The organism is Plectonema cf. radiosum LEGE 06105 (assembly GCF_015207665.1).
Lineage (GTDB): Bacteria > Cyanobacteriota > Cyanobacteriia > Cyanobacteriales > Nostocaceae > Rivularia > Rivularia radiosa_A.
This window is the reverse complement of record NZ_JADEWL010000016.1, coordinates 1-57,671: the sequence shown is the minus strand read 5'-3', so window position 1 is coordinate 57,671 and position 57,671 is coordinate 1. Positions and strand designations below refer to the sequence as shown.

Here is a 57,671-nt window from a genome sequence, read left to right as displayed (position 1 = left end):
GAAATTGGAATTTTTTAAAGGTAGTTATTTGATAAAAATATTTAGTTATAAGAAGTAGAGATGTAGGATTGTTGCATCTCTATTTTAATGGAATAGGGAACAGGTAATAGGTAATGGGTAATAGATAATGGGGAATAATAACTAATCATCGGGACTTGAGATAATACGTCTAGAAATTTTGTAGAAACCCGACTTATCACAGAGCCAAAAAATCAAGGTATTCATATTAATTAATTAATTATATTTTCAATTGCTCGATCAATCAATTCTTCTCCCTGTAAAACCGTTTCCACTGTATTAAACTGCTGTCGTAACTCCGCAGCACCGTTAAAACCTTTTGCATACCAAGCCATGTGTTTTCTTGCTTGATAAATCCCTCTATTTCCCTTATATTCCCACAAAGCTTTTAAATGTTCTTTAGCGCATTCCAAAAGCTCGATAGTTGTCGGTGAAGCTAACTTTTTTCCGGTTTTTAAAAAATAATCAATTTCTCCAACCAAAAACGGATAACCCAAAGTACCCCGCGAACACATTACCCCATCAGCACCAGTTATTTCCAAACATTTAATTGCCGATTCTACAGAAAAAATATCTCCATTGGCAATTACAGGAATATCAAGCACTTTCTTGACACGAGCAATCCATTCCCAACGAGCATTCCCATTGTATCCTTGAGCGCGAGTTCGTCCGTGAATGGTAATCATTTGCGCTCCCGCATCTTGGATTCTTTTAGCAAAATCGAGGATAGTAATTTCCCCATCATCCCAACCGATACGAGTTTTTACTGTTACCGGAATATCCACCGCGTTGACAATTTCCCTAACTATTGATTGAGCAATTTCTGGCTGTCTTAAAAGTGAAGAACCGCCGCCTTTACGAGTCACTTTATTTACCGGACAACCCATATTTATATCAATAGTATCCGCACCTTCTTTTACTGCTTTTTGAGCAGCTTGTGCGAGAAAATCTGGACGACAATCAAATAATTGAATACTTATCGGACGTTCGTTGATATCTACTTCCATGACTTTCGGTAACTCTTTAACATGAGCCAATCCCGAAGCGTGAACCATTTCGGTATACATCATCGAATCCGGTGCATAGCGACGCACCAACCGTCGAAATACTAAGTCGGTGACACCTGATAAAGGTGATTGCAAAACTCGGCTGTTGACTTCCACCGAGCCAATTTTTAGAGGAGTTGAAAGTTTTATTTTGAGTTCGGGGGAAAGCATGGGGGACAGGTTAGAGGTTAAAGGTTAAAGGTTAGAGGTTAGAGGTGATAAATCCAAACATGGCTTCAATCTCCTTTCTACTCTTGAAGGTTTTGGGATTAATTTTCTATTTGTTTTCTAACTTGCTCCAAGCTCAAATTTAACTCGTTTGCAATCTGTTCTAAACTTAATCCCAATCGCAATAATACAGGTACAAGCTCTAAACTTTTTTGCTGCATTCCTTGCTCTTTACCTTCTTCGACTGCTTCTTGATAAACTTTTGTTTGTTTCAAATCGCTTAATCCAAACATGGCTTCAATCTCCTTTCTACTCATTAGCGGGAATTTATAAACTAATATTGTCTCTATCAATTCTAATAACTGTTTTTGCTGTCGCTCGGTATTGATTTCTTGCTGGGTTCTTGCTATCAAATCTCTGGCTGTCACAATGGCAGTATTTTCATCTTCGATGATTAACTTTATGGTAGCAATTCCCACTGGTAGAGAGGTTGTTTCTCCTAATTCATTAAGATAAATTCTTCTTACACGTTGGCTTTGAAAGAATTCGCTGTAATGAAATATTTCTGCTGTATCTACGCTGCGACTGGGATAAATTACTATTCCCTGCCAAGGATTTTTAGATTTGTTTTGACGCAGGTATAAAAATATTTCTGAAAATAGCCGTAAATAAATTTCTTCGTCGCTTTGAAATTGGACTTCTACAAAATATATTGGGTTGTTTTCTCCTCGATTGGGAAGAAAAACACCATCAATTCGGAATGCTGTTTGCTTGATTTCGACGGAGGAGAATTCGTAAACATCTGCGAGTTGCTCTGAATTACCAATTAATTCAAAAAAGATGCTGGGGAATTCTTGAAAAAGGCGATAAAATATGCTGTCTGTTTTCACGCGGTACAAATACTTAGAATTTGGCGTTATTAAGGATTCTATCGCGCTATTGTTCGCAATATTTGACTAAATGGTCGATATCACTCGAAATATAGAGAGATTTAGCACAGAATGGTGTATCTGTAAATCTAGTAGGTCACAAAGAACTTAGAAGCTATCGCAGTTCTCATTTGAATTTACCGGATAAAGATGATAACGCTGATGCACTTGCGCTTGCTTGTTACGCTTTTGATTACATATCGCCAACACGGTATTTAACAACTCGGTGACGTGACAACATCACGAATAAGGGAATTGATTTTAAGGCTCGTGCATTTAAACCGCGTACAAAGTCCAATTATTAATAGGTTGCGACAGGATCTAGCGTGGCAATTTTCTGGAAGTCCCTTACCAAGTCACCACGCGGTCGTAATGGTGATGTTCCGTTGCTTTGGGGGTGGTTAAGCGGGGAAAGACAGTAGAGTTTCACAAGTCAAGAAATTCCAACAAGCACTTAAAACGTAGGCTTTCAGAGCGTAAATTTCAAAAAGTTATGGGATTGGCTCCAACACAAGATTCTAGTGGTGATAAGAAAAAGTCAAAAGTCTCTGGAGGTAGCGCGTTGTGTCGTAAAGCTTTTTGGCAGTGGGTTTTTACCAGTGTCGAGCCAAAGCGATCGCGAACCAATGAAATTACCAAAAAACTTGGAGCAATTCTAGATAAAGAAAAGTCTGGTGGTAGACCTATACGCCTTGTGCGCTCACGTATATCGGTACGAGCCTGCAAACTGCTTTTCAACCAATTCGTCAAGGAACTCAACGAATATAATCGATGCTAGAGTGAAGATAGAATTTGTTGAGATTTGTATATTAAAGAGTTAATGTCAATGGCTCCTGCCGTTTTAGTCGAAAATTTAAAGAAGCACTACGGTACAACCCAAGCCGTTAAAAATATTTCCTTTCAGGTAGAGCGAGGGGAAATTTTCGGTTTACTCGGTCCTAATGGTGCTGGAAAAACTACTACTCTGCGTGCTTTGTGTACTTTAACTACTCCAGATGCGGGCAAAATTGAAGTGTCTGGTATCTCGGTAATCGATAATCCCAAAGATGCCAGGAAACGTCTTGGCTATGTGGCTCAAGAGGTTGCTCCAGATAAGGTGCTGACTGGAAGGGAATTATTGCAACTCCAAGCAGCGCTTTATCATATACCCGCAAAAGTAACAAAACAGCGGATTGAAAATGTTTTAGATTTACTCGGTTTACAGGAATACGCCAACAAAAAGACGGGAACCTATTCCGGTGGTTTACTCAAACGGTTGGATTTAGCTGCGGGATTACTCCACGCACCTGATTTATTAGTATTAGACGAACCAACAGCAGGGTTGGATATCGAAAGCCGTTTTGTGGTGTGGGAATTTCTGCGGAAGTTGCGAGAAGCAGGAACAACAGTATTAATTACCAGCCATTATTTAGAAGAAATCGACGCTTTGTCCGATCGAGTGGCAATAATCGATCGCGGTGAGGTAATTGCCACAGGAACACCATCCCAATTAAAAGATAAATTAGGAGGAGATAGAATAACTCTCCGCATTCGCGAGTTTACCTCGGATGAGGAAGCTCAAAAAGCCAAAAATTTACTTACTTCCCTACCTTTTGTCAAAGAAGCAATCATTAACAGCGCTCAAGGTAATTCCTTAAACTTGGTTGTTACCCAGCATCAAGATGCTTTGATTACTATACAGCAAGCTTTAAATAATGCCGGTTTACCCACCTTTGGGATTGCCCAATCTCGTCCGAGTTTAGATGATGTTTACCTCGCAGCAACAGGACGTACCTTGATGGATGCCGAATTTGCTGCGGTAGGAACTCGTGATATGAAAGCTGAAAAGAAACAAAGTATGAAGTAGGTTAGAGGTCAAAGGTTAAAGGTTAGAGGTCAACTGTCAACTGTCAACTGTCAACTGTTTTAATCTAAAATCCAAAATCGTTATGAGTGGCACAGTTTTATCTTCCAAGTCAGCAGATATTAATTTACAAGAAATAGCATCACCACAACTGTACAGTGATGCGAATCAAAGTGTTTTCTCTGAGTTAGTTCAAGAAACTTTGGCTTTAACTCGTCGTCTATTTATTCAGTTACAGCGTCGTCCTTCAACTTTAGTAGCTAGTATTATTCAACCTGTAATGTGGTTGGTGTTATTTGGCGCACTTTTTCAAAATGCACCAAAAGGAATTTTTGGCAATACGACAAATTACGCTGAATTTTTAGCTGCTGGGATAATAGTATTCACAGCTTTTGGTGGAGCGCTGAATGCTGGTTTACCGATTATGTTTGACCGAGAATTTGGCTTTTTAAATCGGTTATTAGTTGCTCCTTTAGCGTCACGTTTTTCTATTGTCTTTGCTTCGGCAATCTTTATTATCAGTCAAACTTTGCTGCAAGCAGCGGTAATTGTGGGGGCTGCGGCATTTTTGGGAGCGGGTATCCCCGATGCAGCGGGTTTAGCTACCATTGCTTTAATCGTGTTTCTACTGGCTTTGGGTGTAACGGCTCTCTCCTTGGGTTTAGCCTTCGCACTACCGGGACACATTGAGTTAATCGCAGTCATCTTCGTGACTAACTTACCTTTATTATTTGCCAGTACGGCTTTAGCTCCTTTGTCATTTATGCCTCAATGGTTACAGGTTATCGCCACAATCAATCCTCTGAGCTATGCAATTGAGCCAATCCGCTATCTTTACCAACATGAAAGTTGGGGATTAAATAGTATAGTGATGCACGCTTTTTGGGGTGATGTAACTTTTGGCGGTGCAATACTAGTATTGTTAGGCTTTGCGGTTGTAGCATTATTGAGCATTCAACCCCGCCTACGTCGTACTCTTGCGTAAAATAGAAGTATTAATTGGAGTCATAAAAGGGGAAAATTTGATGAAAATATCGATTTCACAACTTAATAAACTAGTTGCTGCTACTGTTACCGGATTTGGCATTGCTTGTATAATTTTACCTCAAGCGAGTTTGGCTCAAAGCAGTCAAGAGCTTTCCATACCATCTAGCTATCAAAACAATACATTTGATACAAAACAAGGTGATGGAGATTCCATCTACGGACCTCAAGATGGTAATTTTAATCCAATGAGTTTGATTCACCGAGCAAATTTTGGAACCTTAGACTGGCAAGGTTTTTCTTCTCAAAATCGGCAGCAAATTAATTCTGAAGCAGACTTATTCCGTGCAAAGCAAGAACGTTTGCTGCAACAACGTCAACAGCAATCGACAAACGGACAACAACCGAGTAATTTTGACTTTGCATTCCCAGTTTATACACCAGGGCAAACACCCGCTTCTGGGAATTAAAATTAACTGAATTTAGATATGAATTACAGATGTAGAGACGTGATATATCCCGTCTCTACATTTTTATGACCGAAACTCGGAGGGTGCAAGCCCCCGGATTCATTCGTGGGGATAAACCCGTGGGGAATTTATTCCCCGCACAGTTAAATATATGATATGATGTGTTGTGATACCTACATTATAAGTATCAAACGTGTTGATCTACGAATTTAAAGTTAAACCGAAACCACAACAAATATCAGCCATTTCTGAAGCCCTGCGGACATATCAATTTGTCCGAAATAAAGTGCTTCGTTTTTGGATGGATAATCGTGGTATAGGTAAAACCGAAATGTTTCGATACAACACGTTGTTAAGAAAAGAATTTAAGTTTGTAGAGGACTTGAATTCTCATGCTTGTCAAACTGCTGTAGAAAGAGTCTTAAAAGCAGTCAATCGGTTTTATGCTAATTGCAAAAACCATGTTTTAGGTAAAAAAGGGTATCCTAAATTTAAGAAAAATACTCGTTCCCTTGAATATAAAGTTTCAGGTTGGAAGCTATCAGACGATAGAAAGTACATTACTTTTACCGATAAAAAGAATATAGGTACTTTTAAACTGATCGGTTCAAGAGACTTAAATTTTTATCAATTAAGCCAAATCAAACGAGTCAAAATTGTACGTCGTGCGGATGGTTATTACGTACAATTTTCCGTAGAGCTAGACCGCTTAGATACGGTAAAACCTATAACTCCCAGCCAGAAAGCTGTAGGAATTGATGTCGGGATTAAATATTTCTTGAGTGATAGTCAAGGAAACATCGAAGATAATCCACAGTTTTATCGTCAGGGAGAAAGACAATTAAACCGTCTGAATCGTCACAAATCTAAAAAGTATAAAAAAGGTAAACCACAGTCTCAAAATTATCATAAAGCTAGAATCCGTTATGCCCGTAAACATTTAAAAGTAAGTAGGCAGCGAGAAGAGTTTGTTAAAAAAGTAGCACTCCGTTTAATCCAATCTAACGATTTGGTAGCTTATGAAAATTTGAATGTTAAAGGTATGGTAAGAAATCGAAATCTAGCTAAGTCGATAACTGATGCAGGATGGTCCTTATTTCGTCGCTGGTTGGATTATTTTGGCTATAAATATGGAAAGTTAACAATTGCTGTTGCTCCCCATAATACTAGTCAGAATTGTTCTAATTGCGGTGAAAAAGTGCAAAAGTCTCTATCAACTAGAACCCATATTTGTAATTATTGTGGATACATAGAAGATCGGGATATTAATGCAGCAATTAATATTTTGCAGAAGGGATTAAGTACGGTGGGGCACACCGGATCTTATAAGCTTGGGGAGATAGAACCACTGGTCGGATTGGAGAAATCCTGTTCGGTTAAGTTGTATCCGTGAACCAAGAATCCCCCGCATTCTATGCGTGGGGAGTGTCAATAATGTGGAAATTATAAACCTAAAGATTTTAGTACATCTTCAGCGTGGGTAGTTGTATTTACACTAGAGTCAACATTGATGATTTTACCCTCACCGTCAATCACGTAGGTAACGCGCTTTGCGTAACCACCACCGTCAACATCATAAGCATGGATTAAGTTTTTTTCGGTATCAACTAGTAAGGGAAAATTGAGATTGTATTTTTGGGTAAAAGCTTGGTGAGAAACTTGATCATCTGCACTTACACCTAAAACTACAATATCCTTACTTTGATATTGGGATTGAGCATCGCGGAAGCTACAAGCTTGTTTAGTACATCCAGAAGTATCGTCTTTGGGGTAAAAGTACAAAACTACTGTTTTACCTTTAAAATCTGACAAAGAAACGGTATTACCATTGGTATCTTTGGTGGTGAAATTAGGTGCTTGGGTTCCAACTGATAGAGCCATAATCTTAATTTAATTTATTAGATTGCAATGAGTATTTTATCTTAAATCTCTACTAATCTATAAATTATTGATCGGTATCAACCATTGTTAATCTCAAGGGGATAGGGAATAGGAAATTCTTATTAGAAAACCTACTGAGTCTTTTTGAACAGTCTACGGAGTTTTCTTATGAGTACTAAAATTTACTTAATTTAAACAGATATGTGATTTAAATAACTTACTTGACATTTTTCCAAAAGTAACATTATAAACAATCACTATCTGTATAGATTAAATCGATTAATGCTATCAACAGAAACAGGCACTAGTAAATACGCGAAAATCTTTTTAGTTGCTATTTGTGTACTATATTTTATCGTATTTTTATATTTAAATAAGCTGCAATTTTCTCCAATATGGGATGAACCCAATTTTTGGCAGACAAGTTTAATATTTAGTCGTAGCTTAATTCCTCCTCAAACTTGGTTACAAGATTACCAAGAATTAAATACACCATTGCCATTTATCATCTTTGGATTTTTAGAATTTTTATTCAAAGGTGGAATTTTCGTTGGACGGCTGTTCAATTTTTTTCTGTCTTTTTTAATGACTTGTATTATTGGACTACCTATCAATAAAACAAGAAAAAATTCATTTTTGGCTTTATGTGGCTTAATATCATTTCCTTACTATTTATGGTTAAGCGGACATCTTTATACGGATATTATTGCTAGCTTTTTTGTATTAATAGGATTTGTGTTCTATATCCGTTGTCAACATATTTTTAGTGGAATTAGCTTTGTATTAGCAATTGCATCGCGCCAATATATGCTAGTATTTCCTTTAGCAATTACAGCTTATGAACTTTTCAAATATTTAAAAATAAAGTTTATCAATTATCAACAAGGCGGAAAAACTCAATCTCATCAAAAATATAAGCACCAACTGATTCGTATACTTGCACCACTAACTGCTTCCTTTTCTATTTTTGGTTGGTTTTTGCTTTTCAAAGGAATAGCTCCTCAAGCTGCAATTACAGAACGTTCTACACCAGAAGTTCAATTGAATTGGTGGTCAATTGAGTTAAATAGTAGCCTGTATTTTTTAGCTTGTGTTGGTTTATATTTTGTAATTCCAGAATTAATTTTGTTTCGTCCTAAGTTAAGAATCAAAAAAATATTGACGCGCACTAATATATTTTTAGCTGTCGTTTTATTATTGTTATTTATCATTTTTCCACCTTTAGAAGCCCACGGAATTTTAATTAAAGTCGCAAAAATACTTCCAAACGACTTTTTGAGATTAACTTTATTTTATTTTTTAGCATTAATTACTTGTTGGAGATTTTTCAAACGCCCCAATCTTGCTTTTTGGATTCTATTGGTAAATAGCGGATTAATGATAAAAGCATATCCTTGGGATAAATATTTACTTCCCCTGTTAATTGTTTTCTGGTATTTCAAATCAATCGAAATTTTAGATAAAAACATTATTCATAAAGCAAAAAATATGAGAGTTTGATAATTATCTAATTGCTTGTAACTTGGCTTGATCACTCAGCTACCTATCCTATATTTCAAACCCTATACTCTATTGTTTTCTATGTAATGCCGTTTTTGTATGAATATGCACGCTCACCACCTCCGGTGGGCTTTGCTTGTATAGGGATGCCGAGTGTTAGCGTTCATGCGGAGCGTGCGGCGAGCGCGTGTCCGTAAGGACATGGGGAAATATAGCGCAACCTCATATAGAATTGGTGTAAGTAAAAACTTTACTTAAGTTAATTGCCATGAAAATAAATAATCATTTTAGACCTGAAATCAAAAAAACATACTTGTTTAATATATATTTTTTAATTTCTATAGGTGTTATTTACTTATTATTATTTCTTGCTCTAAATAAACTTCAATATTCCGCAACGACTGACGAACCACATTACTGGGAAACAAGTTTACGATTTAGCTATAGTTTGATTCCCAGTTTAGAATTGCTCAGAAATTACGGTGAACTTAATACTCCATTGCCGTTTATGATGTTTGGAGGATTGGAATATCTGTTTAAAGGTGGAATTTTTGCTGGAAGATTTTTAAATTTTATCATTTCTTTTTTGATGACTTGTCTTATTGGCTTACCAAAAGGCAAAGTGACGAAAAAATCAGTTTTAAGTGTATGCGGTTTATTATTATTTCCTTACTATTTAATTTTAAGTGGTCGTCTTTATACTGATATTATCGCTGTTTTTTTTGTATTCCTAGGATTTTGGTTTTATCTTCGCTCTCAACATATACTTAGTAGCTTTGCATTTATTTTAGCAATTGCATCGCGTCAATTTATGCTAGCTTTTCCTTTGGCGATCGCTATTTTTGAACTAATTAATTATTTAATCATTAAAATGCGAATATATGGCTTAAAAAAAGTTGCTAATTCATACTCAGAAAATAGTGAACAAGAACTGGGAACTATCGAAACAAATGATTTAGCTAAAACTCGAATAAATCCTCTTCGTTGGTTAATGCCATTAATTGCTTCACTATCAATAGTAGGATGGTTATTATTTTTTCGAGGTATAGCCCCTGAAGCAGGTATGGTAGCACGTACAGTACCAAAGGTACAACAAAACTTATGGTCAATAGACCTTAGTGGTAGTTATTTTTCTCTCAGTTGCGTTGGTTTATATTTTGTAATTCCAGAATTAATTTTGTTCCGTCCTAAATTGAGAATACAAAATTTATTGACGCGCAATAATATATTTTTTGCTGCTGTTTTGTTGTTATTATTTATCATTTTTCCACTTTTAGAAGCTCACGGAATTTTAATTAAAGTCGCCACAATATTACTTCCAAACGACTTTTTGAGATTGACTGTATTTTATTTTTTAGCATTAATTACTTGTTTGAGATTTTTTAATCGTCTCAATCTTGCTTTTTGGCTTTTATTAATCAACTGTGGATTAATGATGAAGGCATATCCTTGGGATAAATATGTGCTTCCATTATTAATCGTATTCTGGTATTTAAAATCAATAAATATTCTCGATAAAAAAAGCTTAATCAAATTCCCATCCGCTGCAATTTATGAATAAATTATTTTCTATATTGTACTTGAAATTCCAAGTAACTTATTTTACTACTACCAAAAAATATATGTTTTTTCAAATACTTCTCTATGGGTATATTTATCTTGTTCATCAAAACTTTATATTTGTAAAGTTAAGGCAAATTTTTGTTTAATGTGTTTTAAATAGCCCTTTATTGCTTTCTAATAATTAAAGTAAGTAACAAAGGGCATAAAAGGGTCGTCTAAAAAATCCGCATTTTCCTGTATACTCATTCAAAAAGAAGCTAAATAAATACACAATTGAATTGTTTATGGAGTGATAAGGAATTAACTTACAATGCATACTCCTACTCAGGTAAGTATTTCAGTAATTATCCCAGTACACAATGGAGGGGATAGCTTTCGTCTATGCTTGTCTAGCCTGAAAGAATCAACAATTTATCCAGATGAAATCATAGTTGTCTCCGATGCAGATACAGATGGCTCTTGGTTGGTAGCGGAAGAATTTGGCGCAAAGGTAATCAGGATGGCTGTAAATGCAGGTCCTGCGAAAGCCCGGAATTTAGGTGCGAGTGTAGCCACGGGGGATATACTCTACTTCGTTGATGCTGATGTAGTCATTTCTCAAGATGCAATTAGTCAAGTCAAAAAAGCTTTTGAAAATGAATCCGATTTAGCTGCCTTGATTGGCTCCTATGATGACGAACCGGGAGCAAGTAACTTTTTATCGCAGTATAAAAATTTATTTCACCATTACACTCATCAAATAGCGAGTCAAGAAGCCTTCACATTTTGGGGTGCTTGTGGCGCAATCCGTCGCGAGATATTTCTTTCTTTGAGTGGATTTAATGAGAGCTATCGACGACCTAGTATAGAAGATATCGAACTAGGGTACCGTATTAGACGGGGTGGTTATAAAATTAAGCTTGTGAAAGATTTACAGGTAAAGCATCTGAAACGATGGGGTGTTGTTTCTTTATTAAAAGCAGAAATCTTCTACCGTGCTTTGCCTTGGACAGAATTGATTTTGCGTCAACGTCAATTAGATAATGACTTGAACTTAGGGGTATCTAGTCGTTTAAGCGTAGTTTTGATTTATGCAATTTTAGCTACTTTAGTTGCAGCCTGGTGGTGGTCTGGTTTTTTGGCTGTGACTGCGCTACTGAGTCTAATCATGCTATGGCTAAATTTTGCAGTTTATCGTTTCTTTCATGATAAACGTGGCTTAGGGTTCGCATTGCGCGTCATTCCTTGGCATTGGTTTTATTACATCTACGGTGGTTTAGCCTTTGCTGTTGGTACAACTAACTATTTATGGCATCAGTGGTTCTTATCAAAGTTAGATATCTCCACTGCATGAAATTCATCCCATAGAAACTAATACACCCTTACTTGAAGTTATGAACAATCATCCAGTTGTCGTTATCGGAGCCGGTCCAGCAGGTTTAACTGCTGCTTATCATTTAGTTAAGAACGGGATTAAACCTATTGTCTTGGAGCAATCAGACACAGTAGGTGGAATCTCTCGGACTGAGAAGTATAAAGGATATCATTTTGACATCGGTGGTCATCGCTTTTTTACCAAAGTTCAAGAAGTACAAGACCTGTGGTATGAAGTTCTTGAAGATGATTTTATCAAGACTCCGCGTATGTCGCGCATCTATTATCAAGGCAAATTTTTTCAATATCCTTTAAGTGCTTTTGATACTCTGCAAAAATTGGGAATTTCCGAAAGTTTCTTGATTATTTGGTCTTACTTGGAAGCCAAACGCAGACCCCTGCCGGTAGAAGATAATTTAGAACAATGGGTAACAAATCGTTTTGGTCAACGTCTTTATAAAACTTTTTTTAAAACTTATACTGAGAAGGTTTGGGGTATTCCCTGTACTCAGATTCAAGCAGAATGGGCAGCGCAGCGCATCAAAGGTTTGTCTGTAAAAACCGCAGTTCTCAATGCATTGTTTGGTAAAAATGACACTAAAACTCTAATTAAAGAATTTGATTACCCTAGATTAGGACCGGGGATGATGTGGGAGCGCTTTGCCGAAAAGATACAAGAAGCTGGCGGTGAAGTGCATTTAAATACAAAAGTACTGGGAATGGAGCGTCAAGGAAAGCGCATCACTAAAGTGATTGCTCAACGGGATGATAATCTGATTCAAATTGAGGGAGAGAATTTTATTTCTAGTATGCCTCTGAATCTGTTAGTTCAGAAAATGAATCCAAGTCTACCAGATGAAGTGGTACAAGCTGCAAACGGTTTGAAATACCGGGATTTTCTGATTGTGTCCTTGATTATAGATGCACCAGATTTATTTCCCGACAATTGGATTTATATTCACGCTTCAGAAGTGAAAGTAGGACGGATTCAGAACTTCAAAAATTGGAGTGCTGCAATGGTTCCCGATGCTAGTAAAACTTGTTTGGGTATGGAATATTTTTGTAACATTGGCGACCCTCTGTGGTCAAAGACAGATGCAGAATTAATCGAGTTAGCGAAGCAGGAATTGGAAGTATTAGGATTAGCTAAAGGTGCGGTTGTAGAAGACGGAGTTGTGATTCGTCAACCGAAAGCTTATCCAGTTTACGATGGCGATTATCGCCAGCATTTAGAAGTAATTCAAAATTATTTGCAAGGTTTTGAAAATCTCCAAACAACTGGTCGAAATGGAATGCATCGTTATAATAATCAAGACCATTCCATGCTGACAGCTTTGTTAGCAGCGAAAAATCTCTTGGGAGAAAAACACGATTTGTGGGAGGTTAATACCGAGCGTTCTTATCATGAAGACTTTACTAAAGAAGAGTGGAAGCAAGTGACTTCATCGGAAGATGATAATAATTTAACTGTTGTAGCATCAAATAAATAAGTAATAGGGAAGTAAATTATAAGTGGCTTGATGTAAATGATAAACGACAGAAGTCGGGTTTTTATAACCATTTTGTTGTATTACAGATACTTATGCTAAAAACCCGACTTGTGATCTCACTAAATTTTAATATTGAAATGCAGCTAGCTTATGAACGAACCTCAAGTAACAATTGTTGTATCACCTCGCGAACGTTTTAGCTATACTCGTGAGTCCTTAGAGAGTATTTACGAAAATACTCAGATTCCTTTTAAATTAGTGTATGTAGACGGTAATTCTCCGAAGAAAGTACGGGAATATTTGCAAAATCAAGCCCAGGAAAAAGGTTTTAAATTAATTCGCACCGACTATTACCTGACTCCCAATAACGCGAGAAATATCGGTTTAGCTGAAGTCGATACCAAATATGTTCTGTTTGCAGATAACGATATTATTCCTGCTGCTGGATGGTTAAAAGCTTTGATAGATTGTGCGGAAGATACTGAAGCGACAGTGGTTGGACCATTAATGTTTCAATATTTGCCGTTACACCAAGAAATTCACTTTGCTGGTGGAGAATCGCATATTGTTGTTGACAAAAAAGGTCGGCGGCGTTTGCGTGAGAAAATGTACAAGCAAGGCAAACAAATTACAGATCCGCGAGTACAATTACAGCGTACAGCAACCGAATTGTGCGAGTTTCACTGTATGTTGGTTCGCACTGATATATTTAAACATTTGGGTGTGTTTGATCGACAAATGCTGAATACAAAAGAACATCTCGACTTTTGTATGAATGTGATCAAAGCTGGAGGTACTGTTTATTTTGAACCAGCAAGTCTTGTCACCTATGTTCCCACATCACCTTTAAAATTCAGTGATATGCATTATTATATGTTGCGCTGGAGTGATGCATGGGAATTGGAAAGCTTATCACGATTACGTCAAAAATGGAATCTAGCTGAAGACGGATATTTTCAGCATAAATATAAAGCATTGGGTTGGAGACGTAGAAGTACAATCCTGATGCCGATAGTTCGCTTTCTAACTTTGGGTATTGAAAATCAATTTCTGGAAAAAGTGCTGATGTATGGCTTATTTGCACCTGTAGAAAAGTTACTCAATCGCTATCTTACAAGTGTTTATGCCAAAAAATATCTTCAACCTCAAACAACTCCGGCTATAGCTTCCCAACAAACATTATCGCCCGAAGCATGAAATATAAATAATTTATGCTTCTAAATTTTGGGTTCAATGAAAATTCTTCTGCTAAATGATGTTGGTACAGCTACTGGTGGTGCGGAAACTCAGATGCTTTCCCTACGGGATAACTTACGTTCCTTGTCCCATGATGTGCGTTTGTTTTCTAGCAAAGCGAAACCAGTAGCTGATAGTCCTTTGCTTTGTGAATACAGTTGCTTTGGTACAAATTCGCTGTTTCAAGTGATTTCTCAGACTGCGAATGTTTCCGCTTATCTGAATTTACGCCGCGTTTTAAATGAATTTCAACCGGATGTAGTCCACGTGCGAATGTTTATGTGGCAACTTTCACCGTTGATTTTACCATTGCTTGAAAAAATACCATGTCTATATCAAACAGCAGTGTACAAGGCAATCTGCCCTTTGGGAACTAAATTACTACCCGATGGCAGTCCTTGTAAATACAAAGCGGGAAAAGCTTGCTTAAATCATGGTTGTCTTACACCCCAATCATGGACGGTATTTATGGTACAACGACAGCTTTGGTTGCGTTGGCGACACGTTTTCAATACAGTGGTGGCATTGAGTCATGCAATGAAAGTCAATTTAGAAGCAGATGGAATTGCACCAGTTAAAGTAGTTCACAACGGTGTACCGCAAAGAAAGCAGCGTCCACCCCTGCGAGAGCCAGCAACAGTTGTTTTTGCAGGACGGTTGGTTTCAGAAAAAGGAGTTGACGTTTTATTAAAAGCATTTGCACGGGTAAAGGTACAAGTACCATTAGCTCAATTAATTATTGCAGGTCAAGGAGTAGAAGCGGCAAATTTAACAGCTTTAGCTGAAGAACTGGGAATAAATGAAAGCGTTAAATGGCTCGGACACATACCCCGTGAAGAATTGGAGCAACAGTTTGATGCAGCTTGGGTGCAAGTAGTACCTTCATTGTGGGCGGAACCCTTTGGCAATGTGACTACAGAGGCAATGATGCGGGGTACGGCGGTAATTGCTAGTAGTACCGGCGCACAACCAGAAATTGTCAACCACGATCAAACAGGTTTTTTAGTTCCACCAGGAGATGTTGCAGCCCTAGGGAATGCTTTGATCAAGTTACTGAGTAATCGTGAATTAGCAGAAGAAATGGGACAAGCTGGACGCAAGCGAGCAATTGAAGAGTTTAGCGAACAACGACGCACCCAAGGTTTTTTAGATATTTATCAAGAAATTATAAGTAGTGGGAGTAGGGAGTAGGGAACTGGGAATAGAAAATCCTGGTATCTTAATTCTTTCCGTTGGGTGAGAAGTCGGGTTTTTACAACTGTTGTGTTGGGTTAAGGATATTGATCTGAAAAACTCAAATTCTGTTGATAAAGTATAAAATATCCGCAACGGAGGGATTTTAAATATGAAATTCAATCGTCAATTAAACATCGATACCCTCCGTTCCGACTTGAAGCGTCGGTCACTTTTATCTGGTTTAATTAACTTTGCTGCTCAACCAGTAAAACTAGCTGTGGGAATTGCTTCAACAGCGATACTGGCTCGAATTTTAACACCAACAGACTTCGGTCTAGTTGCCATGGTAATGCCTTTGCTGTCTTTTGCTGACAGTTTGAGTAATTTTGGTTTAGAAACTGCTACCGTACAACGGGAAGAACTCGATAATCAGCAACTTAGTGCTAGCTTTTGGCTGTCGTTGAAAGTCAACACCGTAATTGTTGGCTTGATGCTCATCATGGCTCCGATTCTTGCTCGCTTTTATGGAGAACAGGAGTTAATCGGAATTACCCTTCTCATGACCTTTGGTTTTCTCGCAGTTTGTTTGACATTCGTGCATAAGTCACTGTTAAAGCGACAGATGCATTTTGGTATACTGACAACAATTGAAGTTGTTTCCTTGGTTGTGTCTGCTGCGATCGCAATTGGTGCGGCTATTGTCGGTTGGGGTTATTGGGCTTTGGTCTTGCAGTTGGTTGTGATGCAATTGATCCAAAGCATCGCTTATTTAATCATTTGTCCTTGGCGACCGGAAAAATACATTACAAATAAAAAAACAAACGCTGATTTCCAGGCAATGTTTTCTTACGGAGCGCATCTAACTGGATTTCGCTTTCTCATGCGTATCGGTATGCAATTAGACCGGATACTAATTGGTTACTTGAGTGGAGCTGCAGCCTTGGGACTTTATCAAGTTGCTTATAAATGGGCTTATTTTTCTTTTGAACAGGTTTATTTTCCACTTTTTGACGTTGCAGTTTCTAGTTTTAGCCGCACGCTCCACGACACAAATTTATACCGTAGCTACTGCCGCAAAGGTTTAATGTTACTATTTGCTTTGTGTATGCCAGCTTTAGCATTTTCCTTTGTTGAAGCTCAAAATATAATTCTATTACTGTTAGGAAATCAATGGCTAGGGGCTGTTCCTTTATTTAGAATGCTGAGTGTGGCGGTATTCGTCGGTAGTATGTACCGAGTGACAAAATGGCTTTATGTATCCGCAGGCCAGACACAGCAGCAATTTCGCTGGGGATTGATTCATACACCCATTGCGATCGCGGGTGTGGTAATCGGTTCGCAATGGGGGGCTTTTGGTGTTGCAACTGGTTACACTATCGGGATTTGTTTATTGACTTATCCATCAGTAGCTTTTTGTTTAAAAACATCACCTCTGACTGGGAAAGATTTTTTATCAGCAATCGCTTGTCCAGCGTTTTCTTCAATTAGTGCAGCAGTTGTCCTTTATCTGTGCAAACAAGTATTGCCTAATTTTGACAACTTAATTATGACTTTATCAGTTAGTTTTATGATTTTTTGCCTTAACTATATATTATTGTGGTTCGTGCTTCCTGAAGGTAGAAAATCAATCATGGAAGTCTTGCAAAACTTAAAACAATTGCGTTAAAAATCTCATTAATTTGCAAATATCAAAAATATCAAAAACATCAACAAGATGAACAACATTAATCAATCAAACCCATTTATTTCAATCGTTATCCCAACTTATAACCGTCCCGAACGACTTACTCAGTGTCTGGAATCTTTGACTAAGTTGGAATATCCCCGCGATCGCTTTGAAGTTGTGGTGGTTGATGATGGTAGTAAAATGTCGCTAGAACCAGTAGTAGAGCGTTTCCACAATCAATTAAAAATCACGCTGTTCAAACAAAAAAATGCTGGTCCGGCTAGCGCTCGTAATACTGGTGCTAAACTTGCAAAAGGAGATTTCCTCGCTTTTACCGACGATGACTGTAAACCCCTTCCGGATTGGTTAAACAAATTAGCAGCACGTTTTATTACAGACCCAGATAGTATGATCGGTGGTAAAACGTTAAATGCTCTTCCCGATAATCTTTATTCAACCACTAGTCAAGTACTAATTGATTATTTATATAATTATTACAATTTAGGTGCCAAACGTTCAAACTTTTTCGCGTCTAATAATTTTGCCTTACCATCGAAGCGCTTTCAAGCTCTTGGCGGTTTTGATACAACTTTTCCCCTAGCAGCAGGAGAAGACCGGGAATTTTGCGATCGCTGGCTGCAATTTGGGAATAAAATGGTTTATGCGCCGGAAGTCCAAGTGTACCACGCTCATAATTTGACATTATCAAGTTACTGGCGACAGCATTTTCATTATGGACGCGGTGCTTTTTGTTTTCATCAAATCCGAGCTAAACGCGCTGATACACAAATTAAAGTTGAACCAATTTCATTTTATTGGAATTTATTAACCTATCCTTTATCGCAACCAACACCTCAGCCAAAATTGTTACTCTCTGCATTATTATTTATCTCTCAAGTTGCTGGTGTCGCAGGCTTTTTCTGGGAAAAAAATTATCAGACTAATAATTAACTGGATTTGAGATTTTGCAGTATTTTTAATCAAAATTTTCACTCAAATTAAATAAATCAGGGAAAATCACCAATGATAAGGACTCGTAAAAGCCTCAATAAAAATCGTGGCTTTTTTTCCAAATATATTACTTATTCTAATTGTCTAATATTAGTATTTTTTATTTTGAGTTTTATCGGCATTATCAATCATGAAATGTGGCGCGATGAAACTCAAGCATGGTTAATTGCCAGAGATGCTTCAAACTTAACTGATTTATATGAAAATTTAAAATATGAAGGGCATCCAGGATTATGGCATTTATGTTTATTTTTGATTACTAAAATTACTCGCAATCCTTTTGCAATGCAGTTTTTTCATATCCTGATTTCTACTGCTATTGTCTACATATTCGTTAAAAAATCGCCTTTTAATCTAGTACAAAAAACCTTTTTTACATTTAGCTATTTTTCTTTATTTGAATATAATCTAATTAGTAGAAATTATAATTTAGGAATATTATTAGTTTTTATTTTTTGTTATTTATTTACTCGTATAAATATAAATTATATCACTACATTTTTAACTTTAGCACTTCTAGCAAATACCAATGTATACGGCTTAATTATTTGTTTATGCTTAAGTGCTACTCTAATTCTCGATAGGATTAGAGAATATAGAATCAATCAAAATAACATAACTCGCCAACAGATAAAAAATCTACTTATAGGTTTATTAATTTTATGTTTAGGTATAGGATTATCAATTTTACAAATACTTCCAGCAGCTATACAAGATACAACTAACGATATACAACAAAATCTAGGAGAAACTGCAACAGTATCTAAATTTGAATTAATATTAAATTTGTTCAAACGTTTGGGATATACTTTAAGGTCAATTTGGTATAGTTACGTGCCAATACCTAACTTTTTAGAATACCACTTTTGGAGTACAAATATTACATTTATTTCACCTTATCTGACATTAGTCGCTTTATTTTTATCTTTATTTTTACTATTATTCTCAGTCTTAATATTTATCGATAAACCGATAGTTCTATTTCTATATTTATCTGGAAATTTTACAATATTCTTGTTTACCTGGTTCAAATGGCAGGGAACATTAAGACATCATGGTCATTTATTTTTTCTCTTTTTAGCTTGTATATGGATTAGTAGATGTTTTCATCCATCAGATAAAATTCCTAAACGTTGGCAAAAGATTACGAATTTGACTAATTTTTGTCAAAAATATCAGAACAAAGCTATCACAATTATTTTAACAGTTCAGATGTTTTCAGGTTTTTATGCTTATACCATGGATTTAACTTATCCATTTTCTAGAAGTAAGGTTGCAGCAGAATTTATTCAAAAACAAGGATTAAGCGAAGAATTTATTCTCGGTAGTAAAGATACTACAGTATCGCCAATTTCTGCTTATATAGATAAACAAATATTTTACATAGAATATAATAAGTTAGGTAGTTTCTTTAATAATAAACAAAGAATATATTTAGAAAATCAATCAAAATTAATTAATCAAGTAGATTCTGCAATAAAAGATAATTTGAAAAAAAATGTTTTAATCTTGAGTGAGCCACTTGAGGTAACAAACACTCAGTTAAAAATTACCAAAATTAAGGAATTTAGAAACAGTATTATTGCTGAAGAAAGATACTACATATATCTTGTCGAAAAAAATAATTAGCTACTTGATTAATTTGTTTAAAATTTAGCGATCGCGACAATTTATATTTTTCAATTTATAACCAAAGTGTCGCTGTATTGATTCCCAAATATAGCTCTGTATCTTAGAGAAAATCCATCTTTAAGTGAGCGTAAATCAGATAAATCGAGTAAATTATCAATTTATGTTTAAATTAAATCAATATTACGATTAATATAGTATGTAAAAACAATATCAATATATCTAAAATGCCTGCTGTGGATTCGCAAACCCAAAAAAGAGCTTCCCTAGCCCTCAGATGTTCTCCTTTTAATTTAAGCTTATTTCAGCAGATGCTCGCAGGACGAATAGCAATGGGTGAAATTGCTGGGAGTAATGGCGTAAAAAACAACTACACAAAACGTCCCTTGTCGGAATTAGCGGCAGATAATGCTTTGGTATGGTTAATTGAAGTAGGTTTATTGCGTCGCGAAGTTGACGGACAAGGAATTACAGATAGTTTTCGTCTGACTCCTTTAGGTCGTCAAATGGTAGAAAGCGCATCAGTTCAGGGCTGGACAGTTCCCACATTTGGCGATCGCCTAAAAAATGCATCAACACGTATATTAAGATTACCTTTTTAAATTAATTTTTTAAATTAATTGGGTAATTAGATCAAGAAAAGTTAGGAGTAAGGTTAAGAGGGGAACAATAAATAGGTGAGTCCCTACTCCATTTATGAAGTGTTTATAAATCGGAATAGAAACCCGGTTTAACTGATTAGAGATTTGATGTTGAGATTAGGTGTAATCGATTACCCGGTCATCAATCTCAGATTTCTTGGCTTCATCCTTTTATTCAATAAGTCCGATAAACAAAAGATAATAGTTAATTATGAAAGCAATTATGGTGGTGGGAACAACATCCCACGCAGGGAAATCACTTTTATGCGCCGCAATTTGTCGTATTTTATCGCGACGCGGCTGGCGAGTGGCTCCCTTTAAAGGTCAAAATATGGCGAATAATGCTTATGTTACAGCCAATGGCGGAGAAATTGGTTATGCACAAGCGGTACAAGCTTGGGCTGCGGGGGTAGTTCCTTTGGTAGAAATGAACCCAATTTTACTAAAACCCCAAGGAGATATGACTTCTCAGGTTATTATCAAAGGTAAAGCTGTAGGGAAAGTCAGCGCTACAGACTATTACGAGCAGTATTTTGACATCGGATGGAAAGCAATTGAAGAATCCTTAACTAACTTGGCAACAGAATTCGATTTATTAGTTTGTGAAGGTGCTGGTAGCCCTGCGGAAATCAACCTCAAACACCGCGATTTAACGAATATGCGGGTTGCGAAGCATTTAAATGCAATGACTTTATTAGTAGTTGATATCGAGCGTGGTGGAGCTTTTGCTCACGTTGTTGGCACTTTGGAGTTATTGGAGCCAGAAGAACGCGCTTTAATTAAAGGTATTGTGATCAATAAGTTCCGGGGACAGCGTTCGATTTTGGAACCGGGAATTAAATGGTTGGAAGAAAGGACTGGTATTCCAGTTGTGGGAGTTATCCCTTACTTGGAACAGGTATTTCCTGCTGAAGATTCCCTTGATTTACTCGAAAGAAAACCCCGCCAATTTAATGGGGAACTAAATATTACTGTTATTAAGCTACCAAGAATCGCCAACTTTACAGATTTTGACCCCCTAGAATCAGAACCTAGCGTTGGGATAAAATACTTGAGTCCAAAGCATGAGTTAGGACATCCCGATGCGGTAATTCTTCCAGGTACGAAAACTACAATACCTGATTTATTGCTACTGCAAAGAACTGGAATGGCTGAGCAAATTCAAAATTATGCAGCAGCAGGTGGTACGGTATTAGGAATTTGCGGTGGTTTCCAAATTTTAGGTCAAATGATCGCCGATCCCGAAGGTATAGAAGGACAAGCTGGTAGATTTGGAGGTTTGGGATTATTACCGATTAAAAGCGTAATTACCGGACAAAAAATTGCCCGTCAGCGTCAAGTTACCTCTAATTTTCCTCAAGCTGGTTTACCCGTTCATGGTTTTGAAATTCATCAAGGACGTTCTCGTATCGAAACACAAAGTCCGAATCCTCAAGGTTTCGAGGCTTTATTTGACGATGTTAATTTAGGCTTAGTTGATAAATGTCAATCCGTTTGGGGTACTTATCTTCACGGTATGTTTGATAACGGTCCTTGGAGACGCGCTTGGTTAAATCGCTTACGTCAGCAACGGGGTTTAAAATCTTTACCTACTGGTGTTCCCAACTACCGCGAACAAAGAGAAAAACTTTTAGATTCTCTGGCTGTAAATGTAGAACGCTATTTAGACTTAAGTGTTTTATTATCGTAGTTAAGAGTTAGTACCACCGGAGTTAGGAGTTAATAAAACAACTGTCAACTGTCAACTGTCAACTATCAATTAATTAAAACATGAGCATTCAAGTCCACTTTTTGCCAGACGATGTTAAAATTGATGCCGAAATTGGAGAATCTTTACTCGATGTAGCTGATAGAGCGGGGGTATTTATTCCTACTGGTTGTTTAATGGGGTCTTGTCACGCTTGCACAGTAGAGGTAAAAGATGGAGATATCATCCGTGCTTGCATCAGTTCCGTACCAGCAGGACGAGAAAAATTGACCATTAATGTATTCAGCGACCCCACCTGGTAATCGCCTTTTAGTAACTAAAAATTAGCTTAAAATTACAATCTATTACTCAAATATTCTTGAGAATTAACATAATTATGAGCGTATTCCTTAAACCTTTCTAAATTCTCTTGTAGGGTTGATTCTACGACTCGTCCTAAAAACAAGTTATCCATAATTTTTCCAATGATACCGGGTATTCCATAACCAACGGTCAGTTTGACAATACTACTATTTTGACGGTCGTAAAACCTCACTGCTCCTTGATTCGGTAAACCATCAACTGATTCCCATTGAATTATCTGATGGGGGACTAATTTGAGAATGCGCGATCGCCAAGTAAATTGAAATCCACCAGCATCTAATTTCCACAGGGATAATTCTGGATTATCTTCAAGAACTTTGACTGATTCAATCCATTTCATCCAGCGAGGCATCTGCTCTAAATCCGACCACATACCCCATACTACGTTTATAGGAGCGTCTACCTCTACTTGTACGGTATGCTCCAACCAGTTTTTCATTCTTTGTATTTGTCCTACTTTTTGGCTTTAGAGTGTTAAAGGCGCTATTTTTTGGCATTTTCCAAAACGACCTTCGCCGCACGCCTTCCTGAAATTGTCGCACCTTCCATACTATCGATATAATCTTGCTGAGTGTAACTACCCGCAAGGAAGAAATTTTCCAAGGGTGTTTTTTGGGAAGGACGATAAACATCCATTCCGGGTGCTTCCCGATATAGTGACTGAGCAAGCTTAACGACACTATACCAGGTCATGTTTAATTCTCGCGAAGAAGGAAATAACTCATGTACCTGGGCTAAAACGTGTTTAGCTATTTCTTCGTTACTTTTCTTGATAAAAGGGTCTCCTGGAGTCAGTACCAGTTGCATTAAAGAACCGCTACCTTGGCGATAATAATCAGCAGGGCTGGTTAAAGCCAAATCGGCAAAGCAAGAAAAATCGGCATCGGGGGTATACAGTAAATTATCTATACCCGCAGTTTGCTGCAATGAGGAGCGTTTCTCGGCATCCTGCATTTCTGTCACCCAACCATCAAAGCGTAACTGTACGGTTGCAACAGGTACCGCATCCAACTTGTAAATATTGTCAAACTCCAACCATTTACGCCATTGTGAAGGTAGTAAACGAGTAATTCCAGGTAAATCACAAGCTGCAATATAAGCATCAGCAGTTATGTCTTCTTGGGTATCACCGTTTGCAACTACTAATCCATCTACCCGCGTTTTACCTTCAACTTCGCTAAATTTAATTTCTCGCACTTGACGACGAGTATAAATTTTGGTTCCCCTCGCTTGTAAGTAATCCAAAATTGGCTTGTGCAGGTATTCTTGGGGAGAACCTTCAAGCATCCGTAGTTTTGAAGCTTCGGTTCTGGTTGCAAATAACTGGAATATTGTCAACATACAGCGGGCGGACATATTTTCACAATCGATGAAACCCAAAGCGTAAGCGATGGGGTTCCACATCCGTTCGATGCTTCCGTTGTTACCACCGTGACTACGAAACCAGTCTGCGAAGCTAATTTTATCTAAGTCGCGAATGGTTTTCATCGCACCATCAAAGTCAACTAGACCTCGCACAACTGGACTTGTCCCCAGGGCTAAAGAATTTTGGATCTTATCCTGTAACGATAGTTGAGAAGTAGTAAAGAAAGCTTTCAATCCATTGAAGGGCGCACCAGTCAGGAAGCGAAAATCTAAAGCACCAATTCGTCCTCCTCGATTTATAAACTGATGGGTATGTTCTTTTGAACGTAAGTTTTCAAATGCACCCACCTTCTTCATCAAATCAAATAACTGATAGTAGCACCCAAAAAATACGTGTAATCCCATTTCCACGTGATTACCATCGTTATCAATCCAACTACCGACTTTCCCACCAACAAATGGGCGAGACTCGAAAATCTGGATTTCACAACCGGCATCGGCTAAATCAACAGCGCATGATAAACCAGCTAGTCCCGCACCTACGATTGCAACTCGCATTCCGTTTTTAATAATTCAGTATCTTTACAGATTGTAACTGAATTGGTATCGGAATTTGCTATTACTTTACTCTCGACTTCAAAACCAGTCCGGGTGCAAAAAAAATTAACTAGTTATCGTCCTAGAGCAAATTTGCTAGATGAAGAAATTTTCTGGTTTTAGTTATCTCTTCACCCCGCAACATCTTTGTTTTCTTCCAAGACTGATAATCCTCGAATTAATTCTCGAATCACATCTGTCGCTGGTCTACCAGTTTGCTGGCAATATTTTTCCAGTTTTTCCGCTTCTTGTGCTGCCAGATTTACTGTAATACGTTTTACAGCCCATTTCTTATTGGTCATTTTGTGATGTTATCTGCTGTATATTGACATCATCGAGGTAATCAAAAAATAAATAATGAGAGCGACAATCGTATCAGAGTTGCCAAAAGTAAACAAGGATTAGTATTAATACAAAAAGTAAAGTTTAGTTTCCTCGTATCATTCATTAAGGCAGAGAGATATCGATATCATCATTTATGAATTAGTTTGGTGACGGTGGAGCATGGTACATTTTTTGCAGTTCTTAAAGTAAACTCAACAAAATTTACATATCAAGTAGGATAGAAATAGATTCTATAAATTTAGTTGAGAGTTTTACTGTTAAACTAATAACGATTTCCAGTTTTTTCTTGCTTCATAAGGTTTTAATTACATATCACAATTACTGTTACCAAATATTTCAACAGAACACATATGCCTTGATTGGGAATAGATGCGGTTCGGACATCAAAGCTACAGAATGGCAATCAAGTTTAACTGCTGCGGTGTAAGCTTATTGCAACAGTATATACAAATGGTCAATTGCAATTTTAAAGATTCAATAGTGCCGCGATTTACTGGCTTTTTATATGAGTTTGAATTATTCACTAAATACTTGGACATATAATAAATGAGATTTTCATCAAAATATTTTCTATAAAACAGTCAATATACCGATTACTAGATTGTATATCTATTTTTTTTTAAATCATTTTTTCTTTACTTAATCTTTATTAAAATAAAAAAGCTTTCACTAATTTTTAGCTTTATGAATTAATTACATTAATTATGTAAAATCTTGATATTTATCAAAAAGTATTAATATTTCAAAAATAGAGTTATTTATAGAAATTAAGTTTAATAAAAATTACTGGTTGAGATAGATACCATTCAATAATTGACAATTGACAATATAAAATTACCAGTTAATCATTAACAATGAATGTTTTAATTATCAATTATCCATTATTGAATCCTCTCTCAAAAAGGCGATTCGATTGACCCCAACACGGCAAAATATTGCTTTTTTTATCTTGAAAACGAGAGGTCTTAAACCTTTATTTATCAATTGTTGATTAATTGACATTTTGCACCATAGAAACCTATCGTTAAAATAATTACTAATTGTTTGACTTATTTCTTAGCCACCTGGAACTGTAAGTCCCAGTCTGATAGCAGAAGTCGATTAAAATGGACTAAAAATATTACATTTTTATGTTAGTAATATTTTGATTTTTATTTTTGATTATGTAGTTAATTATGCGGCTCTGTGCAAGATATCAGTTAATAAATATCCCGAATTATAATTGAGGCATTAATTTAAAAGTACCAATACCTAATTCTTTGGGTAATAAATAACGCGCTTCAAATAAAGCCATCATATCTGGTAGTTGAGGATTGCCGCGAGAAGCTCCGGTTAATCCCTTAGCAATAATCAAACCGCAATATCCTTGAGTATTTTTACAGCGCTGATTCCACTTTCGTCTGGCTTCTACATGAGATGGGTCATCATCTTCAAATTCACCGAAAAGAAACAGGTCTTTGTTTTGAGTTTGTAATAAACCAAGGTCATAATGTCTACCACTAAAAGGATCTGTACCAGGATTAAAGCAAATTGCCTTGAGTCCACCATGGTTTTCGATACATTCAATAACAGTTTTTGCCTTGGGACGGGATGTTTGAATTAAAATAACTGGTAAGCCATCACCAGCTTGTATAACTTCACCGACTTGATAATACTTAGAAGCATCCTGTAGATTTGTCAACATTTCCCACGAAATTACACCCAAGCTGAGAAAAGAATTTTGCGGGATTAAATCATCTCGTAGTGACCTTAAGCTTGGTGCGTTCGGTACTATAGTTTGCTCATCATCATCCTCGAAATTTGACATTTGTTCCAATTCATTTGTTAACTGTGTTTGAGTCGCAACAGTAACTGATATTGATTTAGTCAATTCGGCATTTTCTGGTAAAGAGATGCGATAGCGATGGCTCAACAACGGAAACAAACCATTACTTAAGCTGCTACGTTGGTCTCGAATAAAACGATACAAAGCTTCTAAAGCAACCAAGGCAACTTTGGCTTCTTCTTCATATAAAATAGACCGCACTCCTTCTAAAGGATGAATGTTACCAAAAGCGGGATTAATTTCCGATAAGGGAAAATCTGCTAAATCCATAAACATATCTTCCCTTTCATCAGTTTGTGAAGCGTGTTCAAATGTGAGAAACAAGCAATCTTGTTTGAGAAAAGCTTCTTCTAAATACTCTTGGGAAGAGTCTTCTTTTAAAACGGTGGCACGAAAATATTTCAGAGATTCTTCTGAACGATAAAGTAAAACTCCATACTCCATACCTAGCATTCCCATTACTGAAGCGTGGAGAGTGCCGATATCCCACTGATTAATTTCTATCGATACAATTTGCTGTTCTTCTAAAAATTCCCAAGGTGCTAATTTCCAAATTGCAAAAGCTTTATTTATGAGTAAGTCCGCATATTGTGGAGGTAAATCGGGGATTTGATGATCAATAACTTCTGAAAACCCGCGAAATAGTTCATCAATTAACGGTAATTCCGGTAAGCGGTCGATGACAATATCTATATCTTGCAATACCCCTCGTAAATAAAATTGAATTTCTCTGTCTTGGACTACAATTCGCTGAGGTCTGGCTGGTTTGGCTGGACTATGGGGACTTTCTATGGCTCGCATCAAAGTACGAACAATCGCTTCGGGACCTGCTTGATAATTTACAACGTCCATCCCCCGGACAATTCCCTCTTGAGCGTCAACCCAAATAATGCATTCGTTTGCTTGTGATGAATCTTCCCCCCTCATGGATGATGAAAATGGACGGCGATCGCCTTCCCATACAGAATGAGTTTGGGGTATTTTCTTCAAACGACGGATGGTAGAGCGACTAAAGCTTGTCATAGAGTAGGTTTATTTTTTTTAGCATTCCGTACAAATTTTATTTTTGAGGAGAAGGACGATTGGATTCTTATTTCTGATTATCCTTTTTCCTCTATTAAAAAGCTTGAACACCTTACCTTTATAAGTGGAACGGGAGCAAATAACTTTTTTATCAATGGAACGACGAGTTTTTCAATTTTAGGATAAAAATATTCGCTATGCTGCAATTAGATGGACTTATGCTGAATCTGGATTTCCCAACTAAAACCATGGAAATCAATCTATTGCGGTAGTTTTAAACTTTTTTTAATTAAAATTAAAACTTTCATTCACTCGATCAATATCGCTAAAATGAATACAACAACCAAAATGGGAACCAATAACCAACTATGGAACCTTCTATAATTCCCATAATTAGCTGCACCCGTGATAGTTAAACCATATTATTGGAGTCTAAACAAAAAATGACACAAGCAACTGAGTCTAAACAGCGGGGAATTCAACTGAGCCAAACCGCACTCCGACAAGTTAAATTATTACAAGAAAAACAAGGAAAAGACCTCTGCTTACGGGTAGGAGTACGTCAAGGTGGCTGTTCTGGAATGTCTTACACAATGGATTTTGAAGACCCCAGTAAAATTGGAGACCACGACGACATCTTTGATTACGATGGATTTAAAATTGTTTGCGATCGCAAGAGTTTATTATATCTTTATGGCTTGATGCTTGATTATAGCGATTCTTTGATTGGTGGAGGTTTCCAGTTTACTAATCCCAACGCTAACGCTACTTGTGGTTGTGGTAAATCATTTGGTGTTTAAAATCTATTTTCCCCAGTTCTTTGTCTTTTATGGGAAAAAGTTATTTAATGACAAAGGACTTCGGACAATAGCAGTGATAATTGTTTTACTATGACTCAAACAGTTGAATCCCTGTTTGATACAGGTTTAGAAAGTTATAAAGCTGGAACTGACCCAGCCGAGTTGATTGCCGTTTTTAAAGAAGTTTGCGATCGCGCACCTCAAAATAGTGCTGCGTGGACTTGTTTATCTTGGCTTTATATGCTGACAGATAAACCAAAGCTTGCTTATAAAGCGGCTCAAAAGGCTGTAAAGTTAAATCCCCAAGACCCCCAAGCAAGAGTTAATCTGGCTATAGCTATGCTGGAAACTGGTCAAAAAGGTTTACGAGACCATGTAGAGGTGGCTTCACAGCTAATTTTGGTTAACCAGGAATGGTACGATGAAATCAAAAGTAGTATTGAAGACGGTTTAACCAGAAAGCCTGGCTGGAAAAGTTTGGCGAAAATGAAAAACTGGCTATTCGAGCAATCGAATTAAAATCAAGATTAGCTTTGATCTGTGGTGTTTAATCCACAGATTTTTTCTAATTTTTTATTGATCAAAAATAGTCGCGGGGTGAGAAGTCGGGTTTTTATATGAAATATAGCAAATTTCAGTTGAGTCCAATACACTAAAACCTCACCCCTTCCCCTCTCCGATGCCTTGGAGAGGGGAGGCTTTGGGCGGGGTGAGGTAAATTTGTATTACACCCAAGTGAAAACCGCTGTATTTGTCACGCAACACAATTCTTCTCAAAACTCGACTTCTGATTGTAGATTGGGTGGAGAAAGTTTTCTTTTGCAATTCCTTATTTCCAATTAAACATATGAAAGATAAATTATTAAATTTACTTAACATCGTTTTAGTAGCTGATGTTTTTCTAGTTTTAATTAGCTTTGGTTGGTTCGCTGTAGCGGTAATCGGTAGAAGTACTGGAGTACCTCTTGGTTTGGATTTATGGTACAAGTTGTGGGAACCCCTGTTTACTCCAGCAATTGGTATTTTAATGGCTGGTGCGATTCTCAGCGGTATAATCAGTTGGATTTCTCGCAAATTAGCAATCGGAAGTGGGGAGTAATAGGGAGTTTTACTTATTTTTGTTTTATGGCAATGGTCATATTGGTTAGGACATTATATTTTGCTCCTAAAGCAACAGGGTACTCTTAACAGAGAAATGTCCTAACAATTGTGGCTACCGCTATAACTGAAGTTTTCTCTACTATATACTGCTCAAACTGGATTCTTATATTTGTAGTGGGAGCGTCTCGCTCTCTAGTGATGAATAGTAACTTTCCTGTAGCGTTAGCAAAATATATTCGCTTCCAAATTTTTAGGTATTTACAAGATTCCCTACCCCTACTCCCTACTCCCTACTCGCTTATTTGAGAATTTCTTCTAAAGCTGGCTTTAAGTCGGGATATTCGTATTTAAAACCGCTTTGCAAAGTGCGTTGAGGTAAAACTTTTTGACCTTCCAATACTACCACCGCACCATCACCTAACATGGCTTCGATTGCAAATTCTGGAACGGGTAACCAAGAAGGACGATTCATCACTTCCCCCATAGTTGTAGATAATTCTGCCATGCGGACGGGATGGGGAGCAGTGGCATTATATACACCAGACATTTCTGAGTCAGTCAAAGACTGTAGTATTAAATTTACTATGTCATCTATGTGAATCCACGAGAACCATTGCTCGCCGCTACCGATAGGGCCTCCCGCAAACAGTTTAAATGGGGTAATCATTTTACCAAGCGCACCACCCATTCCCAGTACAATACCAAATCTTAAAATTACCAGTCGCACGCCACTATCGGTAACTTTCTGGGCTTCTGCTTCCCAATCCTGACAAACTTGAGCGAGAAAATCGCTGCCGCTTGTACTATTTTCATCAAATGTGGCATTTTCACTGGTACCATAGTAACCTACAGCAGAGGCATTTACTAATACCTTTGGTTTAGTCGTACTATTCGCTATAGCTTCAACAATTTTTTGGGTAGTTAACTTACGACTGTTAAGAATCGACTGTTTGCGATCGCTCGTCCAACGTCCTTCGCTAATAGGTGAGCCTGCAAGATTTACTATACCTTCACAACTAGCTATTTGATTTTGCCAGGAACCAGATGTATTTGGTGTATAAGCGGCAATTTCGACATTGGGATAAGCACTAAAAGGGAAAAGTTTTTGAGCGCGGTTGGTATCGCGAGTTAAAACCAGTACTTTTATATCCTGATCAAGCAATCGTTCTACCAAACGACTGCCAACAAATCCTGTTGCTCCAGTAATTGCGACTTTCATATGTTTACCTGCACCAAAACACTATTTTACTCGGTTTGAGAACCTGTAACCCACAGGACTAAGAAAAATATTACGCCGGTCAAAACAAAAAAATCTTGTTGTTACAAATTCTACATCCTTTACCCTGACTGGAATATTCGTAATATTGCCCTTTTAATCAGTGTTTTATTCCTTAATCAATCTGTAATTGTTTAGCTTTTATAGGGCTAGGTATTATAGGATGGACGGAGTGTTATAAGTATAAGGCTTGGGGCTAGTATGGCTCGCTATACCTGTTCATATATTGTTTCTCTTCCCATAGACCATCTCCAACCGCTAGTTGTGGAACTTCTACAACAATGTAATTTGGATGTGCAGTACTATACATCCGATTATATTCTGGCACGGGAGATACCTGGTAGCGTTCCTTTTTCAAAATTTGTGACGATAGAAGTACTTATCGATAAAAGTACGGCTACTCAAACAGAAACCAAGATGAGTTTAGTTTTTAAAAATGAAGAATTACCACTCCAAGTTGAAAATCATTGCCGACAAGTGTTTGAATATATGAAACAAGTTATTGAAGATTCCCGTTACTGGAATTTAGTTGAGACTTTTGCTACTTGAGGATGTGTTGATTCACTATCGGTAAGCGCCAAAATTTTGGACAGTTGCTACAACGTCGGTCAACCTGATTGCAGCAGTGTCCTCAAATTTTGGCATCTATATCTCTGTATAAGTTTCTAATCCTCAGTATCTTCCGCATCTTCGGTCATACTGGGGTTTATTAACGTAATATCATATTCACTGGCATCCATTTGCCCAGTTTGAGTTGCATCCCGTTGAAGTAAATAATAGATAGCACGTACTTGGGGACCAAATACCACTTCATCTTCATTTTTTAGGTCGTGAGCGGGTACTTTGCTGCGTCCGTTAATCATCAAACCGTTAGAACTTGCCTTACCTTTGATGTCACCATCTACAATCCGGTAATAGTATCGCTTCTCATTATCATCTTCTCTTGGTAATTTCACTAAAGTTGCGTGACGACGGGAGACGAATTGCGATACTAAGTGAATATCGCAATCACGATCTCTACCAATAGAATAAAGGGGACTTTCTAAGGTAAATTCTTTACGTCCCTGGTCGTCTTCTATAATCAAGATATGAGTTTCATTCGATTGTACTGCCATAGATTTATCGTTGCTACAATCGGTTGAACTGTCAGCAATCAAGATTCGGTATTGTTTGTTTATTGCCATTATCGAACCATTACTTAGTGGTTAACAGCTGCTATCTATCTCCAATCTTGATTTTGATTGCAAAAGTAGAACGGTAATGTTTTACTCTGGAAGATTGATTCAGCTCGAAGAAACGTTTCAATTTCAGTTATCAGGTATCAGTTATCAGTTGAGAGCCAGCCTTAATATATGATTTAGATGCCTTTTAGCTTAACTGTTGACTGTTCACTGATTTAACCATTGATTAATGTGAGAAACGTCACACAATACTACTGACCTAGTTTAACCTGAGATGAGTCAAACAGATATTTTGTTCATAAAGAATATCTCTAAAGGAGGATTTTAGAAATTATAAAGCAAATCTTCTTAACAGAAGGGAGTTCGTAACTACACTAACGGAGCTAAAAGCCATTAAAGCCGCAGCACCTCCGGGATTAAGAATAAAGCCGAGGCTCGGTAACAATACACCAGCAGCCAAAGGAATTCCTAATATATTGTATGCAAATGCCCAGAATAAATTTTGACGAATTTTGTTGAAGGTAGCTCGACTAAGGGCGATCGCTTCGACAACATCTTGCAATTTATCTCGCATTAATACGATTTGGGCAGTTTCCATTGCGACATCGGTTCCGGAATGTAAGGAAATACCGACATCAGCTGTTGATAAAGCTGGTGCATCGTTGATTCCATCTCCAACCATTGCCACAAGGGATTGAGGATGAGAATTTTGCAGTGATTCAATGACTGCTGCTTTTTTTGCGGGAGGAATACCTGCGATAGTATCATTAGGGTCTAATCCTAATGCGAGGGCTGTAGCTAAGGCGGCTTCTTGAGTATCACCGCTGAGTAAGATGACTCGCAATCCCTGAGAACGAAGTTGCTCTACTGTCGAAAGGGCATCTGCTCTTAAGGTATCTTGAACGGCAATCAATCCAGCAATTTTACCCCCAGTTGCGACACCAATTACTGTTTTACCAGTTTTGGCTAAGGTTTGAATTTGCTTTTGGATGGTTTCGTTAATTTCAATCCCGTTCAAGTTCAGCCATTCCCAACTACCTAATAGTACAGTGCTGCCTTCGACTACAGCAGATACGCCAAATCCCGGTTCTGTATGAAAATCTGTCGCTGGGGGGATGGATAATTCTTGCTTTTTTGCTTTATCTAAAATTGCCTTTGCTAAAGGATGTTGGCTACCGCTTTCTACAGCGGAAGCTAACTTAATTATGCAATCAGCAGTACTTTGCTCGTCGATGGGAATGCAGTCGGTGACGGTAGGATTTCCAGTAGTTAGGGTACCAGTTTTATCAAAAACTATGGTCTTTAATTGATGAACCTTTTCTAAAACATCGCCACCTTTAATTAATAAACCTCGTTCCGCACCGATACCTGTTCCGACTAAAATTGCTGTAGGTGTAGCAAGTCCTAAAGCACAAGGACAAGCAACTACCATTACCGCGATCGCCAATTTTAAACTAATTAATATTGGGGAATAATGGATTGGGGTTGAGGTATGAATATAACTGTGGATTGAATGTGAGGGGGTAAGCACTGATGCGGCGATATCGTGCCAAATGTGAGTGCCGATAAAGTACCAAAATATAAATGTTAGTAATGCAGTACTTAAAACACCGTAGGTAAAGTAACCGGCTACAGTATCGGCTAATCTTTGTACGGGTGCTTTACGAATTTGTGCTGTTTCTACCAAACTAACGATTTGGGCTACGGTTGTATCGTCTCCGGTACGAGTTGTCTGAACAACAATGGTTCCCGACTGGTTGATGGTTCCCGCGCTTACTTTGTCTCCCACTGCTTTGGGGACTGGTGCTGATTCTCCGGTGAGCATGGATTGATCAATAGCTGTTTTCCCTTCGACTATTTCACCATCAACGGCAATTTTGTCTCCTGGAAGCACTTGTAACCATTCACCAATTCGGACTTGTTCTGCGGGAATTTCGATGATTTCCCTGGTTTGATGATTATTATCGCCATTGTCTTTGGCTATTAATCGAGCAACTGAGGGTTTGAGTGAAAGTAATTCTTGGAATGCAGCAGAAGCGCGATTTCTAGCTTGTTTTTCTAAAGTACGTCCCAAAAGAATAAACCCTAATATCATTACTGGTTCGTCGAAGAAACATTCCCAACCCAGTTGAGGAAATAGTAAGGCGACTACGCTGGCAATATATGCACTTAGAGTTCCTAATGCCACTAAAGTGTTCATATTGGGTGCATTGCGTCGCAAACCCAACCAACCATCGATTAAAATAGAACGACCTGGGATGAATATCGCTACTGTTGCTAATCCAAAGTGTAACCAGATATTATGTAGCGCTGGAATTTTTAAACCACCAAGATTACTCAAGTGTCCGATTCCGGAAAGCACCAACAGCAATACAGAAATTATCAACTGTCTCCGAGCAGATTGCATTTCTTGGCGCTTTTTTTCTTCAGCTGCTTTTAAAGCTTGAGCGCTATCTGTTTGTGTACGTGGTTTGCGGGGTTTACTGGGAAATCCAGCGGCTGTCAATTCCGAAGCTAATGCGTCGGCATCTATTGTCAATTCTTTTGAGTCTACCACCGCTACCCCAGTTGCTAAGTTCACAGAGGCATTGTTGACTCCTGGAAATTGAGTTAATTGCTTTTCTACTGCTCTTACACAACCAGCACATTTCATACCCTCGACATCAAGGGTAATTTTATTGTTGGTGTGGAGCGTAGTTTGGGCTTGATTTTTTTTCGGTGCAAGTTGCATGGAAAATGTTCGGATTCGCTATGAAAACAAGGATGCCGTCTTTTGGGACATCACATTATGATTGCCCCTACTTCGAGGGTAAGCGAAATCCGGACTTATGACCGAATGTCTTTGGGATGAATTTTTGTAAAATTAGTGAAAACTAAATAAAAATTGAATATTTTACCAATTATCTAACTAAATTCTTTGTGACGATGCCAACGCAGATAAGTGAAGTAAATCACAACACTTATTTGGAATGGAATTAAAGCTGCTTGGCTTTTAAGAAAGGGATTTATTGACAAACTAGACATTGCCAAAAAATAACCCATACCCAAGCAAGTAAGCATTACTAAGGTGAGATTTTTACGTTTAAACATCGGTAGCGAGCAGGGTAGAAATATTATGTTGTCTATTTAGATATATTGAAGAAATAATCTAAAAGATAATTTTTCAATTGTCAGGAATCATATTCTCATTTTAACGACAAAATTTGGATATCTACATCTATACGCATCCAAATTATTAATTTGTCATAATAACTTATGAGACTTCTGAGAATTTCCCGACAAATTAGAAAAAATAGCTGTATTTTTGATTTTTCAATTATCTAATTTATAGCTATTTAATAGAACACAACTAGATGTGTAATTTAGTTGTAAGTTTCCAGAAATATTGCAGCTAATACAAAGTAAACATCAGAAATATTGATTATAAATAAAGATATGAGGACAACTTTGTCGTTTTTCTAAAACCAGCCTTGCTTGTTCATGAAATAGGTACCAACGAAATCATCGTGAGATTTATTCAGATAAATCATTCCTTCAATTAAACCTACAAGCTGCATAATTAAAAAAGTCAACCCGTAGGTAAAATAACCGCCAATTACGGAAATAATTATCGTAATTAAGCCTTCGGGAGCGTATCCCAAAACAAATTTATGAATCCCAAAACCGCCAAAAATAATTCCGCAGTAACCAGCGATTAATTGCTTGGTAGCGTGAGAGGGAGTGAGTTTTGCCATATCGCTTCTCCTTAAGAATAAAAATATAAAATTGCAGCCACTGATTTATACTGATAGTATCGATCTATAACCGATTACTATAGCAATCCGAATTGAGATGTGAGAAAGTACTTAGATTCAAAGTTGGGAATAGAAGTAAAATTTGACTCATACCTGGCGACTGGAAGTCGCAGCTACACAAACAAAACCCGCCTGCGCGGGTTATTTAATTAAGTCCACGCAGGTGGACTTCGTTTGTGTAGTAGCGGTTTTAACCGCCAGATTATATATAAATTTCTTACAAATCATTTAGGATTGCTATATCATCAAGTTTGGAATAAGTGAATAATGGTTTAACACAAGCAAGCTCTAACTATGTTTTAACTTGCTTGTATTCAAGATATTCTTATTTGTATATTTTTTTACAGCTTTTATCTTGCTGGTTTCTGCCATTTTGCGGCAGATTTTTACGAAAAAACAATGAATTGCAATATTTGCCACCCATTAGCAATGTCATATTCAGTTTTACAAGTCCTTCTTAAAACATTCCGGACTTTTCCAAACCCTAAAACTAGCCTGAGACCTGATTACATCTACAAGTAGATTTCTATCGGAACAACTCAATATATCCTGCTTTTTCGTTCTGATATTCTATTGATTTATAAATGTAGAATATGCCAATTAAAAATAATCCACATCTCCACAAGGACTGAAATTAATCAATAAAAACTAATATGCTTACTTAGATACTCAGTTATATCTCTAACATAATCTTTTAGATTGCTATTGTGTTGAGCATTTATGCTCGCAATCAAAAATTTCTCTAGATTCCCTATAGTGAATATCAATCGCAAATTTGTTACACATAATTAATGCAGTTTTTTTTTATCTTGACAACTGTATCTAATAAGTGTCAATTAGTACTATTACCCAGAAGAAATAAACTCAGTAGAGTGCCACTATTCCAAAGACTGTGGAGAAGCATGGGAGCAAGAAGATTTCGCGATCGCGAATAGACTACCCCAAGGACGATTCCCAATGCTGTAAGTGGTAAAATTTCGGATAAGCTCAGGTGAGCAGCAGCAAACAAGAAACTAGAAAGAAGTATTGATCCCCATACTGGTAAGTAGCGAGTTAGGGAGGGGAGCAAAAATCCGCGAAATAAAAATTCTTCAAATAAGGGTGCAGCAATGGCAGCTGTCGAGAAAAATAGCAATAATGCCAGATTATCTTGACTTTCTAAAACTATTTGTAGTAGGGGGTTACTACCACCTTGACCTTGCCAAAGTTGTTGATTAACTAAAGAAATGATTACAACTATGGGAGTTGCTGCACAATAACCACCGATTCCCCATAGCAACCACCCATCCCATAAACGAAAGCTAAACCAATCTTCGGCAAGGGGTAAATATTGTTTGATTGATAAATACAATACTAATAGGGAACCACTCGCAACGAGTGTATAGCTAAGCAACACGTATAAAGCTTGGAGTCGCACGTTACCGACGGGATGAGGTATGGGAAGAAGTTGTAAGGCTAAGGGTACGACTAGTTGCCCCATTAAGAAAAAGCCGACTACAAAAACCTGTAAAATGGTTTGACCATCCCAAGGAGTTGTCCATTTTTCCTCGGCATTTCTAGCTAATAATGCAGCTTTTCCTTTGATTATCCATTGTGCGAAAGTGAAAATCAGCAGCCCTAAACCGATGAATCCTCCTAATAGGGGAAGGGTTGCGATCGCAGTTAATTTTAGTAAGGCTTTTTCTGCGGCTTGTTGTTCTAAAAATTTAAGATTATTTAAAGATTTATCGTCTTGCTGAATTTGATATGTTTTTTCTAAGGCAGTATAGCTAAACCAACCTTGAAAATTATCTTTAATTAATAATTCAGCATCTTCTAAAACACGGGGGGAATCCTCCCACAATGCAATTAATACCTGACTCGTTTCACGAAATTGGGGATTGAGGCTGGGATTTTTTTGTACTTGCTGCCAAGTTTTGATAGCTGTATCGCTGTTACCTTGACTTGCTTGGATAATTCCAATTTGTAAATCTAACTCAGCGAGGGTTTTTTGCAGTTGATTAATAGTTTGCTGTAATTGTTTCTGCTGTACTACTGGGGAAAGATTGGTTACGGGAGGAGCGGATGATTCAGGCTTTGGTGTAGCAAGGCTTTCGGTAGATGTTTCACTCAATTGTGATAATTGATTTTGAGCTTTTTGTATATTAGTTTCAACTGAGGTACGTGCTTGTTGATATTGCTTTAAGGCAGCATCAAGAGGTTTTGCACCTAATATCGCTGTTTTTGCGCTTTGTAAATTTTCTTGATTATCAGAGGGTTGCCATTCAGTTGCTAGTAGTACAATATTGGTTTGATATAATTCCAACTTACTTTGAAATTGAGGTTGGTTCCAACTACCGATTAAAGAGGAACCGGAAAACAAAATCGCTACTAATGTCAATAAAAATAAAATTATCCGCTTAAGTGTCATTTATCTGGGTGAATTAACAAGCTTTCTGTGGAAATTATCGCAATAAAACGCCACTACGAACATCTTTCTCAAGAAAAGCATAGGATAATTTAATTTTTGGATGAGGTTGGGGAAAGTACCGGGATAAATATCACCATTAGAAGTCGGGTTTTTCAGTCATCATCAAAACCCGACTTCTCATGCCACGAACCTTACTATAGCTTTAAACAAGCCCACTATGGGCAGTCTGTCCAGTTATTTTTACTACTGCCGACTGCCGACTGCCTTTTTGGGTAATTAAAATACAAAATATAAATTTATTAATTATCCGATGTTTTTTTGAACCCAATCCCGAAATGATTTAAGCAAAGCAATTTCTCCCATGATTTTACTTTGTTCGATGAATATACTCATATCTTTTACCGACACTAAAGGAAAAGCAATACTAAATTCACATTCCACATATTCATCTTCTATTAACTGATAGAATTTTAAATTCTTACCGTCATATCTCCACAATTCATTTACTCCTAAGCCAGAGTAAATATCCAATTTATCGACGCAACTACTGGTAATATCAATTTCAATTGCTAAATCAGGTGCTGGATAATTTGTTAAGTCGAGTGTTTCTCTTCCTCTGACGGCTAATTCATTTTGAATATAATAACAGTTATCTGGTTCGATGCCTTTTCTCACAATTTTTCTTTTTAAAGTTGTCGAACCAGCGCTTTTGATTTCTATATTCATTTCTTCAGCGAGAATAAATATAAAACGGTCAAAATTTATCTTCGGATTCTCGTGTTCAAAAAGCGGAGTCATAATTTCTAAGGTACTACCGTCATAAGCAAATTGAGAAGCTCTATCTTCACCAGTTTCTTTTAGCAAGGTTTCAAATGTTTCCCAGCTAATGTTATGCAGTACGGTTCGCTGTTCTGCTAGGGTATTAGTTACAACCATTTTTTTTATTTCCAAAGTTGATTTTTCAGAAATATGACACAAGATTCCAAATATTTTACTTACATTATTAATATAATATTCATTAAGGTTAATCTATACAATTTTTTCAATAATTTTTAAGAATTTCCAGTTAGTTCCGGTATTAAATAAATAATGCCAATTACCAAGATTAATCACCTTTGATAATTGACACAAATCGTCGAGCAAAAATATTTTTGGAGCTATTTATCTACCGATACCAATACCCGCATCCATCATCAAGGTTTCTTTAGCTATTGAGTCTTTGATAATCTCGTGTAATTCCGGATGTTTCGCTTGTAATTCTTCTAAACTAATGTTTTCTGCCACAACTTTGTCATCTTGATTATAGATAGAATAAGTTTTATCTGTGTTAATGGCAATTCGCCCATTTCTGGTTTGAATGTAACCAAAATCTGGAGATACGGTAACATTTTCCGGATTATTTTGCTGGACAATTAATTGAGATTTTCCCAACACTTTCTGATGATAAATGATGGGAATTAAGCCTATGGATAAGGTTAACAACCCCAAGGAAATAACGTTTTTCATATTTGACCTCTCAATTTACAAGCTATAGTTGCTTAAATATCAAATATTACTGGCCTATTAATTGTACAAGTTATTAGCAATTACTTACCATCAATTTAACCAATAATACTGCTAAAGAAATCCAAAGTTTCTTTGAAAGCTGTAATAAAAGTATCGATTTCTTCACGAGTATTGTAAAAAGATAAACTAACTCTTGCTGTACCCGGAGCGTTTAAAATACGATGCAGTGGTTGGGTACAATGGTGTCCAGAACGAATCGCTACACCTTCGTTATCTAATAAGGTTGATAAGTCGTTGGGATGAACTTCCGAGACAGTAAATGAAGCTAGTGCAGCCCTTCCATAACCTTTTTCATCGGGTTTGGGACCATAAATTCTTAACTCTGGGATTTCCCTTAATCGTTGAAATAAGTAACCAGTCAATTCCGATTCATAAGCATAGATTTTATCCATGCCAATATTATTAAGATAATCCACTGCTGCACCCAAAGCTATCGCTTCACCAATTGCGGGAGTACCAGCTTCAAATTTATGTGGTAATTCTGCGTAGGTGGAATGGTCTAAAAATACATCGGCAATCATTTCTCCACCACCCATAAATGGCGGCATTGCTTGCAAGGTTTCTAATTTTCCATACAAGAAGCCAATACCTGTAGGAGCGCACATTTTATGTCCGGAAGCTACTAACCAATCGCAGTCAATTTGTTGTACGTCAACGGGCATATGAGGTACACTCTGGCAAGCATCAATTAATACTTTTGCCTTGTTTTCATGAGCTAATTTACAAATTTCTGCTACCGGATTTATACAACCCAAGGTGTTAGAAACGTGAACTATTGATACCAATTTTGTTTTATCGGAAAGCAGTTTTTTAAACTGTTCTAAATCAAAAGTTTCTTCTGGTGTCAATTCGACGTATTTCAATACTGCACCAGTTTTCTGAGCGACTAATTGCCAAGGTATGATGTTGCTATGGTGTTCCATTACCGAAAGAATTATTTCATCCTCCGGTTGTAAGTTATTCATTCCCCAACTGTAAGCAACCAAGTTTATCGCTTCGGTAGCACCACGGGTAAAAACGATTTCTTCGCGAGATTTTACGTTGATGAATTGAGCAACTTTATCTCGTGCTGCTTCGTATGCATCGGTAGCTTTAGCGCTGAGGTGATGTGCGCCACGATGTACGTTAGAATTGTATTTTTCGTAGTAGTCACGAATAGTATCAAGTACGAATAAAGGTTTTTGAGATGTTGCAGCGTTATCTAAGTAAATTAAAGGTTTACCGTTAACTTCTTGGTGTAATATTGGGAAGTCTCGACGAACCCGATCAGCAAGAGTTTTTTCCTGGGTGAAAGCCATACTATTTTGGATTTTGGGTTTTGGATTTATAGTTTTGGATTAAAGATTGAATGTTAGTTGCTAAATAAATATTAGTTCTATGATTCTCAAAGATTACTGATTTCAAACAACCGCAAACAATAGAGAGAGAAGAAACAAGTCATATTACATTCATGAAAGGATTTTGGATGTTGGATTTATAGTTTTGGATTAAAGATTGAATGTTAGTTGCTAAATAAATATTACTTCATTACTTCTATCATTCATTCTCAAAGATTACTGATTTCAAACAACCGCAAACAATAGAGAGAGAAAAAACAAGTACTATTAGAGTAGTAACTATTATTTATTTAATCTAAAATCCAAAATTTAAAATCTAAAATCGATTGGCTGTTTGAGTTAAATTTTGACGCAGGGAAGGAACAGGTATTTGGTTAATTATTTCGGCTGCAAAAGCGTTAATTAATAGGTGACGAGCGTTATTTTCATTAATTCCCCGACTTTGTAAATAGAAAATTTCATCATCTTCTAACTGACTTACTGTAGCTCCATGAGCGCATTTGACATTATCGGCGGTAATTTCTAATTGTGGTTTGGTGTCTACTCGTGCTTGAGGAGATAGTAGCAAGTTACGATTTAATTGGGATGCGTCTGTTAATTGTGCGGGTTTGGGAACGAATATTTTACCATTGAATATCCCATAAGCTTTACCCCCTATGATGTTTTTCTGTAACTGTTTGCTGTTACTGTAAGGATGATTCAGAGCAAGTGCGCTATGAGTATCTGACAATTGATTACCAGAAATTATTGTCAAACCGTTAAGAGTTGTTTCGGTTTGTTCGCCAGTTTGTAATATTTCTAAGTTATGTCGCGATAGCTTTCCACCTAAAGTTATTGCATTACAGGTATAGCGACTGTTACGAGCTTGAGTAACAGCTGTTTTCCCAATGTGAAAAGCTTCTACACTATCGTTTTCAATTCTGGTATGATTTACTCCTGCGTTTTCATCTACCCAAATCTCTGTAACGACGTTATTTAGATAAACTTGTTTATCTTCTTCCCCGGTACTTCCATTAATAAATTCTTCGACAAAGGTTACTTCAGAACCACTTTTAGCTACTACCAAACAACGTGGTTGAGAAATTATTTGATTTCCAGTGGTAATAAATACTAAATGTATCGGTGTTTCTACTACTACATTACGAGATAGCCAAATCACGGCTACATCCTTGATTCCAGCTGTATTCAAAGCCGTAAATACTTCTTTAGCACCTTCAGATTGTGCTAAATATTGCTTAACTAATTCACCATCCAAATTAGGTAAACCAGATAAATTGCTGACTACAACTCCATCTGGTAAATTGGCGATCGCGGATAATTCTTTGACAAATACACCGTTGACAAATACCAAACGAGTATCACTAATTGCTGTAAAATCAGCAAAATCTGGGGATACAGAATTATTCGTCTCTAGATTAAAATCTAATTGACGTAATGCGGATAAATCGGTAAATCGCCATTCTTCATCTTTCTTTGTTGGTAATGTTGAATGACGCACCCAATTAGCAGCATTATCTTTTAATTCTTGCAGCCATCCTTCAGTTTTAATCACGCTAACTTTATCTAACAATCCATTCAAATAAACATCTTTATTTAAATGTCCATTGGATAAGTTTGTTTGTGTAGAGTTGGGAATCGAACTAGGAGAAACTTGTATATTCATTACACACCCACCTCAACACCAGCTTCTTCTAAAATCGAATCATAGCCTTCAGCTTCTAACTCTAAAGCTAACTCTTTCCCACCAGATTTGATCATCTGCCCTTTTGCCATGACATGAACGTAATCTGGGACAATATAATTAAGCAACCGTTGATAATGGGTAATCATGATGGTGGCATTTTGCTGAGTAGTCAACTGATTTACGCCATTGGCAACGATTTTAAGCGCGTCAATATCTAACCCAGAATCGGTTTCATCCAAAATTGCTAAATCCGGTTGTAAAAGTGCCATTTGGAGAATTTCATTGCGCTTTTTCTCACCACCGGAAAATCCTTCATTCAAACTACGGCTGAGAAAAGCAGAATCCATTTTCACCACTTCCAACTTTTCTTCTACCACATCATCGAAATCAAAAGCGTCTATATCTTCTAAACCCTGGGCTTTACGTCGAGAATTGTAAGCGACTCTTAAAAAATCTAAATTACTCACACCAGGTATTTCTAAAGGATATTGAAATGCTAAAAATATACCATTTCTTGCACGTTCTTCGGGTTCCATTTCCAAAAGATTTTGTCCTTGAAAAATCACTTCACCACCAGTCACTTCATAACTAGGATGTCCCGCTAAAACTTTAGAAAATGTACTTTTTCCAGAACCATTTGGTCCCATAATCGCATGAATTTCACCAGCACGCACCTCCAGATTTACACCTTTAAGAATCTGAATTCCATCAATATTAGCCGTCAAATCTTTTACTGACAGCACAACTTTACTATTTTCAACAATCATTTTTCTACTCTATATTTCTTCAGGTATGTAGTAGCGCTTTAAATAATTTTGGATTTTGGATTTTAGATTGATGTACGCAACTCTTGAATGAGCTTCTAAGCTGATTTAATCTAAGAGGATTTTAAAAATCCCGCAGAATCACAAAGAAATTCCCAACTTCAATCCAAAATCCAAAATTTAAAATCTAAAATTGATAACCACGAAAATCTATCCAACACTTCCTTCCAACTTCAAACTCAAGAGTTTATCAGCTTCCACAGCAAATTCCATTGGTAGCTGATTAAATACATCTTTACAGAAACCACTAATCATCATCGCGATCGCGTCTTCGGTAGAAATACCACGCTGAGAAAAGTAAAATAGTTGGTCTTCCCCTATTTTGGAAGTTGAAGCTTCATGCTCTACTTTTGCAGCATTATTCTGTACTTGAATATAAGGAAAAGTGTTAGCATGAGCGTTATCCCCAATCAACATTGAGTCGCATTGAGAATAATTTCGCGCTCCATCAGCTTTCGGATTGACTTTCACCAAACCGCGATAGCTGTTACTAGATTTACCGGCAGAAATTCCTTTAGAAATAATTGTAGAACGGGTGTTCTTACCAATATGAACCATTTTGGTTCCGGTGTCGGCTTGCTGCTTGTTATTAGTCAGCGCTACCGAATAAAACTCACCAACAGAATTATCCCCTACTAATACACAGCTAGGATACTTCCAGGTAATCGCAGAACCAGTTTCTACCTGAGTCCAAGATATTTTAGAATTTTTCCCTTTACACAAACCGCGCTTAGTTACAAAGTTGTAAATTCCGCCTTTACCATTTTCATCTCCGGCGTACCAGTTTTGTACGGTAGAGTATTTGATTTCAGCATTATCTAAGGTTACGAGTTCCACAACCGCAGCGTGTAGCTGATTACTATCGTACATTGGCGCGGTACAGCCTTCAAGATACGAAACGTAACTGTCTTCTTCGGCAACGATTAAAGTCCGCTCAAACTGTCCGGTATCGCCGTTATTAATCCGGAAATAGGTAGACAGTTCCATAGGACATTTTACTCCCTTGGGAATAAAAACAAAAGAGCCATCGCTGAAAACCGCAGAATTCAAAGCTGCAAAGTAATTATCGGCAACGGGAACAACGCTTCCGAGATATTTTTGCACTAATTCCGGATGTTCCTGTAAAGCTTCGGAAATCGAACAGAAAATAACTCCTTCTTCTGCCAATTTTTCTTTAAAAGTAGTTGCTACAGATACGCTATCGAAAATTGCATCCACAGCAACATTAGCTAAACGCTTCTGTTCCGATAGCGGAATACCCAACTTTTCAAAGGTTTCTAGCAAAGTTGGATCTACTTCATCTAAACTTTTCTTTTTAGCGCTTTGTTTAGGAGCAGAATAATAAATGATATTTTGATAATCAATGGCAGGATAATCAACACTAGCCCAATCTGGTTCTGTCATCTTCAGCCACTGACGGTAAGCTTTGAGACGAAACTCCAACATAAATTCCGGCTCGTTTTTCTTCGCACTAATTACCCGAATTACGTCCTCACTTAATCCGCGAGGAATAGTATCTGTCTCGATGTCAGTAATAAAACCGTACTTGTAAGGCTGGTTGACTAAAGTTTTTACAGTTGCACTCATCGTTAATATTCTCGCTTCCTTCGCTTCTTAGTATCCTCTTTAAGGTTGGGAGACGGGCTATCAAATAGCAGATTCCCATCCAAACGTGACTGTAGGTCACGCTACTGTTACAATGATTATGAAGACTTAAACAACAATCAAGTTGTTTTAATCTATCTTCATTTTACGCTAGATTAACAACATTGATGTTGTTTAAGTTAAATTTTCTTGAATATTTTTAGGACGACGATGGAAACTAGCCAGCAGTCCTCAACCAAACAGGATATCTTAGAATATCTGCTCAAAGAATTGCAGGCTACAGCTTTGCAGCTTGCAGATGCCTTGAAAGTTAGTCCTCAAGCGATTCGTCGGCACCTCAAAGATTTGGAGGGTGAAGAGTTAATAATTTATTCCTCCGAACAAATAGGGATGGGACGACCGCAGCACGTTTATCGGTTAAGTGATAAAGGTAAGGAACGCTTGCGTCGAGAAGTTGGGGACAGTTACGGCAAGTTCGCTGTTTCCTTACTTGATACTTTAGCAGAAACTGTAGGACGAGACCAAGTAAGTTCGATTTTACAAAAACAATGGGAGCGTAAAGCTCAAGATTATCGGCGACTTTTAGGTAAAGGTTCGCTGCGTCTTCGAGTAGCAGCTTTAGTTGAACTGAGAAAAGCTGAAGGTTTTATGGCTGAATACCATCCTGTAGAAGCCGAGGACTCAGAAGTTGAAGACAAATTTATTTTTTTAGAGCATAATTGTGCGATTTCCAATGTTGCGGAGTCATTTCCCAGCGTTTGCGGACATGAATTAGAGATGTTTGCTGCTGTTTTACCCGATTGTACAGTAGAACGTACCCATTGGATTATCAATGGCGAACATCGTTGTGGTTATTTAGTAGAAGCTAGGAAATAGTTAGGAGTTATTGGATTTTAGATTTGAGATTATGTCCTTACGGACAAGCTACGAATTGTGGATTTTGGATTGTTACAATGCTCCATGCCCATGATTGATTAATATACAGCATATTTCATCTTTATGAGGCAGATTCGGACGGTCAGGGATGCTCCGTTCACCCGCAAGGGTGCGGCTTGCTTTGTCGGGCAGATGTTCTTCCCGACAATTTATCTCCATCCCATAAGAGCTTTATAATATAATGCTGTAGTTGATTTATCTGCAAAATCCTGTAGATAAGTAAGTGGGTACAAATAAACATAACTATGTAACAAAATGTAAACTTGCCTGAATAGCTTATTTCTACTTCCTACTCCCTACTCCCTTATCATAATGATAAATCTTTCTACCCACTTACTTCGATAGGAATTATGGAATTTCAACAACAACCAACGACACAATTTTTAACTTTGGAAGAATCGGCGAAAGTTGATGCTGCTTTACTTTCTTCTGCGGAGAAATTTCTGACTAGATTGACAATTTCTTCACACAGAGTATTACAGCAGATAGCTAAAGAAAACAATGTTGCAGTTGAAGAATTAACTACAAAGCAAATTATTGATTGGTTTGAGCAAGATGGAAAAATTCGCCGAGAAAAGGGAGTTGAAGCCGCTTTTTTGAAGTGGTAAATTTAATTCAAAAATTGAAAAGCACCCGAAAACAGGTGCTTTTAATAATTATGAAAACTATTAAAACTTAGTTAAAACTTAGTTTTATATACATACAAGTTTTTAATCTTGATGACGGACACGGGGAGTACGCGCACCTACTGCTGCGCCAATCATTGATGCGATTAAACCGAGTAAAGAACCGAATACAAACCACCACAAACCTCTAGAAGTTGCAGCAGCAATCTCACGGGTTTGTTGTGCAGTCACGTTAGGTACATTTTGGGGTACCCCTATCTGATTAATAACTTCACCAGCATTATAAGCTGCAACACCGAAAGCACCGGATACACCACTAGCTAATAACCAAGAACTGACAGCCAAGGTTGTAGCCCAAAGAATTGCACCATTTAACAAAGCTGTACTGCGGTTCATCGGACCACAAGCACGAGTTGTAATCCAACCCGCAACAAACAGAGAAATTAATAAAGCAATTGTTGACCAAATCCCGACGTTACCTGCAATGTCGGGTGCGATGGTACGAGGTGCGCCGGAATCGGATACAAAAGTGGCTCCAATGGCACCGAACAATGCACTCAAAATTAACTGAGTAGCTAAACCAACTAGCAAGCCGGAAATTATTGGACCCCAACGAACGCGATCGTGATAATCTACAACTCTACTGGCTACCCCAGGTTCCGTAATTACTTCTTCACCTACTCTATTTACGTAAGACATCTTAAAACGTTTCTCCTGGCTTTTTCACTAAAATTTTTTTTAGCAATTCCACTGCTTATAATTAGTAATTAAATTATAATTTTAAATTATCCATATCTATCCAACGGAATAGTTTGTAACTCTATCTTTAGCTAGTATCTTGATCTGAAAAGGATGAATTTTTATTAAAGATAAAAATTAATTTTTATTAAGAGTTTTGGAAAATAAATATTAAAATTTATTGATAAATATAGGATAACAAATCTAGTAATAACTAGGCCAATAAGTAGACCAATATATTACGTAAATATGAATAAATGCATCAGAAAAAGCAGATGATTGAAAAACTTCAGTGGCTATTTGTTTGAGTGGCATAAATATGGTAGATAACAACATACTGGAGACAGGATAATTGAGTCAAAGTATACTAAAAACGCTTTACTCATGTCATTCTGAACAAAGTGAAGAATCTCCGTCCGAAATTCTTTCCTGCACTACGTTACGCTCAGTATGACATAAATTTAGATTTCACTCGTTTGCAGTATAGTTAAGCTGCTACGCATTTAATTTGTATTTGAGTAGCGGGCTAACAGCCCGCACTACAAGAATTTGATATTCTCGTCTTATACAATCTAGCTGCACATTAGCTTAATAAAAATCGCGTCTCCAGAATGCCTATAGTATCCGATACTTTTTCGTTAATAAATTATTCATGGGAATGCAGCTTGTGATGATGTCATTCACTCACGTATTCTGACAGCAGTACCGACAGCAGTAATTAGTAGTAAAACACCAGATTGGTCAACATTGATTGTGCCGGTATCAATTTCAATACCGATAACAGCATTCGCTCCCAAACGCTGCGCTCGTTGTTGTAATTCTGCTAGTGCTTTTTGTTGTCCTTCTTCAAATAAACGCTCGTAACTACCCGTGCGTCCACCGATAATATCTCTTATCCCAGCTAAAAAATCGCGCAAGAAATTACTACCATAGACAATTTCGGCGGTTACAACACCCAAATATGATTCAACAATGGCTCCCTGAATTACATCAGTTGTGGTGATAATCATGAATTGACCTCAAGCAGACTGTTTTCATATCTATTTTTGATGATTCCGCAATCAAATAAATCCCTCTATCTACTGTTTTACGATGAATTGTCCTTGTAACGCAGATTTATGTTGATAATGAATGGTCTATAATCTCAAACAGCAGAATTCAAAACACCCTTTCTTCTATATATATCTATATATAAAGGTAAAATATCCCAAAAAATGTTAACTAAGTCTAACTCTTTTCTAGGACTTAATTGCTTAATTGTAGGCAGTATTACATTCAAAGGCGATTCAAAAAGAGATAATATGTGTAAAGTCGATTGTTGCCTACAAGGGAAAAGCCCGAAAACATTCCATCCTTTAAAACGAATATTTATTGCTCAAAAGAGTAAAAAATCTCATCACCGAGTAATTACTGAGAAAAATGCTTTTGTATAGCAGTAATGATAAAGTAATCATGAATTTAAAAAAAAGTACGTTAGTAGAGTTTTCAAAATTGAATATTTTTGTTTTAATGGACAAGCATAATTTCAAGTTGTCGTAAAGTAGCGAAAATTTTCGGGTATTCAACTGTGTACAATCGAACATATTCTTTAATCAGTGTTTTCTTAATAGGAAGCGTTGCAGCTGCAATACCTACTGCTGCTCAGGCTCAAGTCAGCGGTACACCCTCGTGCAACGGCGGTGCCTGCGCTAACCGGCGTTCTCCGGTAAAAGTGGCTCAGGCTAGCACTCAGCAGGTAAAAATACTGCTGGATGAAGGACGCAGACTGGTAAATTCTGGCGATTATAATGGCGCAATCAGAGTTTATCAAGAAGCTTCCAGTTTAGAACCCAAAAATGGTAGTATTTATTCTGGTATCGGTTACTTGTATGCTCAACAAGGAAATTATTCCGCAGCATTAGCAGCTTACCGTCGTGCTGTAGCCCTCAATCCCAATAATGGCGATTATCAATACGCTTTAGCCTACGTTAGCGGCAGCATGGGCGATAATAATACTGCCAAGGAAGCTTACCGTAAGTCAATACAGGCTGACCGCCAAAATGTGAATGCCTATATCGGGTTAGCTTTAATTTTGCTGCGTTTAGGAGAGTATGATAGCGCAAAATGGGCTTACGAACAGATTATCGAATTAGATCCAAAAAATCCCCAAGCTTATGAGTTACGGGGTAGAATTTTCATGAAGAAAGGTCAATCGAAAGAAGCAGCAGGAGCTTTAAAGCAAGCGCTGAATTTATACAAAAGCCAAGAAAAATGGGATGGTGTTACTCGAATCGATGCAATGTTAAGAGAGATAGAGGGATAAATTTATTCCAATTAGTGTTTAATTAAGTGGATAAATAAAAGGTTTCCTCGTGTCGTTTATCATCAAAAGTGTGAAGCAAGTAGGGAATTGAGACTCCCAGCGCTGATTCCAGTTGCTTCATTCTCAGTCCGTTTAATATAAGGTGAATTCGAGCAACCGTTTGCGAAAAAGAAGCTTTAAAAGCGTTATTTTTGCGTGAGTTGATAAGTCGGGTTTTGAGCGAGGTTGTGCTATTTTACGAATATTTAAGGTAAAAAACCCGACTTCTTAATATTAGTTGTTAGCATTAATAATTGCTAACCAATTACTAGCAATAGGCATTCTCCAACCTGTACCGAAAGCGCGATCGGTGATTTTTATTCCTGGGGGTGCTTGTCGTCGTTTGAATTCTGCACGGGCTACCATTTTAATCACTCGGTTAACAAGCTCTTGATCATATCCCGCTGCAATTATTTGGGCTGCTGATTGATAATCATTAATTAAACGCTGCAAAATATCATCTAAAATCTCGTATGCTGGTAATGAATCTTGGTCAACTTGACCTGGTTTTAGTTCGGCGCTTGGTGCTTTGGTTAATACATTTTGGGGAATTATTTCTTGATTCCGATTTAGCCAATGACAAAGCGAATAAATGCGAGTTTTGGGAACATCGGCAATTACAGCCAAACCTCCATTCATATCACCATATAATGTGCAGTAACCAACAGCCATTTCCGATTTGTTACCAGTTGATAGTAAAAGATAACCAAATTTATTAGAAATTCCCATTAATAAGTTACCACGAATTCGAGATTGAATATTCTCTTCTGCCAATCCAAATTCGGTATTAACGAATAATTCTGCAAAGGTGTTGTCATAGGATTTCATTAATTCTCCTATGGGCAGTAATCTTGTTTTTATCCCGAGATTTGCAGCTAAATCGTCGGCATCTTTGATAGAAGAATCGGAACTATAAGGAGAAGGCATCAGTACACCAAGGACATTTTCTTTACCTAACGCTGCGGTGGCGATCGCGGCAACAATTGATGAATCAATACCACCGCTTAAGCCTAAAATTACCTGAGAAAAACGACATTTGCGGACGTAATCTCGTACTCCTAAAACCAAAGCGTGCCAAATTTCTTCATCTTCAGATTCGTAATTAGGTGCAATAGAATTGAAATGGGAGTTAATATTTAAATCTTGTTTTTCTTGATTAAATTCAAGTTGTAATAAATCAGTATCAAAACCACAAGCACGACAACTTAATTCACCAGTTTTATTAAAAGCAAAACTTCTACCATCAAAAATTAAATCATCATTACCACCGACTTGATTCACATAAATAATTGGTTTTTCAAAGCGCATTGCTGTATGTTTTAACATTGCTTCTCGAAAATGCTGTTTACCAGATGTATAAGGAGAAGCAGATAAATTAACAATTAAATTTACATCCAATTGACATAGCTCAATAATTGGATTTATCGAATAACTACGCTTACCAAAAAATTCTTCATCATTCCATAAATCTTCGCAGATTGTCACACCAATTTTTACTTGTTCAAGAACAAAATAATTAGGTTGTAATCCTGGTTCAAAATAGCGATGTTCATCAAATACATCATAAGTTGGTAATAATTTTTTATGAAAAATTTGTTTAATTTTTCCTTTTTGTAGTAGAGCAACACTGTTATATAAAGGTTTTCCACCATTAATATGTGCTGTTGAATTTTTTTCAACTGTTCCCACCAACACGGTTAAATCAGCGGGTAAATCGCTAGCTAATTGTTGTAAAGTGATGTTCATTGCCTCTACAAAACCAGGATTTAATAATAAATCTCGTGGAGGATAGCCACATAAAGAAAGTTCCGGAGTTAATAATAAATTAACTTGATTTACCGCTGCTATTTGTGCCGCTGCTAAAATTTTTTGAGCGTTACCAGTTAAATCCCCAATTATCGGATTAATTTGAGAAATTGTAATTTTCATTTGAGATTAAAGATTTGATAGTTGATGGTTGATGGTTGATGGTTGATGGTTGATAGTTGATAGTGGATAGTGGATAGTGGATAGTGGATAGTGGATAGTGGATAGTTGACAATTACCAATTACCAATTACCAATTACCAATTACCAATTACCTATTACCTATTACCTATAATTAAATAAAAACTAATGGTTTATCTTTAAAAGGGGCAAAAGCTTCCGCGTCAAACTGATACAAACTAGCAGGACGACCAGCACCTCGTGACACTTTTATTCCAGTATCAGATAAAAAACCTAACTTGAGTAAACGAGCGCGAAAATTAGAATAATCGGAAAAATTTTCACCTAAAATAGTAGTATAAAACTGATATAAATCATTTAAAGTAAACTTATCTGGTAAAACATCAAAAGCCACAGGAGAATACTCCAACTTATTTCGTAAACGTTTGTGTCCGTATGAAAGAATTTGATTATGGTCAAAAGCTAATTGAGGCACTTCTTTCACCGGATACCAAGCTACATCTGTAACACCATCAGTAATTAACTTTGCTTCCTCAAATCTTACTAAAGCAAAATAGCTTACCGATAGATAACGTACACCATAACTATCGCTGGCTTCTCTGGGGTCGCGATTCGGACCACCAAAAGTATACAATTGTTCTAAATAAAGATTTTCTACACAGATTTTCTCTGCCATAATGCGATAAGCAGCATCTTCTAAAGACTCACCTTCACGAACTAAAGTACCCGGAAGACTCCAAGTATTTACAAATGGTTCGCACGGACGCATTACTAATAGAACTAATAGCCGATTTTGAGTAATATCAACTGAAAAAATCACATTGTCAACACCAACTTTGAAATCAGCTAAAGGTTGTTGATTTAAGGTTGATAAAATTTTGTTTTGATTGAGTCTTGGCATTTGTATAAATGCTTTTGATTAATATAAGCAGCAACCGAGGGTGTCAAAGCTTGAGTATCACCATGTTCGCGATAAGCTGTTGAAGAAACATCTAAACCAGTTAGATTAGCAATGCTAATTGTTCCTCCTAATTCACCTATTTTTTCTAGATTACTTTTATCTATTGCATATCCCGGTCTTGGTACTACTAAAACAGATGCTAACTGCAACAAATCTTTAATTCTATACCAACGCTGAAATTGACCGAGTAAATCCGCACCAATTACTACAACAAATTCAGCATCTTTACCCCAGCGTTGTTGAGCATTTTCGATTGTATTAACAGTTCTTAAATTACTTAACTCCTGTTCCAAATTCACATTTAACCGTGGTGGAATGATATCCTTAATCAGTAACCGCAGCATTTCTATTCTATTTTCTAAAGATGTTTGATGAGCTTTAAAAGGATTATCAGCAGCCCAAACCGCGACATAATCGTAATGATAAGATAACCAAATTAAAACCGCTTGATGTCCTGCTGTCGGCGGGTCTGCACTTGTACCGAATAATGCTATTTTCATTATTAGTTGATAGTTGTTGGTTGTTGGTTGATAGTTGATGGTTGTTGGTTGATGGTTGGTAGTTGATGGTTGATGGTTGATATTTGTTAGTTGATGGTTGATATTCGTTAGTTAATGGTTGATGGTTTTTCTAATAACCACTGTCAACTGTCCACTGTCCACTGTCAACTGTTCTTTGTTTGTTTAGTCAATTGTTGTAGAGAAGTGGAAATTTCTACGGACGATGTGGTGGAATTTAAATTTAGAATATCAGCAGGTAAGCTCGCTACTGAGGCGGCAGTTTGTTGTTTAATTGTTTTGAGCGTACAAGGTGATTCTAATCGTTTACCATCTTTCATAAATAACTTTAATAAAGGCTGTTTTTCTGGATAACTTTCCGTAACTAATCCCAAGGTATCTGATTTAAATTTATCTTCTGCAAACTCCCTAAAAATTTGTTTTTTTCCTGGATAACTTGCTTTTCCACTAGACTGTTTCATCACCGGAATCCCATCAATTTCCACAAGTTTGTAAACTCCATTGACAGGATTACCCGTCACTAATCGTGTTCCCATTCCATAACCATCAATTTCAGCTTTATTTTCTTTTAATCTGGCTATTTCCCATTCGTCTATATCTCCGCTGGCGAAAATTGAAACATCTGGTAAAATTTCTCTAACTTGTTGGGATAATGTTACCAAATCTCCAGAATCTAATCGGACTCCAGTTAAATTTATTTCTCCAGCTTTAACCATATTTGCTAACTTACCTGCCGCAGCAATTGTATCGTAAGTATCAATTAACAATGGCGCTCCTGGAAAATATTGGTGAAATGCTGTAAAAGCCTGCTCTTCACTACCTTCTAATGCACATAATGCCATCACTAAAGCGTGAGCCATCGTACCACTAGGTTTTTCACCTAATTGTAGCGCAGCTAACACATTTGATGTTGCATCAAATCCCCCTGCTAAAGCAGCTCTGGCAGCCCACAATGATGCTTGGGGGCTGAATGCTCGTCTTGTACCGAATTCCAATAGTGTTGTATTCTCTCCCGCAACATTTCGCGATCGCGCTGCTCTTGTGGCAATCAATGTCTGGTAATTTAAGGTATTAAGCAAATAAGTTTCAACTAATTGTGCTTGCCATAACGGTGCTTCAATTCTTAATAATGGTTCGAGGGCAAATACCGTAGTCCCTTCCGGAACAGCCCATACATCCCCGGTAAACCCTCCTGATTCTAATAATGACCAAAATTGTGGGGGAGCTGATGCAAAAATTCCCGTTTCTTGTAAAGCCTCAATTTGACCGGAACTAAAGCTGAATTGCTCTAAATACTCTAGCGCTTGTTCCAACCCCATTGCAATCAAATAACCAAACCCTTCCGGCAATTTTCTGGTAAACAATTCAAAGCTGGCTTGTTTTTGCTCTACACCTTCACCTGCATAACAAGCCCCCATTGTCAACTGATACAAATCTGTCAGCAAACTGTAATCGGCACTAGAAAAGCTTAATTGCTCTCCTAAAGACCTATCAAGGTTAAATAAAGTTGTCATTCAAATGCACCTTAGTAAAATCTATTTTCATTTATGGTAGTTTTCACCATAAATAATGTCAAGGGTTAGTTGATATTGAACCTTTAATCTTTGACCTTTTGAAGAAGTATTGCGAATATTTTCGATATATTGAAAAAATCAATTAATTGCTGATTTAACAATTAAAGTAAAGATATCAAATGTTAAAAGATGAAAACGTTTAGGAGCTTACCTTTATGTTTATTTCCAAAACACTTTCAAATATCGCTCAGTATATTTCGGAAGCAGTAATGCGAATATTTGCTCCCAATGATGATGCTTATCCTAACAGTGGTGTTCAACCATTTACGGGTGAAGTTTATAAAAGCAGAACAGTCGATACTTGGTAATTAATATCAGAACAAATTAATCATATCTTTTCCGCTTATATTGGAATTATTTAATCTATAACCTTCTCCTAAAAAACCAAATTTATAGAAGGAATAAGAAAAAACTCTACGTCTCTGTGTGCTTACCTTTGTGTCCCTCTGCATTCGCAAATATATAATTCCGATACCAACGGATTTGATATTAGTTCATAAATAAATCAGTGGTTAAAACTAATTTTAAAACTAATTTTAAGCCACTGATTTTTTTGTGTAAGTCAATAATACTATTGTTCAGATTTTTAAAATTCAAAACTTACGCCCCTTCAGCTACAAACCCGGTTTATACTAGTTGACGACGCAGATTTTGCTGTTGATTAAATTCCTTTTGTTCTGCTGTCAATACATCGTAATCGATTGGAGGACGCATTTCCCATTGAAGCTCAGCTAAAAGTAATAAACTGATTCCCATGACTAAACCAGTAGCAAGAAACTGTTTACCACCACAGTAGGGTAAAAGCAAAATTCCTAATAAATGAATTGCTGCGGTAATTACAAAAGTACGGGATTTAACAGCCCATGCCGTAATCATATAACCAACTGCGCTCAACCCCAACCATAAAGGACACAGACGCATCAATACTTCTCCCCAACCGAGAAAAATTCCCGCATCAGTTAAGACAACACCACTTAATATTAAAATTATCCAAGCGTATATTAACCACCGTAAACGTTCCACACTTACCCAAAACCAGGTAAATGCAATCATCATTGCAGTACCGATAATGGTAAATGTTGTCCATAAAATTGCTTGAGTAACCCAACTAATCGGTAAAAATTGTGCTGTGGTAAAGATTCCCGTGCATACTAATCCCCAAATTATAAATACTTGATCTATGCGAGTATAAAACCCTGAAATCAACCTTATATTCCCAATTTTGCCACTTATCCGCCAAATACCTTGTAAATCCTGGTAATCTAAATCTTCCTGTTTATCGCGCAGGAGAGGTTGAGATAATGTTAAAAATGTCATTAGAGGTTATCCGTCGTAAGTAACAAGTTTTTTATATCTATAGAAGTATTTTAGTGAAATTTCATGAAGTTTTGCAACTTTTTATGAATAAAAATACTGGAAATTGGTTTAAAGCTTTTGTGGAAGATTCCATTTTTTATATATATTAAGGAAAGTATGATAAAAATAACCAGTTTTTATTGTATAAGTAAGTATTTTTTCGTAGATAAACAATATGGCAATTCTGTATTATCTGTATTAATTTATCATCATTTGAGGTGTAGAAAAACCAGATTTTTACCCAGAAGTTTAATGAAGAATTAACTGATTTAAGGCAAAAGCTAAAGCTGCACTTCCTAAAGGAACGGTGAGATTGTCAATACCAAGAATTGAAATAGCTTCCAGAGCGGTAGCAACCACAGCTACAACTACGGATATTAACCAAGTTTGCCAAGTATTTCCTTGAACATTGAATAAAATTAAACTACTGATAATAAAACTGACTAAAGTCATCGTCAGAGAACCTTCTAAACTTTTTTGTCCTCCTAAAACATTGTATTTATGTTTACCAAAACGCTGACCGATCAGTGCAGCTAATCCATCTCCCCATGCCATAATTAATATTCCCAGTGCGGCGTAAAATGGTTGTTTTAAATACCAAAACCAAGCGATTAAAATGCCAATACTGACAGAATAGAAAAAAGTTCCCAAACTTTTGCGTCCAACGCTGTTTATACCAGGAAGAATCGGAAATCGGTAGGACAACAAAGTCAATATGCTCGCTAAAATCGAAGCAGCAATACCGATGCTTGCAGGAATATCGAACCACCAAGCAAGCAAGATTACGTTACCAGTACCAATATGAACTATCTTGCGGACAATTTCCGAATTGCTCTTAGCTAAACGACTCACTCCTCCTGCACTCAGCAGAATCAGTGACACCCAAACACCAACGGCTATAATTTGCAGCCACAAAGGCGGAATAGAATCTATTACAGTAAATGAATTCAAGTTAAATAAAAGTTAAATGTAATTAAGATTGAAATTTTTCCCTTATTACTAATTTATAGGATTTTTGCCATTGTAATGAAAATATTATTAATTTGGTTGATTCGGTTCTACCGAATGTTTATTTCACCACTATTTCCCCCAAGTTGTCGTTTTCAACCCACTTGTTCGATGTACGCAATGCAAGCACTGGAACGTTTCGGCGTGTTGCGCGGTTCATGGCTTGCAATTCGGCGTATTTCCCGCTGTCATCCATTTCATCCCGGCGGTTATGATCCAGTTCCCGGAGAGGAAGAGGTGGGGAGGTAGGGGGATGGGG

General features: G+C 37.1%; 54 protein-coding genes (1 of these 54 running past the window's edge). 27 read left to right on the top strand and 27 right to left on the bottom strand.

The window, feature by feature from the left end:
• On the top strand, positions 1-18 hold the end of the coding sequence (locus IQ247_RS07770) for a J domain-containing protein (protein ID WP_193918718.1). It extends 1,047 nt beyond the left edge of the window; 18 of the gene's 1,065 nt are visible here — the last part of the coding sequence; the start codon falls outside the window, past its left edge; the stop codon is at positions 16-18.
• Positions 19-230: 212 nt separating this feature from the next.
• Here the strand turns inward: IQ247_RS07770 and dusB are convergent, their stop codons facing one another.
• Both dusB and IQ247_RS07760 read right to left on the bottom strand, forming a co-directional pair.
• Positions 231-1,235, bottom strand: a complete 1,005-nt coding sequence (gene dusB / locus IQ247_RS07765; protein ID WP_193918716.1) for a tRNA dihydrouridine synthase DusB — start codon at positions 1,233-1,235, stop codon at positions 231-233.
• A 98-nt stretch (positions 1,236-1,333) separates the two neighbouring features.
• Positions 1,334-2,122, bottom strand: a complete 789-nt coding sequence (locus IQ247_RS07760) for an Rpn family recombination-promoting nuclease/putative transposase (RefSeq protein ID WP_193918714.1) — start codon at positions 2,120-2,122, stop codon at positions 1,334-1,336.
• Between the two features lie 538 nt (positions 2,123-2,660).
• Between IQ247_RS07760 and IQ247_RS07755 the strand changes: the two genes are divergently transcribed.
• The 5 genes from IQ247_RS07755 to IQ247_RS07735 all read left to right on the top strand — a co-directional run bounded on the left by IQ247_RS07755 (position 2,661) and on the right by IQ247_RS07735 (position 6,851).
• Positions 2,661-2,939, top strand: coding sequence for a hypothetical protein (locus IQ247_RS07755; protein ID WP_265579670.1), 279 nt, complete (start codon positions 2,661-2,663; stop codon positions 2,937-2,939).
• Positions 2,940-2,987: 48 nt separating this feature from the next.
• A complete protein-coding gene (locus tag IQ247_RS07750) occupies positions 2,988-4,007 on the top strand; it encodes an ABC transporter ATP-binding protein (protein ID WP_193918710.1) in 1,020 nt (339 codons plus the stop codon).
• Between the two features lie 82 nt (positions 4,008-4,089).
• Positions 4,090-4,989: an ABC transporter permease gene (locus tag IQ247_RS07745; RefSeq protein WP_193918708.1), complete on the top strand. Its 900-nt coding sequence runs from the start codon at positions 4,090-4,092 to the stop codon at positions 4,987-4,989.
• Positions 4,990-5,029: 40 nt separating this feature from the next.
• On the top strand, positions 5,030-5,458 hold the full coding sequence (locus tag IQ247_RS07740; protein WP_193918705.1) for a hypothetical protein: 429 nt from the start codon (positions 5,030-5,032) through the stop codon (positions 5,456-5,458).
• Positions 5,459-5,651: 193 nt separating this feature from the next.
• Complete coding sequence (locus IQ247_RS07735) at positions 5,652-6,851, top strand: RNA-guided endonuclease InsQ/TnpB family protein (protein ID WP_193918703.1); 1,200 nt, start codon at positions 5,652-5,654, stop codon at positions 6,849-6,851.
• A gap of 50 nt (positions 6,852-6,901) precedes the next feature.
• Here the strand turns inward: IQ247_RS07735 and IQ247_RS07730 are convergent, their stop codons facing one another.
• Positions 6,902-7,339: a peroxiredoxin gene (locus IQ247_RS07730; RefSeq protein WP_193918701.1), complete on the bottom strand. Its 438-nt coding sequence runs from the start codon at positions 7,337-7,339 to the stop codon at positions 6,902-6,904.
• Positions 7,340-7,621: 282 nt separating this feature from the next.
• Between IQ247_RS07730 and IQ247_RS07725 the strand changes: the two genes are divergently transcribed.
• The 12 genes from IQ247_RS07725 to IQ247_RS07670 all read left to right on the top strand — a co-directional run bounded on the left by IQ247_RS07725 (position 7,622) and on the right by IQ247_RS07670 (position 22,614).
• Complete coding sequence (locus IQ247_RS07725; RefSeq protein ID WP_193918699.1) at positions 7,622-8,839, top strand: glycosyltransferase family protein; 1,218 nt, start codon at positions 7,622-7,624, stop codon at positions 8,837-8,839.
• 268 nt (positions 8,840-9,107) lie between these two features.
• On the top strand, positions 9,108-10,400 hold the full coding sequence (locus tag IQ247_RS07720) for a glycosyltransferase family protein (protein WP_193918697.1): 1,293 nt from the start codon (positions 9,108-9,110) through the stop codon (positions 10,398-10,400).
• Between the two features lie 312 nt (positions 10,401-10,712).
• Positions 10,713-11,735, top strand: a complete 1,023-nt coding sequence (locus IQ247_RS07715; RefSeq protein ID WP_193918695.1) for a glycosyltransferase family 2 protein — start codon at positions 10,713-10,715, stop codon at positions 11,733-11,735.
• Positions 11,736-11,775: 40 nt separating this feature from the next.
• Positions 11,776-13,245 carry an NAD(P)/FAD-dependent oxidoreductase gene (locus tag IQ247_RS07710; RefSeq protein WP_193918693.1) on the top strand — a complete coding sequence of 490 codons (1,470 nt, stop codon included), beginning with the start codon at positions 11,776-11,778 and terminating at the stop codon, positions 13,243-13,245.
• 150 nt (positions 13,246-13,395) lie between these two features.
• Positions 13,396-14,442 carry a glycosyltransferase family 2 protein gene (locus tag IQ247_RS07705; protein WP_193918690.1) on the top strand — a complete coding sequence of 349 codons (1,047 nt, stop codon included), beginning with the start codon at positions 13,396-13,398 and terminating at the stop codon, positions 14,440-14,442.
• A 36-nt stretch (positions 14,443-14,478) separates the two neighbouring features.
• Complete coding sequence (locus tag IQ247_RS07700; RefSeq protein WP_193918688.1) at positions 14,479-15,672, top strand: glycosyltransferase family 4 protein; 1,194 nt, start codon at positions 14,479-14,481, stop codon at positions 15,670-15,672.
• Positions 15,673-15,826: 154 nt separating this feature from the next.
• On the top strand, positions 15,827-17,323 hold the full coding sequence (locus tag IQ247_RS07695; protein ID WP_193918686.1) for a lipopolysaccharide biosynthesis protein: 1,497 nt from the start codon (positions 15,827-15,829) through the stop codon (positions 17,321-17,323).
• A gap of 48 nt (positions 17,324-17,371) precedes the next feature.
• Positions 17,372-18,274, top strand: a complete 903-nt coding sequence (locus IQ247_RS07690) for a glycosyltransferase family 2 protein (protein WP_193918683.1) — start codon at positions 17,372-17,374, stop codon at positions 18,272-18,274.
• A gap of 72 nt (positions 18,275-18,346) precedes the next feature.
• Positions 18,347-19,963 (top strand): glycosyltransferase family protein, encoded by a 1,617-nt coding sequence (locus IQ247_RS07685; protein ID WP_193918682.1) that lies wholly within the window; start codon positions 18,347-18,349, stop codon positions 19,961-19,963.
• Between the two features lie 227 nt (positions 19,964-20,190).
• Positions 20,191-20,565 carry an Npun_F0494 family protein gene (locus tag IQ247_RS07680; RefSeq protein ID WP_193918681.1) on the top strand — a complete coding sequence of 125 codons (375 nt, stop codon included), beginning with the start codon at positions 20,191-20,193 and terminating at the stop codon, positions 20,563-20,565.
• 250 nt (positions 20,566-20,815) lie between these two features.
• Entirely contained in the window at positions 20,816-22,294 is a 1,479-nt protein-coding gene (gene cobQ, locus IQ247_RS07675; protein ID WP_193918680.1) for a cobyric acid synthase CobQ, read from the top strand.
• Between the two features lie 86 nt (positions 22,295-22,380).
• A complete protein-coding gene (locus IQ247_RS07670) occupies positions 22,381-22,614 on the top strand; it encodes a 2Fe-2S iron-sulfur cluster-binding protein (protein ID WP_445974521.1) in 234 nt (77 codons plus the stop codon).
• A 32-nt stretch (positions 22,615-22,646) separates the two neighbouring features.
• Here the strand turns inward: IQ247_RS07670 and IQ247_RS07665 are convergent, their stop codons facing one another.
• From IQ247_RS07665 to IQ247_RS07650, 4 genes are all read right to left on the bottom strand, one after another.
• Positions 22,647-23,114, bottom strand: a complete 468-nt coding sequence (locus IQ247_RS07665) for an SRPBCC family protein (RefSeq protein WP_193918678.1) — start codon at positions 23,112-23,114, stop codon at positions 22,647-22,649.
• Between the two features lie 44 nt (positions 23,115-23,158).
• The gene (gene zds, locus IQ247_RS07660) at positions 23,159-24,598 is read right to left on the bottom strand and encodes a 9,9'-di-cis-zeta-carotene desaturase (RefSeq protein WP_193918677.1); all 1,440 of its coding nucleotides are present in this window, start codon (positions 24,596-24,598) and stop codon (positions 23,159-23,161) included.
• Positions 24,599-24,768: 170 nt separating this feature from the next.
• A complete protein-coding gene (locus IQ247_RS07655; RefSeq protein WP_193918675.1) occupies positions 24,769-24,939 on the bottom strand; it encodes a ribbon-helix-helix domain-containing protein in 171 nt (56 codons plus the stop codon).
• 1,259 nt (positions 24,940-26,198) lie between these two features.
• Positions 26,199-27,830 carry a DUF6930 domain-containing protein gene (locus tag IQ247_RS07650; protein WP_193918673.1) on the bottom strand — a complete coding sequence of 544 codons (1,632 nt, stop codon included), beginning with the start codon at positions 27,828-27,830 and terminating at the stop codon, positions 26,199-26,201.
• A gap of 443 nt (positions 27,831-28,273) precedes the next feature.
• Here IQ247_RS07650 and IQ247_RS07645 point away from each other — a divergent pair, with 443 nt between their 5' ends.
• The 3 genes from IQ247_RS07645 (at position 28,274) to IQ247_RS07635 (ending at position 29,729) form a co-directional block, all read left to right on the top strand.
• The gene (locus IQ247_RS07645) at positions 28,274-28,630 is read left to right on the top strand and encodes a HesB/IscA family protein (protein ID WP_193918671.1); all 357 of its coding nucleotides are present in this window, start codon (positions 28,274-28,276) and stop codon (positions 28,628-28,630) included.
• A 90-nt stretch (positions 28,631-28,720) separates the two neighbouring features.
• A complete protein-coding gene (locus IQ247_RS07640) occupies positions 28,721-29,149 on the top strand; it encodes a tetratricopeptide repeat protein (protein WP_193918669.1) in 429 nt (142 codons plus the stop codon).
• 328 nt (positions 29,150-29,477) lie between these two features.
• Complete coding sequence (locus IQ247_RS07635; RefSeq protein ID WP_193918667.1) at positions 29,478-29,729, top strand: DUF8620 family protein; 252 nt, start codon at positions 29,478-29,480, stop codon at positions 29,727-29,729.
• A gap of 300 nt (positions 29,730-30,029) precedes the next feature.
• Here IQ247_RS07635 and thyD read toward each other — a convergent pair whose 3' ends face one another.
• The gene (gene thyD, locus IQ247_RS07630) at positions 30,030-30,950 is read right to left on the bottom strand and encodes a thylakoid membrane protein ThyD (protein ID WP_193918665.1); all 921 of its coding nucleotides are present in this window, start codon (positions 30,948-30,950) and stop codon (positions 30,030-30,032) included.
• 258 nt (positions 30,951-31,208) lie between these two features.
• Here thyD and IQ247_RS07625 point away from each other — a divergent pair, with 258 nt between their 5' ends.
• A complete protein-coding gene (locus IQ247_RS07625) occupies positions 31,209-31,556 on the top strand; it encodes a hypothetical protein (protein WP_193918663.1) in 348 nt (115 codons plus the stop codon).
• A gap of 116 nt (positions 31,557-31,672) precedes the next feature.
• Here the strand turns inward: IQ247_RS07625 and IQ247_RS07620 are convergent, their stop codons facing one another.
• The 11 genes from IQ247_RS07620 to sufB form a co-directional block, all read right to left on the bottom strand.
• Positions 31,673-32,191, bottom strand: a complete 519-nt coding sequence (locus IQ247_RS07620; protein ID WP_193918661.1) for an FHA domain-containing protein — start codon at positions 32,189-32,191, stop codon at positions 31,673-31,675.
• A 328-nt stretch (positions 32,192-32,519) separates the two neighbouring features.
• Entirely contained in the window at positions 32,520-34,919 is a 2,400-nt protein-coding gene (locus IQ247_RS07615; RefSeq protein ID WP_193918659.1) for a heavy metal translocating P-type ATPase, read from the bottom strand.
• Between the two features lie 173 nt (positions 34,920-35,092).
• Positions 35,093-35,278, bottom strand: coding sequence for a hypothetical protein (locus IQ247_RS07610; protein ID WP_193918657.1), 186 nt, complete (start codon positions 35,276-35,278; stop codon positions 35,093-35,095).
• Positions 35,279-35,646: 368 nt separating this feature from the next.
• Positions 35,647-35,922 (bottom strand): TM2 domain-containing protein, encoded by a 276-nt coding sequence (locus tag IQ247_RS07605; RefSeq protein WP_193918654.1) that lies wholly within the window; start codon positions 35,920-35,922, stop codon positions 35,647-35,649.
• Between the two features lie 892 nt (positions 35,923-36,814).
• On the bottom strand, positions 36,815-38,392 hold the full coding sequence (locus IQ247_RS07600; protein ID WP_193918652.1) for a CPBP family glutamic-type intramembrane protease: 1,578 nt from the start codon (positions 38,390-38,392) through the stop codon (positions 36,815-36,817).
• 303 nt (positions 38,393-38,695) lie between these two features.
• A complete protein-coding gene (locus tag IQ247_RS07595) occupies positions 38,696-39,328 on the bottom strand; it encodes a Uma2 family endonuclease (RefSeq protein WP_193918650.1) in 633 nt (210 codons plus the stop codon).
• Between the two features lie 225 nt (positions 39,329-39,553).
• Entirely contained in the window at positions 39,554-39,898 is a 345-nt protein-coding gene (locus tag IQ247_RS07590; RefSeq protein ID WP_193918647.1) for a hypothetical protein, read from the bottom strand.
• Between the two features lie 95 nt (positions 39,899-39,993).
• A complete protein-coding gene (locus IQ247_RS07585) occupies positions 39,994-41,256 on the bottom strand; it encodes a cysteine desulfurase (protein WP_193918645.1) in 1,263 nt (420 codons plus the stop codon).
• A gap of 355 nt (positions 41,257-41,611) precedes the next feature.
• Positions 41,612-42,958 (bottom strand): Fe-S cluster assembly protein SufD, encoded by a 1,347-nt coding sequence (gene sufD, locus IQ247_RS07580; protein WP_193918643.1) that lies wholly within the window; start codon positions 42,956-42,958, stop codon positions 41,612-41,614.
• The gene (gene sufC, locus IQ247_RS07575) at positions 42,958-43,746 is read right to left on the bottom strand and encodes a Fe-S cluster assembly ATPase SufC (protein WP_193918641.1); all 789 of its coding nucleotides are present in this window, start codon (positions 43,744-43,746) and stop codon (positions 42,958-42,960) included. The genes sufD and sufC overlap by 1 nt, the downstream gene beginning before the upstream one ends.
• A 207-nt stretch (positions 43,747-43,953) precedes the next feature.
• On the bottom strand, positions 43,954-45,390 hold the full coding sequence (sufB, locus tag IQ247_RS07570; protein ID WP_193918639.1) for a Fe-S cluster assembly protein SufB: 1,437 nt from the start codon (positions 45,388-45,390) through the stop codon (positions 43,954-43,956).
• A gap of 228 nt (positions 45,391-45,618) precedes the next feature.
• On the opposite strand from sufB, the gene sufR reads away from it, so the two are divergent.
• Together sufR and IQ247_RS07560 are read left to right on the top strand one after the other, a co-directional pair.
• Positions 45,619-46,284, top strand: coding sequence for an iron-sulfur cluster biosynthesis transcriptional regulator SufR (gene sufR, locus IQ247_RS07565; RefSeq protein ID WP_193918637.1), 666 nt, complete (start codon positions 45,619-45,621; stop codon positions 46,282-46,284).
• Positions 46,285-46,694: 410 nt separating this feature from the next.
• Positions 46,695-46,952, top strand: coding sequence for an NDH complex assembly factor CRR9 (locus IQ247_RS07560; RefSeq protein ID WP_193918635.1), 258 nt, complete (start codon positions 46,695-46,697; stop codon positions 46,950-46,952).
• Positions 46,953-47,054: 102 nt separating this feature from the next.
• Here IQ247_RS07560 and IQ247_RS07555 read toward each other — a convergent pair whose 3' ends face one another.
• Together IQ247_RS07555 and IQ247_RS07550 are read right to left on the bottom strand one after the other, a co-directional pair.
• Positions 47,055-47,669 (bottom strand): hypothetical protein, encoded by a 615-nt coding sequence (locus tag IQ247_RS07555; protein ID WP_193918633.1) that lies wholly within the window; start codon positions 47,667-47,669, stop codon positions 47,055-47,057.
• A gap of 719 nt (positions 47,670-48,388) precedes the next feature.
• The gene (locus IQ247_RS07550; RefSeq protein ID WP_193918631.1) at positions 48,389-48,718 is read right to left on the bottom strand and encodes a YbjQ family protein; all 330 of its coding nucleotides are present in this window, start codon (positions 48,716-48,718) and stop codon (positions 48,389-48,391) included.
• A 557-nt stretch (positions 48,719-49,275) separates the two neighbouring features.
• Here IQ247_RS07550 and IQ247_RS07545 point away from each other — a divergent pair.
• On the top strand, positions 49,276-50,010 hold the full coding sequence (locus tag IQ247_RS07545; protein WP_193918629.1) for a tetratricopeptide repeat protein: 735 nt from the start codon (positions 49,276-49,278) through the stop codon (positions 50,008-50,010).
• Between the two features lie 273 nt (positions 50,011-50,283).
• Here the strand turns inward: IQ247_RS07545 and IQ247_RS07540 are convergent, their stop codons facing one another.
• The 4 genes from IQ247_RS07540 to IQ247_RS07525 form a co-directional block, all read right to left on the bottom strand.
• A complete protein-coding gene (locus IQ247_RS07540; protein WP_193918627.1) occupies positions 50,284-51,978 on the bottom strand; it encodes an NAD+ synthase in 1,695 nt (564 codons plus the stop codon).
• A gap of 171 nt (positions 51,979-52,149) precedes the next feature.
• Entirely contained in the window at positions 52,150-52,896 is a 747-nt protein-coding gene (locus IQ247_RS07535) for an NUDIX hydrolase (protein WP_193918624.1), read from the bottom strand.
• Positions 52,857-53,456, bottom strand: coding sequence for a nicotinate-nucleotide adenylyltransferase (locus IQ247_RS07530; protein WP_193918622.1), 600 nt, complete (start codon positions 53,454-53,456; stop codon positions 52,857-52,859). Before IQ247_RS07530 ends, IQ247_RS07535 begins: the two co-directional genes overlap by 40 nt.
• A 164-nt stretch (positions 53,457-53,620) precedes the next feature.
• Complete coding sequence (locus tag IQ247_RS07525; RefSeq protein WP_193918620.1) at positions 53,621-54,988, bottom strand: nicotinate phosphoribosyltransferase; 1,368 nt, start codon at positions 54,986-54,988, stop codon at positions 53,621-53,623.
• 215 nt (positions 54,989-55,203) lie between these two features.
• Here IQ247_RS07525 and IQ247_RS07520 point away from each other — a divergent pair, with 215 nt between their 5' ends.
• A complete protein-coding gene (locus IQ247_RS07520; protein WP_193918618.1) occupies positions 55,204-55,356 on the top strand; it encodes a hypothetical protein in 153 nt (50 codons plus the stop codon).
• Between the two features lie 319 nt (positions 55,357-55,675).
• Here IQ247_RS07520 and IQ247_RS07515 read toward each other — a convergent pair whose 3' ends face one another.
• Positions 55,676-56,365, bottom strand: coding sequence for a hypothetical protein (locus IQ247_RS07515; RefSeq protein WP_193918616.1), 690 nt, complete (start codon positions 56,363-56,365; stop codon positions 55,676-55,678).
• Positions 56,366-56,653: 288 nt separating this feature from the next.
• The gene (locus IQ247_RS07510; protein WP_193918614.1) at positions 56,654-57,355 is read right to left on the bottom strand and encodes a diacylglycerol/polyprenol kinase family protein; all 702 of its coding nucleotides are present in this window, start codon (positions 57,353-57,355) and stop codon (positions 56,654-56,656) included.
• Positions 57,356-57,430: 75 nt separating this feature from the next.
• Between IQ247_RS07510 and yidD the strand changes: the two genes are divergently transcribed.
• Positions 57,431-57,661 carry a membrane protein insertion efficiency factor YidD gene (gene yidD / locus IQ247_RS07505; RefSeq protein WP_193918612.1) on the top strand — a complete coding sequence of 77 codons (231 nt, stop codon included), beginning with the start codon at positions 57,431-57,433 and terminating at the stop codon, positions 57,659-57,661.
• Positions 57,662-57,671 lie beyond the last annotated feature (10 nt).

What these genes read in the sequence shown, in the direction of transcription:
- dusB (WP_193918716.1), bottom strand. Translation starts at nt 1,235, where the DNA reads ATGCTTTCCCCCGAACTCAAAATAAAACTTTCAACTCCTCTAAAAATT.
- IQ247_RS07750 (WP_193918710.1), top strand. Translation starts at nt 2,988, where the DNA reads ATGGCTCCTGCCGTTTTAGTCGAAAATTTAAAGAAGCACTACGGTACA.
- IQ247_RS07745 (WP_193918708.1), top strand. Translation starts at nt 4,090, where the DNA reads ATGAGTGGCACAGTTTTATCTTCCAAGTCAGCAGATATTAATTTACAA.
- IQ247_RS07740 (WP_193918705.1), top strand. Translation starts at nt 5,030, where the DNA reads ATGAAAATATCGATTTCACAACTTAATAAACTAGTTGCTGCTACTGTT.
- IQ247_RS07730 (WP_193918701.1), bottom strand. Translation starts at nt 7,339, where the DNA reads ATGGCTCTATCAGTTGGAACCCAAGCACCTAATTTCACCACCAAAGAT.
- IQ247_RS07725 (WP_193918699.1), top strand. Translation starts at nt 7,622, where the DNA reads ATGCTATCAACAGAAACAGGCACTAGTAAATACGCGAAAATCTTTTTA.
- IQ247_RS07720 (WP_193918697.1), top strand. Translation starts at nt 9,108, where the DNA reads ATGAAAATAAATAATCATTTTAGACCTGAAATCAAAAAAACATACTTG.
- IQ247_RS07715 (WP_193918695.1), top strand. Translation starts at nt 10,713, where the DNA reads ATGCATACTCCTACTCAGGTAAGTATTTCAGTAATTATCCCAGTACAC.
- IQ247_RS07710 (WP_193918693.1), top strand. Translation starts at nt 11,776, where the DNA reads ATGAACAATCATCCAGTTGTCGTTATCGGAGCCGGTCCAGCAGGTTTA.
- IQ247_RS07705 (WP_193918690.1), top strand. Translation starts at nt 13,396, where the DNA reads ATGAACGAACCTCAAGTAACAATTGTTGTATCACCTCGCGAACGTTTT.
- IQ247_RS07700 (WP_193918688.1), top strand. Translation starts at nt 14,479, where the DNA reads ATGAAAATTCTTCTGCTAAATGATGTTGGTACAGCTACTGGTGGTGCG.
- IQ247_RS07695 (WP_193918686.1), top strand. Translation starts at nt 15,827, where the DNA reads ATGAAATTCAATCGTCAATTAAACATCGATACCCTCCGTTCCGACTTG.
- IQ247_RS07690 (WP_193918683.1), top strand. Translation starts at nt 17,372, where the DNA reads ATGAACAACATTAATCAATCAAACCCATTTATTTCAATCGTTATCCCA.
- IQ247_RS07685 (WP_193918682.1), top strand. Translation starts at nt 18,347, where the DNA reads ATGATAAGGACTCGTAAAAGCCTCAATAAAAATCGTGGCTTTTTTTCC.
- IQ247_RS07680 (WP_193918681.1), top strand. Translation starts at nt 20,191, where the DNA reads ATGCCTGCTGTGGATTCGCAAACCCAAAAAAGAGCTTCCCTAGCCCTC.
- cobQ (WP_193918680.1), top strand. Translation starts at nt 20,816, where the DNA reads ATGAAAGCAATTATGGTGGTGGGAACAACATCCCACGCAGGGAAATCA.
- IQ247_RS07665 (WP_193918678.1), bottom strand. Translation starts at nt 23,114, where the DNA reads ATGAAAAACTGGTTGGAGCATACCGTACAAGTAGAGGTAGACGCTCCT.
- zds (WP_193918677.1), bottom strand. Translation starts at nt 24,598, where the DNA reads ATGCGAGTTGCAATCGTAGGTGCGGGACTAGCTGGTTTATCATGCGCT.
- IQ247_RS07655 (WP_193918675.1), bottom strand. Translation starts at nt 24,939, where the DNA reads ATGACCAATAAGAAATGGGCTGTAAAACGTATTACAGTAAATCTGGCA.
- IQ247_RS07650 (WP_193918673.1), bottom strand. Translation starts at nt 27,830, where the DNA reads ATGACAAGCTTTAGTCGCTCTACCATCCGTCGTTTGAAGAAAATACCC.
- IQ247_RS07645 (WP_193918671.1), top strand. Translation starts at nt 28,274, where the DNA reads ATGACACAAGCAACTGAGTCTAAACAGCGGGGAATTCAACTGAGCCAA.
- IQ247_RS07640 (WP_193918669.1), top strand. Translation starts at nt 28,721, where the DNA reads ATGACTCAAACAGTTGAATCCCTGTTTGATACAGGTTTAGAAAGTTAT.
- IQ247_RS07635 (WP_193918667.1), top strand. Translation starts at nt 29,478, where the DNA reads ATGAAAGATAAATTATTAAATTTACTTAACATCGTTTTAGTAGCTGAT.
- thyD (WP_193918665.1), bottom strand. Translation starts at nt 30,950, where the DNA reads ATGAAAGTCGCAATTACTGGAGCAACAGGATTTGTTGGCAGTCGTTTG.
- IQ247_RS07625 (WP_193918663.1), top strand. Translation starts at nt 31,209, where the DNA reads ATGGCTCGCTATACCTGTTCATATATTGTTTCTCTTCCCATAGACCAT.
- IQ247_RS07620 (WP_193918661.1), bottom strand. Translation starts at nt 32,191, where the DNA reads ATGGCAATAAACAAACAATACCGAATCTTGATTGCTGACAGTTCAACC.
- IQ247_RS07615 (WP_193918659.1), bottom strand. Translation starts at nt 34,919, where the DNA reads ATGCAACTTGCACCGAAAAAAAATCAAGCCCAAACTACGCTCCACACC.
- IQ247_RS07610 (WP_193918657.1), bottom strand. Translation starts at nt 35,278, where the DNA reads ATGTTTAAACGTAAAAATCTCACCTTAGTAATGCTTACTTGCTTGGGT.
- IQ247_RS07605 (WP_193918654.1), bottom strand. Translation starts at nt 35,922, where the DNA reads ATGGCAAAACTCACTCCCTCTCACGCTACCAAGCAATTAATCGCTGGT.
- IQ247_RS07600 (WP_193918652.1), bottom strand. Translation starts at nt 38,392, where the DNA reads ATGACACTTAAGCGGATAATTTTATTTTTATTGACATTAGTAGCGATT.
- IQ247_RS07595 (WP_193918650.1), bottom strand. Translation starts at nt 39,328, where the DNA reads ATGGTTGTAACTAATACCCTAGCAGAACAGCGAACCGTACTGCATAAC.
- IQ247_RS07590 (WP_193918647.1), bottom strand. Translation starts at nt 39,898, where the DNA reads ATGAAAAACGTTATTTCCTTGGGGTTGTTAACCTTATCCATAGGCTTA.
- IQ247_RS07585 (WP_193918645.1), bottom strand. Translation starts at nt 41,256, where the DNA reads ATGGCTTTCACCCAGGAAAAAACTCTTGCTGATCGGGTTCGTCGAGAC.
- sufD (WP_193918643.1), bottom strand. Translation starts at nt 42,958, where the DNA reads ATGAATATACAAGTTTCTCCTAGTTCGATTCCCAACTCTACACAAACA.
- sufC (WP_193918641.1), bottom strand. Translation starts at nt 43,746, where the DNA reads ATGATTGTTGAAAATAGTAAAGTTGTGCTGTCAGTAAAAGATTTGACG.
- sufB (WP_193918639.1), bottom strand. Translation starts at nt 45,390, where the DNA reads ATGAGTGCAACTGTAAAAACTTTAGTCAACCAGCCTTACAAGTACGGT.
- sufR (WP_193918637.1), top strand. Translation starts at nt 45,619, where the DNA reads ATGGAAACTAGCCAGCAGTCCTCAACCAAACAGGATATCTTAGAATAT.
- IQ247_RS07560 (WP_193918635.1), top strand. Translation starts at nt 46,695, where the DNA reads ATGGAATTTCAACAACAACCAACGACACAATTTTTAACTTTGGAAGAA.
- IQ247_RS07555 (WP_193918633.1), bottom strand. Translation starts at nt 47,669, where the DNA reads ATGTCTTACGTAAATAGAGTAGGTGAAGAAGTAATTACGGAACCTGGG.
- IQ247_RS07550 (WP_193918631.1), bottom strand. Translation starts at nt 48,718, where the DNA reads ATGATTATCACCACAACTGATGTAATTCAGGGAGCCATTGTTGAATCA.
- IQ247_RS07540 (WP_193918627.1), bottom strand. Translation starts at nt 51,978, where the DNA reads ATGAAAATTACAATTTCTCAAATTAATCCGATAATTGGGGATTTAACT.
- IQ247_RS07535 (WP_193918624.1), bottom strand. Translation starts at nt 52,896, where the DNA reads ATGCCAAGACTCAATCAAAACAAAATTTTATCAACCTTAAATCAACAA.
- IQ247_RS07530 (WP_193918622.1), bottom strand. Translation starts at nt 53,456, where the DNA reads ATGAAAATAGCATTATTCGGTACAAGTGCAGACCCGCCGACAGCAGGA.
- IQ247_RS07525 (WP_193918620.1), bottom strand. Translation starts at nt 54,988, where the DNA reads ATGACAACTTTATTTAACCTTGATAGGTCTTTAGGAGAGCAATTAAGC.
- IQ247_RS07520 (WP_193918618.1), top strand. Translation starts at nt 55,204, where the DNA reads ATGTTTATTTCCAAAACACTTTCAAATATCGCTCAGTATATTTCGGAA.
- IQ247_RS07515 (WP_193918616.1), bottom strand. Translation starts at nt 56,365, where the DNA reads ATGACATTTTTAACATTATCTCAACCTCTCCTGCGCGATAAACAGGAA.
- yidD (WP_193918612.1), top strand. Translation starts at nt 57,431, where the DNA reads ATGAAAATATTATTAATTTGGTTGATTCGGTTCTACCGAATGTTTATT.